Origin of the sequence: Nocardioides perillae (assembly GCF_013409425.1) — a bacterium.
Classification (GTDB): Bacteria; Actinomycetota; Actinomycetes; order Propionibacteriales; family Nocardioidaceae; genus Nocardioides; species Nocardioides perillae.
Map to the genome: position 1 here is coordinate 2,401,341 of NZ_JACCAC010000001.1, position 56,212 is coordinate 2,457,552.

A 56,212-nucleotide genomic window follows, 5' to 3' on the forward strand; every position below is an offset into this window, starting at 1 on the left:
CGGCCCGAGCGGGTGGCGCCGCAGCACCGTGAAGACGCCGGTCTCCTCCGGCAGCAGCACCTCGGCGGGCGTCGAGGCGTGCAGGTGCGGGAGCGACCGACGCACCTCGAGCAGGTGGCGCAACCGCGGCAGCACCCCGTGCTCGTCGCGCACGGGCCACGTCATGCGCGGGCGGTGCACCCACCGCTCGTCACCGGCGTGGGTGGGGTCGTCGGCCCAGTCGGGGTCGTTGAGCAACCCCACCTCGTCGCCCATCCAGATCACCGGCAGGCCGCCGAAGCCGAGGGTCACCGCGTGGGCGAGCAGCACCCGGTCGACCCCGTGGGGGTCACCGGCCTCGACCCCGGCCAGGGAGGCCAGCGAGCCGGAGATCCGCTTGTCCCCCGTCGCCGGGTTGGCCTGGAAGACCAGCCCGCGGGCCCACGACCCGGGGAAGGAGCCGTCGTAGAAGTCCGAGAGGAAGCGACGGTGGGAGGAGCCCTCGACGCCCGCCGTCGCGGCGTCCTCGTCGGAGATCGCCCAACCGACGTCGTCGTGGCAGCGGGCGTAGGTCACCCACGCCGTCGACGACGGCGGAGTGCCGAGCCGCCCCAGTGCCGCGGAGGACAGCCAGGCGTCGCGCGAGGCGAGCATCGACCAGAGGTGCACCATGAGGGCGTTGTGGTAGGCGAGGTCGCTCACCTTGCCGTGGTGGCGCCCCTCACCGAGGTAGGCCAGCAGGTCGTCGGGGCCCACGATCGCCTCGGCCTTGAACACCACCGCCGGGCAGGCGATCCGGGCCAGCGTGCGCAGGGCCTGGGTGAGGCAGTGGACCTCGGGCTGGTTCTGGCAGTTCGTGCCCAGCCGCTTCCAGGTGAAGGCGATCGCGTCGAGCCGGAACACCTCCGCCCCCTGGTTCGCGAGGTGCAGCAGCACGTCGGCGTACTCCTCGAGCACGGCCGGGTTCGCCCACCGCACGTCCCACTGGAAGTGGTTGAACGTCGTCCAGACCCACCCGTCGAGCTCCACGTCGAAGGTGAACGACCCCGGCGCGGAGTCGGGGAAGACCTCCGGCAGCGTCTGCTCGTAGCGGTCCGGCTCGGTGCGGTCGGGGAAGACGTGGAAGTAGTCGCGGTAGCGCTGCTCCCCCGCGCGGGCGCGCTCGGCCCACGCGTGCTCGCGCGCGACGTGGTTGAGCACCACGTCGAGGCAGAGGCTGATCCCGCGGGCACGCAGGGCGCGGGCCAGCTCGCGCAGGTCCGCCATCGTGCCGAGGTCCTCGCGCACGCGGCGGTAGTCGCGCACCGCGTAGCCGCCGTCGCTGTCGCCCGGACGGGGGTCGAGCAGCGGCATCAGGTGCAGGTAGGTGACGCCGAGCGACCCGAGGTGGTCCAGGTGGTCCGCGACCCCCCGCAGGGTGCCGCCGAAGCGCTCGGCGTACGCGGCGTACCCCAGCGCGTCCGGCCGCTGGAACCAGTCCGGCGCGAGCGAGCGCTCGAGGTCGAGGTGGTGCAGCTCGTCCTCGCGCTCGGCGAAGCGGCGCGCACACGTCTCGACGAGACGCACCGCGACGTCGGGAGCCTCGGGGTAGAGCGGTGTCAGCGCCTCGACGAGGTCGGGCCACCAGCGCTGCACGCGCGCCTCGAAGACCTCGCGCCGGTGGGCCGGCAGGTCGTCGGGCAGGGCTCCCGCGAGTGAGTCGGTCGACGGTGGCGGCGGCACGGAGGACGTCACCCCGGCAGCCTAAGCCCCCGAATGCCGCTTGACATTCGATGCGCACCGATCGACCATCGACAGATGCCCACGCCCGACCCCCGCCCTCCCGGCCCCCGGCTCGCAGCGCTCCCCGCGGCCGCCCTCGCCTTCCTGCCCGCCCTCGCCGCCGCGGTGCTGTCCGCGCTGGGCGGCGCCGCGGTCGTGCTCGGCGAGGCCGACGACTCCCCCGGTCTGCAGGGCCTGGGCGGGCTGCTCGTGCTCGCCGTCGCGGCGGTGCTCGCCCGGCACCCGGAGCGACCTCGCGCCTGAGGCACCACGCACCCCCGGTGGCCTAGCGTGCCCGGGTGACCGCACGCCGCCAGCTCGCGCTGATCGCCCTCGTCGAGGTGCTCGCGATGGCGACGTGGTTCTCCGCCTCCGCGGTCGTGCCCGCACTCCGCGCCGACTGGGGCGTGGGTGACGCGGGCGCCGCCGCGCTCACGGTCGCGGTGCAGCTCGGCTTCGTCGCCGGCGCGCTCGGCTCGGCGGCACTCAACCTGGCCGACCGCGTGCCGGCGCACCTCCTCGTCGCCGGCAGCGCGGCCCTCGCGGCCGGGAGCACCGCCGTGATCGCGCTCGCGGTCGAGTCGCTCGGGCCGGCCGTCGCGCTCCGCGCGGTCACGGGTGTCGCGCTGGCCGGGGTCTACCCGCCCGGCCTCAAGCTCATGGCGTCGTGGTTCGACCGCGGCCGCGGCGCCGCGCTCGGCGTGCTGGTCGCCGCGCTCACGCTCGGCAGTGCGGCGCCGCAGCTGCTCAACGCGGTCGCCGTGCTGCCGTGGCGCGGTGTCCTGCTGGTCGCGTCCTCGCTGGCCGCGCTCGCCGCGGTCGTCGCCTGGGCGGGCGTGCGTCCGGGTCCGCTGGCGCGACCCGCGCCACCGCTCGCCCCCCGTGTGGTCGTGTCGCTGCTGCGCCAGCGAGGCCCCCGCCTCGCGACGCTGGGCTACCTCGGCCACATGTGGGAGCTGTACGCCGTGTGGACCTGGCTGCCCGCCTACCTCACCGCCAGCCTCCTCGACCGCGGCCTCGACGCCACCCGCACCACGGTCGGCCTGGTCTCCTTCGCCGCGATCGGCGTGGCCGGGGTGGCCGGCTGCGTCGTCGGCGGCCTCGCCGGCGACCGGCTCGGCCGGGCCCGCGTCGCGGGCTGGGCGATGCGCGCCAGCGCTGCCTGCTGCGTGCTCGCCGCCGCCGTCCACGGCGCCCACCCGGCGCTCGTGGCGGCCGTCCTCGCCGTGTGGGGCTTCGCCGTCATCGCCGACTCGGGGCTCTTCTCGACGGTGCTCACCGAGGTCGTCGACCCGCGCTACACCGGCACGGCCCTCACCACCCAGACCGCGCTCGGGTTCCTGCTCACCGTGGTCACCATCAACGCCGTGCCGGTCGTCGTCTCCGCCACCTCGTGGCCCGTCGCGACCCTGCTCCTCGCGGCGGGACCCGTGGTCGGCGCGGTCGCGATGGCACGGCTGGACCGGTCCACCCGCCTCGCCGGCTCGGGCCCGACCGCCCGGCTCACGGCAGCAGGAGACGCGCCCCCCAGACCAGGCACACCAGCGTGACGAGCAGGAGCAGTCCGACCCACGCCAGCGCCGGCAGCGGGGTCAGCCGCGCCAGCACGTCCGCGTCGCTGGTCCCGCCGCGCCGGCCGCGCGCGCGGCGACGCCGCCCGCGCTGCATCTCGAGCACCGCGACGGGAGAGCCCAGCAGCAGGAACCAGGTCAGCGCCCACGCCGACCACGACTGCACCACCTCGCGGCCCCACCACGTCACCCCCACCACCGCGGCGGCGGCGAGCACCACGACCAGCAGGCCGTAGAGGTTGCGCACCACCACGGCCACGACGGCCAGCAGGCCGACCATGAGCCACAGCACCGCGAGCGCGCGGCCCGCCGCGAGCAGGTGCGCGGCACCGAGGCCCACCAGCGCGGGCGCGGGGTAGCCCGCCGCGGCGGTCGCCACCATCCCCGCGCCGCGGGGACGGCCGCGCGTGACGGTGAGCCCCGAGGTGTCGGCGTGCAACCGGATCCCGGCCAGGCGCCGGCCCACCAGCACGGCGACGGCGGCGTGCCCGGCCTCGTGCACGATGGTCAGGGCGTGACGGCACCGCCGCCACACCGGCGGCCACGCCACCAGCACGGCCGCGAGCAGCGCGGTCGCCAGGACCGCGCGCGGGCCCGGCGCCGGCTGCGTGCCGACCAGGTCCCCCGCCACCCGGGAGAGCACGTCGCGCAGCACGCCGCCATGGTGCCAGCGCGACCCGGCGCCTCGCGCACGCCGCACCGGCCCCCGCCGGGCGGGCGGCGCCCGGGTGGCGGTCGGCGCCCGGGTGTCAGCCTAGGACGCGGTCCGCGTGCACCGGGCCCTCGCCGCTGATGGCCTCGACAAGCTGCTGCACCTGCGACTCCTCGAGCTCGACGCCCGCCTCGGACAGGCCCTCGCGCAGGCGCTTCTCGATGGTGTCGTCCTCGGCGGAGTACTCCCACGACTCCACGTGCTCGACCACGCGCTGGACGGCCTGCATCTTCTCGTCGCTCATCTCGCTCATGGCCTCGACCGTAGGAGCCCCGGCGTGGTCCGCCCTCACCCCGACGGGCAGCGGTGGCCGCGACCGGCTGGCTACCGTCGCGGCATGCCCGGCTCCCGCTTCGGCTTCCAGTTCGCCCCGTCCTACCGCCTGCCCGCCGCCGTGCTCGGGGTGCTGCCCGCCACCGCCTGGGTCGAGGTCGGCCCCGACGAGCTGCGGTGTCGCTTCGGGCCCTGGCGCCTGAGCACGCCGCTGACGAACGTCGAGGCGCTGCACCGCACCGGCGGCTTCTCGTGGTTCAAGACCGCGGGCCCGCCGCACCTGTCGTTCAGCGACCGCGGCGTCAGCTTCGCCACCAACGGCGACGACGCGGTGTGCGCCACCTTCCGCGAGCCCGTCCGCGTCCTCGACCCCACCGGCCGACTGCGCCACCCGGGCGCCACCTTCACCGTCGCCGACCCCGACGCCCTCGTCGCGGCCCTCGTCGCGCGCGGCGTACCGGCCCCGGGTCGACCACCGCACCACCCCGCCTGATCCGGCGGGACCCCTACCACCCCTCCACCGCCCGTCCCCTCCCCTGCACCACCCGACCCCCAGGAGCGACCCGTGACCGAGGACCGTCCCGACCAGGCCCACCTGCGCCCCGAGGGCGTCTCCGACGCCACCGTCGAGGCGCTCGGCAAGCTCTCGGAAGCGCTCGAGTGCGCCGAGGTCGCCCGCGGGCACCTCTACACCTTCCACCGCCTCTCCGGAACCACCGACCTGACGCTCGGCGAGGCCGTCGACATGCTGCGCCACGCCGGCCACGAGGAGCTCGCCGACCGCGTGGAGCGGGAGGTCGTCGGGCGCAACGTCATCGAGGGCCGCTGGACCTTCCAGATCGTGGAGGACTACGACTCCGGCTACTACGCCGCCTTCAAGGAGGTCGAGCAGGCCGCCCGCGAGGCGCTCGTCGAGGGCAAGCGCCACCTCTACGAGGCGGAGATGAAGGAGGACCGCCGCACCCGCGGGGACGCCGCCCACCGCGCCCGGCCCGAGACCGACCCCGGCGACGGCTCGGCCGGCGACCAGGCCCAGCCGCAGGTGGAGCGCGAGTGACGACGGCACCGGAACCCGCTCCGAGCGGGGAGCCCGGCGACCCGCGGGCGGCGCTCACGCTGCTCGACGGCTCGCCGCTGCCGCGCGTCGGCTTCGGCACCTACCCGCTGCGCGGCGAGGAGGGCACGACCGCGATGGTCTCCGCGCTGGAGGCGGGCTACCGACTCCTCGACACCGCGGTCAACTACGACAACGAGCGCGAGGTCGGCGAGGCGCTGCGCCGCAGCGGGGTGCCCCGCGAGGAGGTCTTCCTCACCACCAAGGTGCCCGGCCGCCACCACGCGTACGACGATGCCGTGGCCTCCGTGCGCGGCTCGCTCGAGCGCCTCGGGGTCGAGCAGCTCGACCTGGTGCTCATCCACTGGCCCAACCCCTCGCGCGGGCTCTACACCCAGGCGTGGCGCGCCCTCGTCGCCTGCCGCGAGCAGGGCCTCGTGCGCCACGTCGGCGTCTCGAACTTCACCGAGGAGCACCTCGCCCTGGTCATCGAGGACTCCGGCGTGGTGCCGGCGGTCAACCAGGTCGAGCTCCACCCCCGCTTCCCGCAGCCCGAGCTGCGCGCCGTGCACGAGCGCCTCGGCGTCCTCACCGAGGCGTGGAGCCCCCTGGGCAAGCGGCGGGCGCCGCTGGACGAGCCGGCCGTGACCGGACCGGCCGAGCGCCTCGGCACCACCCCCGGGCAGGTCATCCTCGGCTGGCACCTGCACCTCGGGGTGCTGCCGATCCCGAAGTCGGCCGACCCCGAGCGGCAACGGCAGAACCTCCACCTCGACGACGTCGCACTGACGCCCGAGGAGGTCGACGCCATCAGCGCCCTCGCCGAGCCCGACGGCCGGCTCTTCGGCGGTGACCCGGACACCCACGAGGAGATGTGAGCGCCGAGCCGGCCACGCCCTACCTCCGGCTCGACCGGGAGCGCCTGGGCGCCAACCTCGAGCGGGCGGCCCAGCGGGCCCGCGCGGCGGGGGTGGTGCTGCGCCCCCACGCGAAGACCCACAAGTCGGCCCGCATCGCCGACCTGCAGCGGGCAGCGGGCGCGGTCGGGCTGACCGTGGCCACCGTCGCCGAGGCCGAGGTCTTCGCCGACCACGGCCACGACGACCTCTTCGTCGCCTACCCCCTGTGGCTCGACGCCGCCCGCGGCGCACGGGTCGCGGCGCTCGCCGAGCGCGTCGGGCTCACCTTCGGCGTGGACTCCGCCGAGGGGGCGGCGCAGGCCGCGCGGGTCCTCGGCTCCGCCCGGTCCCGCGTCCGCGTGCGCGTCGAGGTCGACGCCGGCCACCACCGCACGGGTGCCGCGCCCGCCGACGCCGGCGCGGTCGCCCGCGCCGCCGACGCCGCCGGCCTGGTGGTCGAGGGGCTCTTCACCTTCCCGGGGCACGCGTACGCCGCGGGTGCCGGCGGCGCCGCGCGCGACGACGAGGCGCGTGCCCTGGCCGTGGCGGCCGCGGCCACGCGGGCGGTCGGGCTCGAGCCGGCCGTGCTGTCGGGCGGGTCCACGCCCACCCTCGGCAGCGAGCTCGACCGGCCCGGCGAGCTCACCGAGCTGCGGCCGGGGGTCTACGCGCTGGGCGACGCCCAGCAGTGGGAGCTGGGCCACCAGCCGCCGCACGACGTGGCGCTGTGGTGCGTCGCGACGGTGGTCAGCCACGCGGGCGGGCGGGCCGTGCTCGACGCCGGCAGCAAGGTGCTGGGGGCCGACCGCGCGGCGTACAGCTCGGGGTGGGGTCGGCTGCTCGACCACCACGAGGCACGGGTCGTCGCGCTCTCGGAGCACCACGCGACGGTCGACCTCGCCGGCCACGGCCTGCCGCCGCTCGGCTCGCGCGTGCGCGTCGTGCCCAACCACGCCTGCGTGGCGGTCAACCTCGCCGACGTGCTCCACGTCGACGACGAGGGGCGCGAGGAGCCGTGGGCGGTCGACGCCCGCGGCGCCAACGCGTGAGCCCCTCACCTACGATCGGCGCCATGCGACTGCGCCCCACCCGCCCCACCCGCCCGGTCTCCCCCGCCTCGCGCGCCCTCCTCGCGCCCGCCGCGGTGGCGCTCGCGACCGCCCTGCTCGCCGGGTGCGGCAGCGACGACGGGTCGGCGGAGAGCAGCGCGGGCGGCGGCGTCACCTGCGACTACACCTCGGAGGGCGCCGGCGAGGTGGCCCGCGAGGTCGAGGAGCCGCCGACCGAGCCGCAGGAGTCCGGCGACGTGCCGGTGGTGATCGAGCTCGGCCAGGGCGAGGTGTCGGCGACGCTGGACGCGGCCAACGCCCCGTGCGCGGTGAACTCCTTCCTAGCGCTCGCCGAGCAGGACTACTTCGACGACACCCCCTGCCACCGGCTGACCACCTTCGAGAGCGAGCAGGGCAACCTGCTGGTGCTGCAGTGCGGCGACCCGACCGGCTCCGGCTTCGCCGGGCCCGGCTACACCTTCGCCGACGAGCTCACCGGCGACGAGACCTACCCCGCCGGCACGATCGCCATGGCCAACGCCGGCCCCGACACCAACGGCTCGCAGTTCTTCCTCGTCTACGGCGACACCCAGCTCGACCCCGCCTACACCGTGCTCGGCACCTTCGACGAGGCCGGCGTCGAGCTGGTCTCGCAGATCGCGGCCGAAGGCGTCGAGGGCGGCGGCCAGGACGGTGCCCCGGCGGCGGGCGCCACGATCGCCGACGTCCGCGTCGCCGAGTGACCCGGGCGACCCGACCGTGCCGCTGATCCGCCCCGACGAGCAGGACCCCTACCACCTGCTCACCTCGATCGTCGTCCCGCGTCCCATCGCCTGGGTCTCGACGGTCTCGGCCGACGGCGTCGGCAACCTCGCGCCGCACTCGTTCTTCTCGGTCGCCTGCGCGCACCCGCCGATCGTCAGCTTCACCAGCGTCGGCGCGAAGGACACCCTCGCCAACGTGCTCGCCACCGGCGAGTTCACGGTCTCGGTGGCCACCGAGGCGCTGCACGAGCAGGTCAACGCCAGCTCCGCGCCGTACGCCCGCGACGTCGACGAGGCTGTCGCGCTCGGCCTCGAGACCACACCCAGCGGCCTGGTCGCCCCGCCCCGGGTCGCCGCGTCGCCCGCGGCGCTCGAGTGCCGTCTGCACTCGACCACCGAGCTCGGCGACTCGACGCTGGTGCTCGGCGAGGTCGTGGCCTTCTGGGTCGACGACGACGCGCTCGTCGACGGGTTGCCCGACATCGACCGGCTGCGGCCCGTCTCGCGGCTGGGGCGCAACCAGTGGGGGCGCCCGCCCGAGGTCTTCGCGCTCGACCGCCCGGCCCGCCCGCCCGCCTGAGCGCGGGCGGCCGGGCGAGGTTGACCACCCCCGGGGCCCGGCTGGCACGGTGAGGAGGTCCCTGACCTCCACCGGAAGGCATCCGTGCTCACCCTCACCGACAACGCCCGCTCCATCGTCGCCGACATCACCGGCCAGCCCGGCGTCCCCGAGACCGCCGGCCTGCGCATCACCAGCGAGGACACGCCGGAGCCGTCGTTCGCGGTCTCGGCCGCGCCCGAGCCGCAGCCGGGCGACCAGGTCGTCGAGCAGGGCGGCGCCACCGTCTTCCTCGACGCCGTCGCCGCTGCCGAGCTCGACGACAAGGTGCTGGACGCCGGCGTGGACGACGGCGGCAACGTCAGCTTCGCCCTCGGGCTGCAGGGCTGACGCCGCCCCTCGCCCGTCGCGCACACGCGCCACCGAGGGCCCCGCGACGCGGTCGCGGGGCCCTCGTCGTGCCTCGCGGCCCGGCTGGCAGGATCGCGCCATGAGCACGCCGACCCGTGAGGTCCACCTCGTCCGCCGCCCGCAGGGCTGGCCCGTCCCGGAGGACTTCGCGGTCGTCGAGACGGAGCTCCCCGACCCCGGCGCCGACCAGGTGCTCGTGCGCAACACCTGGATGAGCGTCGACCCCTACATGCGGGGCCGGATGAACGACGTCCGGTCCTACGTGCCGCCCTTCGCGCTCGGCGCGGCCATGGACGGCGGCGCGGTCGGCGAGGTGGTCGCCTCGGGCGACGAGGCCGTGCCGGTGGGCGCGACCGTCGTGCACCAGGCGGGCTGGCGCGAGCACGCGCTGCTCGGCGCGCGCCACCTGCGGGTCGTCGACGCCGAGGCGGTGCCGCCGCAGGCGTGGCTCGGCGTGCTCGGGATGCCCGGCCTCACGGCGTACGTCGGGCTCACGCGCGTCGCCGAGGTGCGGCCCGGCGACACGGTCTTCGTCTCCGGCGCCGCCGGAGCAGTCGGCTCGGTCGCCGGCCAGGTCGCGCGCGAGCTCGGGGCCGGCCGCGTCGTCGGCTCGGCGGGCTCGCCGGAGAAGTGCGCGTGGCTCACCGAGGAGCTCGGCTTCGACGCGGCCTTCGACTACCACGACGGCCCGGTGGCCCGGCAGCTGCGCGACGCGGCGCCCGACGGGGTCGACGTCTACTTCGACAACGTCGGCGGCGACCACCTCGAGGCCGCGATCCTGCGGATGAACGACTTCGGCCGCATCGCCGCGTGCGGTGCGATCGCCTCCTACAACGAGGAGCAGCCGCCCCCCGGGCCGCGCAACCTGATGATGCTCGTGAGCAAGCGGCTGCGCGTGCAGGGCTTCATCGTCACCGACCACGGCGACCTCGCCCCGGAGTACACCGCCCGCGCCGCGACCTGGGTCGCCGACGGCCGGCTGCGCACGCGCGAGACGGTGCACGAGGGCCTCGACGAGGCGGTGACGGCCTTCCTCGACCTCATGCGCGGAGGCAACCTCGGCAAGATGCTGGTGCGGCTCGGCTGAGCCCCGGGTGGCTCGTGGCGTGGTCGTGGCGTGGGCCCGGTTCAGTCGCGCACGACCGCGCCGCCGTAGGCCTGCCACGCCTCCATGCCGCCGGCGAGGTCGTAGGCGTCGGTCAGCCCGTGCTCGGCCAGCACCGCCAGCGCCTCGCCGGAGCGCCGGTCGGTGCGGCAGTAGACGGCGTAGGTCGCGCCGGGGTCGAGCGCGCGCACCTGCTCGACGAAGTCGGGTGCCGCCAGCGGCAGGTTGCGCGCCCCGGCGATGTGGCCGGCGGCGAACTCCTCAGGGGTGCGCACGTCGAGCAGGACGGTGCCCGGCTCGGCCATCCGCTCCGCGAAGTCCGGGGCGTCGAGGGAGGGCCCCTCAGCCGAGTCGGCGGGCGCCTCGTCGGCCCCGGAAGAGCCGCACCCGACGAGGGCCGGCCCGAGCGCCAGCACCGCCAGCGCGAGCCAGAGCAGGGTCCGGACCGGGCGCGTGGCCGGACGGGTGGAGGGCATGGGTCGAGCATAGGAAGCGGCGCGAAACCCGGCCGGAGCGCCCTGCGTAGGGTGGCGGCGTGACCGAGCCCACCACCAGCCCGACCCAGAGCCTGCAGCGCACCGAGGCCACCGCCCGCGCCGCGCTGCTCGACGTGCAGCACTACGACGTGTCCCTCGACCTGAGCGGTGGCGACGCCGAGGAGACCACCACCTTCCGCTCGGTCACCACCGTGCGGTTCACCAGCCAGGGCGGCGCGACCTTCGTCGACCTCAAGCCGGTCGCCCTCCACACGGCGCGCCTCGACGGCCAGGCGCTCGACGTCGACACCCTCGAGCGGGGGCGGCTGCCGCTGACGACCACCGCGGGCGAGCACGAGCTCGTGGTCGAGGCGACGATGCGCTACCGCAACGACGGTGAGGGCCTGCACCGCAGCACCGACCCTGCCGACGGCCTGCTCTACGTCTACGGCATGTCCTTCATGGACGCCGCCCCCAGCGTCTTCGCCTGCTTCGACCAGCCCGACCTCAAGGCGCCCTACACCCTCCACGTGCGCGCCCCCCAGAGCTGGACGGTCGTGGGCAACGCGCCCGGCGAGCAGGTCGAGCCCGGCGTCTGGGAGCTCGAGCGCAGCCAGCCCCTCGCCACCTACTTCACCACCCTGGTCGCCGGGCCCTGGCACGTGGTGCGCGACGAGCACGACGGCATCCGCCTCGGGCTGTCCGCGCGGCGCAGCATCGCCGCGCACCTCGACGCCGACGCCGAGGAGCTGCTCACGCTCACCCGGCAGTGCTTCGACGAGTTCCACCGGCTCTTCGGCATCCGCTACCCCTTCGGCGACTACCACCAGGCCTTCGTGCCGGAGTTCAACGCGGGTGCGATGGAGAACCCCGGGTGCGTCACCTTCCGCGACCCGCTCGTCTTCACCTCCAAGGTCACCCGTGGGGTGCGGATCCAGCGCGCGACGACCGTCGCGCACGAGATGGCCCACCAGTGGTTCGGCAACCTCGTCACGCCCCGGTGGTGGGACGACCTGTGGCTCAACGAGTCCTTCGCCGAGTACATGGGCAACCGGGTCACCGCCGACGTCACCGAGTTCGGCGACGCGTGGACCCACAACGCCCACGCACGACGCCAGTGGGGCCTCGTCGCCGACCAGCGGCCGAGCACCCACCCGGTGGCCGGCAACGGCGCGGTCGACGCCACCGCGGCGCTGCAGGACTTCGACGGCATCTCCTACTCCAAGGGCGCCTCGATCCTCAAGCAGGTCAACGCCCGGCTCGGCGACGAGGTCTTCCTGGCCGGCGCCGTCGACCACTTCACCCGCCACCGCTTCGCCAACGCGACGAAGGACGACCTCTTCGGCAGCTGGGAGCAGGCGCTGCGCGACGCCGGTCGCGACGAGGACGCCGGCGCGTTCCCGGCCTCGAGCCGGGCCTGGCTCACGACCGCCGGCCCCGACGCGATCGACCTGGACCGCTCGGCCGGGGTCCTGCGCCGCACGCCGCCCGCCGACCACCCCGCCGACCGCACCCACACCTTCCGGGTGGCGGCTGCGGAGCCCGGCGGATCCTGGCAGGTCGAGCAGGTCACCGTCGACGGACCGGAGACGGCGTACGACGCGGGCGGGCGCGCCGTCGTCCTCGACCCGTTCGAGGACACCTGGGCGCTCGTGCGCCCCGACACCGAGACGGTCGCGGCGCTGCGCGACCTGCTGCCGCGCACGGACGACGCGGCGCTGCGCGCGGGCGTGTGGAACGGGCTGCGCAGCGCCTTCCACACGGGCCGCCTCGACCCCGCCGACGCCCTCGACCTGCTCGAGGCCGGGCTGCCCGTCGAGGACAGCGACGACGCGCTCTTCTACGTCGTGCCGTGGGCGCTGGGCAAGGTCGCGCCGCTCTCGGCCGACCCCGCTGCGTCGCTCGCGCGGGTGCACCGCGCCACGCTGGCGAAGGCCGAGGCCGCCGAGCCCGGCTCGACCCTCCAGCTGGCCGCCTTCCAGGGCGCCGCCTCGTCGGCGGCCGACGACGACCTGCTGCGCGCCTGGGGGGCCGGCCAGCGGCTGCCCGAGGGCGTCGAGGTCGACCTCGACCTGCGGTGGCGGATCCTGGTGCGGCTGGCCGCGCTGGGGGCGGTGTCGCGCGACGAGCTCGATGCCGCCCTCGCCGAAGAGCCCACCGCGCGCTCGCGGGTGGAGCACACCCGCGCCCTCGCCGCCCTGCCCGACGCGGAGGCCAAGGCCTTCGCCTGGGCGCGGTTCGCGGGCGAGGTCAGCGTGCCCAACTACGAGCTCGAGGCGGCGGGCGAGTCGATGTGGCGCCACGGGCAGGAGGCCGTCACCGCTCCGTACGTCGAGCGCTACTTCGCCGAGCTGCCGGGCGCGACCGCGCACTTCAGCGGCTGGGTCCTGGCCGACGTCGCGGAGGCCTACTTCCCGATGACCGCGCTCGACCCGCGGACCGTCGAGCTGGCCCGTGACCTCGTCGCGCGTCCGGGCCTCGACCCGTCCCTGCGCCGCCGGGTCGTGGACTGCCTCGACGAGCTCGAGCGCCGCCTCGCCGTCCGCGCGACGTACGGCGCGTGAGCGGGAGGGCGCGCCGGCCCGGGCGCACGGTGCGGACCCGGGTCACCGAGCACCTCGTCGACGGCAGCACGCGCCGCCACGAGGACCGGCTCGCGACCGAGGAGCCGCTCGAGGTGCGGCTGGCCTGGCCGGGCGCCCTCGCACGCCGGGCCTGGGTGACCATGCGGACCCCCGGTCACGACTTCGAGCTGGCCGCCGGCTGGGTCGTCCACGAGGGTCTGGTGCCCCCCGGCGAGCTGCGCGACGCGCTGGCCGGCGTCGCCTACTGCACCGACGTCGACCTCGCGCCCGAGCAGGAGTTCAACGTCGTCACCGTGACGCTCGCCGCGCCGCCCGCCCGCGACCCGGGCCACCGCCACACCGGGCAGTCCAGCGGGTCCTCGGCGTGCGGGGTGTGCGGCAAGGACAGCGTCGAGGAGGCGCTCGCCGTGCCGACCTCGGCCAGCGAGCGCTGGGCCGGACCGCTGCCCACCCCCGAGGTCGTGCGGCTGCTGCCCGACCGGCTGGCCCCGGGTCAGCAGGTCTTCGGCACCACGGGCGGGGTGCACGCCGCGGCGCTGGCCACCGCCGACGGCGAGGTCCTGGTGGTGCGCGAGGACGTCGGCCGGCACAACGCCGTCGACAAGGTGACCGGGGCCCGGTTGCTCGCCGGCGACCCGGTCGCCGGCGCCTGCCTGGTGGTGAGCGGCCGGGCCGGCTTCGAGCTCGTGCAGAAGGCGCTCGCAGCCGGCACCGGCTCGCTCGTGGCGGTCGGCGCACCGACCAGCCTCGCGGTCGACCTGGCGCGACGGGGAGGCCTCGCGCTGTACGGCTTCACGCGCGGCGGGCGGACGGTGCAGTACGCCTGAGCCGGCCGCCCGCGTGGCCGGGGTCCGGGTCACCGGTGGGTCCGGTTCTCCACCCATCCGGGTGGTCGCCGGCTCCGGATGGTCTGTGACCTGTCCAGACCACTTCCCAGGAGCGCACGTGAACCCCTCCCGCAAGGCCCTCGCCCTCGCCGGCACCGCCGCCGTCGTCCTCGGTGGCGCCGCCGCCCTCAGCCCGGTCGGCCCGGCGTCGGCCGGCCACACCAACACCGTCGTCTCCGCCGAGCTCGACGGCCGGTCCGAGGTCGGCTCCTCCCGCGCCATCGCCGGTGACCCCAACGGCACCGGCTCCGCCTACGTCTTCGGCGTCGACGGTGACCCCCGCACCCTGTGCTACGTGCTCGAGGTCGACAAGATCGGCCAGGCGCGCGCCGCGCACATCCACCGCGGCGAGGCCGGCAGCAACGGCCCCGTCGTCGCCTTCCTCGCGGCACCCGGCGACGGCGACGCCGCCGACTGCCTCACCGAGGGCGAGCCCGGCAAGTTCGCCGACGGCCAGACGGTCGCCGACATCCTCGAGAACCCCGAGGAGTACTACGTCAACGTGCACAACGACGAGTACCCCGGCGGCGCCGTCCGCGGTCAGCTGGTCTTCGAGCAGTGAGACCTGCGCCCGGCGCCGCACAGCGGCGCCGGGCGCTCCTCCCCCGGGCCCGGCGTGGGTCCGAGGAAGTGTCGGTGGCGACTCCTAGGGTCGCGGCATGCGCCTGTTGCACACCTCCGACTGGCACCTCGGCCGGTCCTTCCACCGCGAGGGGATGCTGACGCACCAGGCCGCCTTCGTCGACCACCTCCTCGACGTCGTCGAGCGCGAGCGGGTCGACCTGGTGCTCGTCGCGGGCGACGTCTACGACCGGGCGCTGCCGCCCGTCGACGCGGTCGCGCTCGCCGACGAGGCGCTGGCGCGGCTCGCGGCCTCGCGCGCACGCGTCGTCGTCACCAGCGGCAACCACGACTCCGCGCGCCGCCTGGGCTTCGGGTCGCGGCTCGCCGATGCCGCGGGCGTGCACCTGCGCACCACCCCCGACACCGTCGGGGCGCCGGTCCTGCTCGAGGACGAGCACGGCGCGGTCGCGGTGCACGGGCTGCCCTACCTCGACCCCGACGCGGTCCGCGAGTCGTGGTCGCTGCCGGCCCGCTCCCACGAGGCCGCCCTCACCGAGGCCGTGCGCCGCGTGCGGGCCGACCTGGCCGGGCGACGGGCCCGCAGCGTCGTGCTCGCGCACGCCTTCGTGGCCGGTGGCGAGCCCAGCGAGAGCGAGCGCGACATCGCGGTGGGCGGCGTCGACCGGGTGCCGACCAGCGTGTTCGCCGGCTTCGACTACGTCGCGCTCGGCCACCTGCACGGCCCGCAGGTGCTCGCCCCGCACGTGCGCTACAGCGGCTCCCCCCTCGCCTACTCCTTCTCCGAGGCCGACCACGTCAAGGGCTCGTGGCTCGTGGAGCTCGGCGCCGACGGCGTCACCTCCGCCGAGCTGGTCGAGGCGCCGGTCCCCCGGCGCCTGGCGCGGCTGCGCGGCACCCTGGCCGAGCTGCTCGGCGACCCGCGCCACACCGCGGCCGAGCAGTCCTGGGTCCAGGCCACCGTGACGGACGCCGCCCGGCCGGCCCAGGCGATGGAGCGGCTGCGCCGACGCTTCCCCCACACGCTGGTCCTCGCGCTGGAGCCTGCGGGCGGCGCGGGACCCGACGTGCCCCGCGCCCGCACCGAGGGCCGCAGCGACCACGAGGTCGCGCTCGACTTCGTGGCCGACCTGCGCGGCGGGCCGGCCAGCGAGGCCGAGGCCGCCCTGCTGCGGCTGGCCTTCGAGTCGTGCTGCGGCGACCGCGACCAGGACCCCGTCCCCCGCCCGGGGCCCGAGGGGGCCGGTGCCGCGTGAGGCTCCACCACCTCCGCATCAGCGCCTTCGGCCCCTTCGCGGGCACGGTCGAGGTCGACCTCGACGAGCTGTCCGAGGCCGGGCTCTTCCTGCTGAGCGGGCCGACCGGTGCCGGCAAGACGAGCGTCCTCGACGCCGTCTGCTTCGCGCTGTACGGCGACGTCCCCGGCGACCGCGCACAGGCCCGCAGCCTGCGCTGCGACCGGGCCGCACCCGAGGCGGCCCCGCGCGTCGAGCTCGAGGCCACGCTCGCCGGCAGGCGGCTGCGCCTGGTCCGCTCGCCGGCGTGGGAGCGGCCCAAGCGGCGCGGCAGCGGCACCACCCGGCAGCAGGCGTCGGTGAGCGTCAGCGAGCGGGTCGGCGAGGAGTGGCGCCCGCTCACCCACCGGCTCGACGAGGCCGGCCACCTGGTCGCCGACCTGCTCGGGATGACGCTGACGCAGTTCACGCAGGTCGCGCTGCTGCCGCAGGGACGCTTCCAGGCGTTCCTGCGAGCCCGCTCCGAGGAGCGGCACGCCCTCCTGGCGCGGCTCTTCCGCACCAGCCGCTTCGAGGACGTCGAGCGGTGGCTGCGCGAGCGACGCGTCGAGCTGCGCCGCACCTCCGAGGCCCACCACCGAGCGGTCTGCGACCTGGTGAGCCGGATCAGCGAGGCCGCCGGCGAGGCCGTGCCCGAGGCGTGGCGCAGCGCGGGCGACGCGACCACGCTCGACCTGTCCGGCCCGGCCGACGACGACGCGCTCACCGCGTGGGCCCGCAGCCACCTCGAGGCCGCGGAGCGCAGCGCCGAGGCGGCGTCGACGCGGGTCGCCGCCGCCACCGAGGCAGAGGCCGTCGTGCGCGCCGCAGCGGAGTCCGCGCGGCAGCTCCACGAGCACCACACCCGGCTCGAGCGTGCCCGGCGCGAGCAGGCCGAGCTCGACGCGGCGGCGGCCACCGCGGCGGCCGAGGTGGCGGCCCTCGACGCGGCACGGCGCGCGGCGGGCGTCGCGCCGCTCCACCGTCGGGCCGTGGAGACCACCGCCGCGCTCGCAGCCGCCGAGCGGGAGGCCGCCGACGCGGTCGGCGCGGTCGCCGACGGGCTCGGCGTGCTGGTCGTCGAGCGCGACGAGGTCGCCCGGCTCCGCTGCGCCGCCGAGGAGGCGGTCGGCGAGCTGCGCGCGGCGCTGTCGCGCGCAGAGCGGTTGCCGGTGCTCGTGCGCCGCCACCGCGAGAGCACCCGCCGCACCGACGCAGTCCTGCGCGAGGCCGCCGACGTCGCGGCCCGGCGGGCGGGCCTCCCCGCCCGGCTCGACGACCTGGAGCGGGCGGTGGCGGCCGCGCGGCAGGCCACGACCGACCACCGCGCGGCCGCCGCGCGCGTCGCGGAGCTGGCCGCCCGGCTGTCGGCACGCCGCGACGCGGAGCGCCTCGAGGCCGAGCTCGCCCGCGCGCGCTCGGTGTGGCTCGACGCCCGCCAGCTCGCCCTCGCCGCCCACGAGGAGCTGCTCGCCGTGCGGCAGGCCCGCATCGAGGGCATGGCCGCCGAGATCGCCGTCGGGCTGGCGGTCGGGGCGTGCTGCCCCGTCTGCGGCTCCGACGAGCACCCCCGCAAGGCGGCCACCGCCCCGGGCGCGCCGGACGAGCACGCGGAGCGCGCGGCGCAGCGTCGCCTCGACGACGCCCGGGCGAGCGAGCACCTGCACGACCAGCAGGTCCGCGACCTCGCGACCCGGCGGGCGCTGGCGCTGGCCCGGGCGGGTGACGCGTCCGGGGCCACAGAGTCGACGACGGAGCAGCTGGCCGGCGCGCTGGCAGCTGCCGAGGCGGAGCACCGCACCCTCGGCACCGCTGCCGAGCGCCTCCCCGGCGCCGAGCGAGCCTGGGCCGCCGCCCAGGACGAGGCGACGGAGCTGGCCGCCCGCGCGGCGGCGCTGACCACCGAGGCCGCGACCCTGCGTCGGGGTGCTGCCGAGGTCGCCGACGAGCACGCTGCGCTGCTGCGCGACCTGCGGGCGGCGGCCGCCGTCGCGGGCGCTGTCGTCCCGGGCGCCGACGACGGCACGGGTGCCGGCACCGGCGAGGACGTGGACGCCTCGGCCACGGTGGCGCCGCCGCTGGGGACGGCCCACGGCCTCGTCGAGGCGCTCGAGCACGCCCGCCGTGACCAGCAGGGGCTCGTCGAGCGGTGCCGCCGGGCCGAGAAGGCCCTCGACACCGCCGCCGCGGTGACGCGGCAGGCGGCGGCCGCCGCCCACGCGGTCGCGGCGGCGGCGACGGAGGCAGGTTTCGGGCACGGTCCCGGTGCGGTGTCGGCCGCGGTCGCGGCCTCCCGAGCCCCTGCCGAGGTCGAGGCGCTCGAGCGGTCGGTGGCGCGACACCGCGACCGGTGCGCCGCGGTCGCGGCCGTGCTCGCCTCCCCCGACCTCGACGACGTCCGCGACCTGGCTCCCGACGCGCTGCCGGACCTCGACCGGCTGGGGCACGAGCACCGCCTCGCCCGTGACGCCGTCGGGTCGGCACGCGAGGAGGCCGCGGCCGCCACCGCGCGGGCCGAGCGGCTCGCAGCCCTCGCCACCGACCTCGACGACGCCGCGGCCCGGTGGGCACCGGTGCGGTCGCAGCTGTCGGTCGTGGCAGGCCTCGCGTCGTTCTGCGAGGGCCGCTCGCCCGACAACCGGCTGCAGGTGCGCCTCTCGGCCTACGTGCTGGCCCACCGGCTCGGCCAGGTCGTCGCCGCGGCCAACGAGCGCCTGGCCCGCATGACCGGGCGACGCTACGCCCTGGAGCACACCGGCCGGCGCGGCGCGGGCGAGACCCGGGGCGGCCTGAGCCTGCTCGTGCGCGACGACTGGTCCGGCGAGACGCGCGACCCCGCGACGCTGTCCGGCGGCGAGACCTTCGTGGTCGCGCTCGCGCTGGCGCTCGGCCTGGCGGACGTGATCGCCCACGAGGCCGGCGGCGCCGAGCTGGACACCCTCTTCGTCGACGAGGGTTTCGGGTCCCTCGACGCCGACACCCTCGACGAGGTGCTCGACGTGCTCGACGCGCTGCGCGAGGGCGGACGGGTCGTGGGCGTCGTCAGCCACGTCGCGGAGGTGCGCGAGCGGGTCCCCACCCGTCTCGAGGTGCGCAAGGACCGCGACGGCTCGACCCTGCGGACCGTCCGCGCGTAGCCGGACCGCCCTGAGTCCGTCGGCGCGGCTCCCGCCCGGGTCTCGCCCGGCTCTCGACCGCCCCCCGACCGGCTCCCGACCGGCTCCCGACCGGCTCCCGACCGGCTCCCGACCGGCATGGAACACCGGCGCGCGGGCACCGGCGGCCCGACGGTCCGCGCCCGCGGACCGCTCCCGAGCAGAGGAGGCTGCGCCGTGCCCCGCACCGTCGGCATCGAGGAGGAGCTGCTGGTGGTCGACCCCGCCACCGGCGTGGCGGCCCCCCGAGCCGCCCAGGTGCGCACGGCCCACGCCCAGCAGCGCACGCCGGGGCGTCACGACGCCGCCGACGAGCTGGACCGCGAGCTCTTCCGCCACCAGGTCGAGACCCGCACGGAGCCCAGCACCGACCTCGCCGTGCTGCGCGAGCAGCTGCTGCGCGCTCGCCGCACGGCCGCGGACGCCGCGCGTGCGGTCGGCCTGGCCCTCGTCGCCACCGGCACCGCCCCGCTGCCGCCGGTGCGCCCGCGGGTGACGCCCGACGACCGCTACGAGGACATGGTCACCACCTTCGGCGAGATCGCCCGCGGCGCGGGCACGGCGGGGATGCACGTGCACGTCCAGGTCGACTCCGACGAGCAGGGCGTGGCCGTCGTCGACCGGTTGACCACCTGGCTGCCGGTGGTGCTGGCCGTCAGCAGCAACTCGCCCTACGCCCACGGCCGCGACACCGGCTACGCCTCCTGGCGCTCCCAGGTCTGGGCCCAGTGGCCCAGTGCCGGGCCCACCGAGCGGTTCGGGTCGTTGGAGCGCTACCGCGAGGTGGAGCGCATGCTGCTCGCCTCCGGCGCGGCTCGCGACGCGGGGATGCTCTACTTCGACGCCCGGCTCTCGCGCGACCACCCCACGGTCGAGGTCCGGTTGACCGACGTGTGCACCGACGTCGACGACGCGCTGCTGGCCGCGGCGCTGGTGCGCGGCCTGGTGCAGCAGGCCGCGCTGGACGCCGGCAGCGCCGACCCGGCAGGCGGGGAGGGCGGGCTCGTGCTGCAGCGCGCCGAGCTCGTGCGGGCCGCGCAGTGGCGAGCCGCCCGCTACGGGCTCTCGGAGCGGTTGGTCGACCCGACGACGGGTGAGCTCGCCGGCGCGCGCGACGTGCTCGGTGCGCTGGTGGCGCGGGTGCGCGACCAGCTCGAGGAGGCCGGCGACACCGACCTCGTGCGCGAGGGCGTCGAGCGCGTGCTGGCCGGCACGGGCGCGTCGCGCCAGCGAGCGGCCTACGCCCGCGGCGACGGACGCCTGGAGGCGGTCGTCGCCGACCTCGCCGAGCGCACCACCTCGCAGGCGGCGTGAGCGGTCAGCCGCGGGTCCAGAAGACCGCCAGCGCCACGACCCCCACGACCACGATCGTGCCGCGCAGTGCCGCCGGAGGCAGCCGGCGACCGTAGTGGGCACCCACCTGGCCGCCGACCACCGAGCCGGCCGCCAGCAGGCCGACCACGGCCCAGTCGACCTCCGCCACGACCACGAAGACGACGCCGGACACCGCGTTGACCACCGCGCCGAGGATGTTCTTCACGGCGTTGAGCCGCTGCAGGCTCTCCGCGATGCCGATGCCCATCACCGCCATCAGCAAGATGCCCTGGGCGGCACCGAAGTAGCCGCCGTAGACCCCCACGAGCAGCACGCCCGGCCACACCCACCAGGCCCCCTGCTCGGGCAGCCCACCGGTGGCCTCGTGGCGGGCCGCGACCCACCGCGAGATGCGCGGTTGGGCGACCACCATCACCAGGCCGAGCACGATCAGCACCGGCACGATGGTCGAGAAGGCCTCGTCCGGCAGCGCGATCAGCAGCACCGCCCCGACCGTGCCGCCGACCACCGACGCCGCCGCCAGGCGTACGGCGCGCCCCGCCTGGCCCGCGAGCTCGCGGCGGTAGCCGATCGCCCCCGAGACCGAGCCCGGCACGAGGCCGATCGAGTTCGAGACGTTGGCGGTGACCGGTGGGACGCCGATGGCGAGCAGGGTCGGGAAGGTGATGAGGGTGCCCGACCCCACGACGGTGTTGATGGCGCCGGCGGCCAGGCCGGCCACCAGCACCGCCACGACCTCGAGCCCGCTCACGCCTCCGGGTGGGGCGCGACCCCGCCGTCCGCCGCCCCGGCACCGTCGACCGCCGCCGCCGGCGCCTCCGAGCTGGCCGCCCGGGCCTCCTCGATGGCCGCGGCGACGCTCGCCTCGGCGTCGCGCAGTCCGGCGACGTCACCGGTCTCGGCGCCGGCCAGCCCGGGCACGCCCTCGGTGGGCACGCGCACCCGCGGTCCGTCGACGTCGTCGGGGATGCCGCGCAGGCTGTTCATCGTGGAGCCGAGGCCCTCCAGCGCCTTGCCGATCTCGCTCGGGACGATCCAGACCTTGTTGGCGTCGCCCTCGGCGATCTTCGGCATCATCTGGAGGTACTGGTAGGCGAGCAGCGACTGGTCGGGACGGCCGTCGTGGATGGCCTGGAAGACCGTCTGGATGGCCTGTCCCTCGCCCTGTGCGCGCAGGATCTGCGCCTCGCGGTCGGCCTGGGCGCGCAGGATGGCGGCCTCCCGGTCGCCCTCGGCGTTGAGGATCGCGGACTGCTTGTTGCCCTCGGCGGTGAGGATCGCCGACTGGCGCGAGCCCTCGGCGGTCAGGATCGCGGCCCGCTTGTCGCGGTCGGCGCGCATCTGCTTCTCCATCGAGTCGGTGATCGAGGGCGGCGGGTCGATCCCCTTGATCTCGACGCGCTTGACCTTGATGCCCCACCGGCCCGTGGCCTCGTCGAGCACCGTCGAGAGCCCGGTGTTGATGCGCTCGCGGCTGGTGAGCGTCTCCTCGAGGTCCATGCCGCCGACGATGTTGCGCAGCGTGGTCATCGTCAGCTGCTCGACCGCGGAGATGTAGTTGGAGATCTCGTAGGTCGCGGCGATCGGGTCGTTGACCTGGAAGTAGATGACGGTGTCGATCGAGACCGTCAGGTTGTCCTCGGTGATGACCTGCGCGGGCGGGAAGCTGACCACCTGCTCGCGCATGTCGATGAGGTAGCGCACCCGGTCGATGAAGGGCACCACGAAGTTGAGGCCCGGCTCGAGGGTCTCCTTGTACTTGCCGAACCGCTCGACGATGCCGGCGCGGGCCTGCGGGATGATCCGCACCGCCCGGCTCAGCGCCACGACGACGAAGAGCGCGATCAGCGCCAGCAGGACGAGGACGAACAGCTCCACGAGACCCCCAGGTGGTGTGCGTTGCGACGGACGCGGCGGCTCACGGAGCGAGCTCGGCGCGCGGGTGGACGTAGGCGTAGGCGCCCCGGACCTCCAGGACCTCGACGGTGGACCCGGCCGGGATGGCCAGGGTCTCGTCGTAGGGCTTGGCCGACCAGGTCTCGCCGGCGAACTTGAGCTGGACCGGCTGGTGCACCGTGATCTCGGTGGGCGTCACCGCCGTCTCGCCGACCAGGCGCTTGGCGCCCAGCACCAGCTCGGGGCCGCCGTGCAGGCGCGCGACGAGCGGCGGCCGGGCCACCAGCAGCATCGCGGCGGCGCCGCCGAGCGCGAGCAGCACCTGCACCACGAAGGGCAGCCCCACGAGTGCGGCCACGAGACCGACGCCCGCACCCGCGGCGAGCATGATCAGCACCAGGTCGAGGCTGACCAGCTCGGCGATCGCCAGGAGCGTCGTCAGCGCGAGCCACGACTCCCAGGCGTGGTCGCGGAGCCAGTCCATGCCCGGACCCTAGCCCACACGGGTGAGGGATCGCGGGCCGGACTCACAGCCGGTGCGCGGGACGGCGCCGGGCGCTCCAGCGGTCGTCGGCGCGGGTCACGGTGAGCGGCACCCCGAAGGTCTCCGAGAGCGCCGCCTCGGTGACGACGTGCTCCAGGAAGCCGGCCGTCACGACGCGACCAGCGCGCAGCAGCAGCGCGTGGGTGAAGCCGGGCGGGATCTCCTCCACGTGGTGGGAGACCAGCACGGTCGCCGGCGAGTCGGGGTCGTGCGCGAGCACCGACAGGGTCGACACGAGGTCCTCGCGACCACCCAGGTCGAGGCCGGCCGCGGGCTCGTCGAGCAGCAGCAGCTCGGGGTCGGTCATGAGCGCGCGCGCGATCTGCACGCGCTTGCGCTCGCCCTCGCTGAGGGTGCCGAAGGTGCGCTGCGCGAGCTGGCCCGCCCCGAGCTCGACGAGCAGGTCGGTAGCGCGCTGGTGGTCCAGCGCGTCGTAGTCCTCGCGCCAGCGCCCCAGCACGCCGTACGACGCGCTGACGACGACGTCGTGCACCGTCTCGTGGCGGGGGATGCGCTCGGCGAGCGCGGCGCTGGTGAGCCCGATGCGCGGGCGCAGCTCGAAGACGTCGGTGAGCCCGAGCACCTCCTCCAGCACGGCCGCCACCCCGGAGGTGGGGTGCAGCTGGGCGGCCGCGAGCTGCAGCAGCGTCGTCTTGCCTGCGCCGTTGGGCCCGAGCACGACCCAGCGCTCGTCCTCCTCCACGCTCCAGGTGACGGTGTCGAGCAGCGTGGCCTCCCCGCGCCGCACGGTGACGTCGGCGAGCTCCAGCACGGCGGTCATGGGCGCCACCCTAGACGTGCGGCGTACCGTGGCACGCCGTGGCCGACCCCTTCCTCGACGCGTTCGCCGACCCGCCGCGCGGGACGCGGCCGGCCGACCCCCCGGGCCACCGGGTGCCGCCGCCCCACGACCTCGAGGTGCTGCCCGCCGCCGCCCGCTGGGCGTGGTGGGGCACCGCCTGGCTGCGCGGCCTCGTGGCGGCCGACGTGCTGGTCGACGCGGTGGTGGCCGGCGACGCGGCGCACCACGTGGTCGGGCTCGACCCCGACCACGACGGGCCCGAGGCGCTGCTGACCGCCCTGGGCGCGCTGCGCCGGCGCGGCGCCACCGCCCTGGGGCTCGCCCTGCCCGTCGAGGGCGACCTGGTCGGGCTCGGAGGACCCGGCGGCTTCAACCTGGCGGCCGTCGAGGCGGGCGAGGCCGTGGTCGTCAGCGCCCCGGAGCCCGTGGGCCTCGTGCCCGACCGGGTCGGGGCCGGCGTCACGTGGACCGCGCACGAGGCCCGGCGACGCCAGCTGCCCGACGTCGGCGAGGCCGACCGCGGCCTTCGCCTCGCGCTGCACGAGGCGGCCGAGGCGCTCGCCCGGCTCGACGTCGCCCGGTGGCGCCCCGAGGTGGCCGACGCGCTGCTCGACCTGCGGCACCGCACCGTGCCGCCCGCCCCGCCCGGCACTCCCCCGCGGTGCGTCGAGCTGGCCGGCCGTGGCCTGCAGGCCCTGGGCATCGCCGACCTGGCCCTCGAGGACGACGGGGGTGCGGTCACGGCCCTCGAGGCCGAGCGCCGCACCGCTGCCCTGCGGCCGCTGGCCCGGGCCGGGCGCCACGCCCTCGTCGCCGCCTGCTCGCCCGAGGTGTGGCCGCCGACCTGAGCTGCCGGGCGGCGCGACTAGCCTGCTGCGCGATGAGCGAGCCCACCCACGCCTCCGACGCCGGCGGTCGCGCCGCTGCCGGCCGCGAGCCCACCACGCTGCTGGTCACCCTCACCGGCAAGGACCGGCCGGGCGTGACGTCGACCGTGCTGCAGACGTTGGCGCGCGGCGGCGTCGAGGTCCTCGACGTCGAGCAGATCGTGCTGCGCCGCCGGCTCGTGCTCGGCATCCTCGTGACCGCGCCGCGCGACTGGAAGCGGCTGCGCGACGACGTGCGTGCCACCGCGGAGGCCCTCGGGATGCAGGTCGACGTCGAGCGCGGCGAGGGCGACAACCGCGGCCGCTCGGAGGGGCGCTCGCACGTCACGATCATCGGCAGCCCGCTCGCCGCGACCGCGATGGCCGCCATCGCCGGACGCATCGCCGACAGCGGCGCCAACATCGACCGCATCGAGCGGATGGCGCGCTACCCCGTCACGGCGATCGACCTCCACGTCTCGGGCGCCGACCCGGAGCGCCTGCGTGCCGAGCTCGCGGCGGAGGCCGCCCGGCAGGGCGTCGACGTCGCGGTGCAGCCCGCCAACCTGCTGCGGCGCGGCATGCGGCTCATCGTGATGGACGTCGACTCGACGCTCATCCAGGGCGAGGTGATCGAGATGATCGCCGCCCACGCCGGCTGCGAGGAGGAGGTCGCCCGGGTGACCGAGGCGGCGATGCGCGGCGAGATCGACTTCGAGGAGTCGCTGCGCGCGCGCGTCGCGCTGCTCGCCGGCGTGCCGGCGAGCGCGCTCGACGAGGTCTACGACCGGATCGAGCTCGCCCCGGGGGCGCGCACCCTCGTGCGCACGCTGACCCGGCTCGGCTACCGCTTCGCGATCGTCTCCGGCGGGTTCAGCCAGGTCACCGACCGGCTGGCCGACGACCTCGGCATCCACTTCTCCCGCGCCAACCAGCTCGAGGTCGTCGACGGCCGCCTCACCGGCCGGATCGTGGGCGACGTGGTGGACCGCGCCGGCAAGGCGGTCGCGCTGCGCGACTTCGCGGCCGAGGTCGGTGTCGGCACCGGCTCGGTCATCGCGATCGGCGACGGCGCCAACGACCTCGACATGCTCGGGGCCGCCGGGCTCGGCATCGCCTACAACGCCAAGCCGATGGTGCGCGCGGCCGCCGACACGGCCGTCAACGTGCCCTACCTCGACACGATCCTCTACCTGCTCGGCATCTCGCGCGAGGAGGTCGAGGCCGCGGACCGCGAGGCCGGCATCACCACCCCCGCTCCCCCGCTCTGAGCGGACCGCTGGGCTCCCTCAGCCGCGGCCGACGTGGAAGCCGGTGAGCACCGCGCCGGCGTCGTCGAGGTCGCCCCAGGCGCCCGGCACCTCCAGCACGGCCACCCCCGCCGTGGGGTGGCCGCCCGCCGTCGCAGCGATCGCGCGCGGGTCGCCGCTGCCGTCGTCGAGCAGCTGGGTCAGCACCCCCACGGTCGGGTTGTGCCCCACCACGACCACGCAGCGCGCCTCGGCGTCGACGAGCCGCACCAGGTCGAGGAGGCTCTCGGGCGCGGCCTCGTAGGCGGCGCGGTCGGGCTGCGCCACCAGCTCCCAGCCGCCGGCGTCAGCGACGGCCTCCCACGTCTCCCGCGCCCGTACGGCGTCGCTCACCACCGCCGCGTCGGGTCCCTCGTGGCCACGCGCGCGCAGCAGGTCGTTCAGCCACCGTCCCGCCGCGGACGCGTCGGCCCGGCCGCGCGCGGTCAGCGCTCGCGCGTGGTCGGTGACGGCGAACGTCTCCGCCTGGGCGTGCCGGACGAGGACGAGGAGGCGGGCGGGGCGGTCGGGCACCCCGGGAGCATCGCACCCCGGCAGCCGCCTGTCATGCCCGAGCGACCGCCGGGCCACCGAGCCGCCGGCACCCGCGCGCGGGCGCGACCGGCCGGCGTACGCCGTGGCTCAGGCACCCATCGCGTGGAAGCCGCCGTCGACGTGGACGACCTCGCCCGTGGTGGCGGGGAAGAAGTCGGAGAGCAGTGCGCAGACCGCCCGGGCGGTGGGCTCCTGGTCGGTGTTGTCCCAGCCGAGGGGCGCGCGGGTCGACCACATCTCCTCGAGGTCGCCGAAGCCCGGGATCGCCTTCGCCGCGAGGGTGCGCAGCGGGCCCGCGCTGACCAGGTTGACCCGGATGCCGTCGGGGCCGAGGTCGCGCGCGAGGTAGCGCGAGCACGACTCGAGCCCGGCCTTCGCGACGCCCATCCAGTCGTAGGCCGGCCAGGCCACCGTCGCGTCGAAGGTGAGCCCGACGACCGAGCCGCCGCGGCCCATCAGCGGCCGGCAGGCCACCGCGAGGGACTTCAGCGAGTAGGCCGACACCTGCACGGCCTGCGCGACGTCCTCCCAGGGGCCGTCGAGGAACTGCCCGCCGAGCAGGGTCTCGGGGTTGCCGTAGGCGATGGAGTGCACCACCCCGTCGAGGCCCGCGTCGGGGCCGAGGTGCTCGCGCAGGAGGTCGGGCAGGCGCTCCAGGTGCTCGGGGTCGGTGACGTCGAGCTCGAGCACGGGCGGCTCGACCGGCAGCCGCTTCGCGATGCGTCGGGTGATGCCGAGCGCGCGCCCGAAGTTGGAGATGAGCACCGTCGCGCCCTGCTCCTGCGCCACCTTCGCGGTCGCGAAGCCGATGGAGGAGTCCATCGTCACGCCCGCCACCAGGATCCGCTTGCCGTCCAGGATGCCCATCGTCGCTCTCCCTCTCGTCTGCTGTGTGGTGGCCGGGCCGGTCAGTGGCCCATGCCGAGGCCGCCGTCGACCGGGATCACCGCACCGGTGACGTACGCCGCGCCCTCCCCCGCCAGCCACGTCACGGCCCCGGCGACCTCCTGCGGCGTGGCGTAGCGGCCGAGCGGCACCTGCGCCTTGATCGCGGCGCGCTGCTCCTCGCTCAGCACGTCGGTCATGTCGGTCTCGACGAAGCCGGGGGCCACCACGTTGGCGGTGATCGAGCGCGACCCGAGCTCGCGGGCGAGCGAGCGCGCGAGGCCGACCAGGCCGGCCTTCGACGCGGCGTAGTTCGCCTGGCCGGCGGAGCCGAGCAGGCCGACCACCGAGGAGACGAAGATCAGGCGGCCGCGGCGCTGGCGCAGCATGCCCTTGGTGGCGCGCTTCGCGAGGTGGAACGAGCCGGTGAGGTTGGTGTCGAGCACCGAGGACCAGTCGTCGGTGCTCATCCGCAGCAGCAGGGTGTCGGCCGTGATGCCCGCGTTGGCGACGAGCACCTCGACCGGCCCGTGGGCCTCCTCCACCTGCGTGAAGACGGCGTCGACCTGGGCGGCGTCGGTGACGTCGCAGCGCACGTCGAGCGCGCCCTCCGGCGCACCGCCGCTGCGCGTGGTGGCCGCGACCTGGTCGCCCTGGGCGACGAAGGCCTCCGCGATGGCGCGGCCGATGCCGCGGTTGCCGCCGGTGACGAGTACGGATCTGCTCACGCGCCACGACGCTAGTGACTACCGGTAGGTAGCCCTAATGGGCTCTCACCAGGTGATGCGGATGCACTCCACCAGCACCGCCACGATGAGGCCGGTGGCGATGATGCCGTGCACGGCGAGCACCGACGTCGGCATCTCGTCCTCCACGCGGCGTCGCGACGGCGGCAGCGGGGCGCCCTCGTGCACGGCGGCCGCGGTGGTGACCTTGATCCGCTCGCGGCGACCCTTGTGGGTCTTGACGGCCAGCACGTCGCCGAGCACGGCGGTCAGGACCAGCGTGACGAAGGATGCCCAGGCCACGAGGTCGGAGTCGCTGGCGCTGTAGACGCCCCACATGCCGAGGCCCGCGACGGCCAGCGTGGGGTGCACGAAGAGGATCCACCGGGGCAGCGCGGTCGCCTGGGCACTGCTCTCGGGCCGCCCGATGCGCAGGGTGTAGCTCCACAGGTAAGCACCGAAGAGGAGGTTGACGATCCACAGGTAGCTGACGAAGAGCTGCATGGGCCGCCGGTACCCCGTCGGCGCCGCTCGTACCGCGCGTCCGGCGCCTGCGTGGGCTAGCGTCGCGGCCATGAGCCGACCCGACGGCCCCCACGGCATCGACCCAGCGTTCCTCGCGCTGCCGCACCGTGCGCTCGGCGACGCCGCCCTGCAGCGGGCGCGCGAGCTGGGCGCCTCCCACGCCGACTTCCGCTTCGAGCGCGTGCGCTACCAGCACCTCGCCGTGCGCGACGAGGTGCTGCAGGGCGCCTCCGACAGCGAGGACCTCGGCTTCGCCGTGCGGGTCGTGCACCGCGGTGCCTGGGGCTTCGCCGCCGGCGTGCGGCTCACGGACGACGAGGCCGTGCGGGTGGCCGAGGCGGCGGTCGCCGTCGCCGAGCTCGCCGCGACCATGACCGCGACACCGGTCGAGCTCGCCCCGGAGCCGGTGCACGACGACGTCACCTGGGTCTCGTCGTACGCCGTCGACCCGCTCGCCGTGCCGACGCCCGAGAAGGCCGCCGTGCTCACCGACTGGAGCGGGCGGCTGCGCCGGCACCCGGCGGTCCAGCACGCGACGGCGTCGCTGCAGCAGGTGCACGAGGTGAAGTACTACGCCGACCTCGCCGGCACCCGCACGACGCAGCAGCGGGTGCGGCTCCAGCCGTCCTTCGAGGCGATGGGCGCCGACGACGCGCGCGGCGTCTTCGACTCGATGACGACGCTCGCCCCGCCGGTCGGCCGCGGCTGGGAGTACGTCGTGGGCTCGGCGACCGACGGCGCCTGGGACTGGGACGCCGAGCTGGCCGAGGTGCCGGAGCTGCTCGCCGAGAAGCTCGCGGCGCCCAGCGTCGAGGCCGGCACCTGGGACCTCGTCGTGCACCCCTCGAACCTCTGGCTGACGATCCACGAGTCGATCGGCCACGCGACCGAGCTCGACCGGGCGCTGGGCTACGAGGCCAACTACGCCGGCACCAGCTTCGCCACGCTCGACCGGCTCGGCACCCTGCAGTACGGCAGCCCGGCGATGCACGTGACGGGCGACCGCACGGTCGAGCACGGGCTGGCGACGACCGGCTTCGACGACGAGGGCGTGGCGACGCAGTCGTGGGACATCGTGCGCGACGGGGTGCTCGTCGGCTACCAGCTCGACCGCGCGATGGCGGCGATGGTGCCCGAGCTCAACGGCGGGCGCTCCAACGGCTGCGCCTACGCCGACTCCCCCGGCCACGTGCCCGTCCAGCGGATGGCCAACGTGTCGCTGGCGGCCGACCCCGACGGGCCGTCCACCGAGGAGCTGGTCGGTCGCGTGGAGCGCGGCATCTACGTCGTCGGCGACAAGTCCTGGTCGATCGACATGCAGCGCTACAACTTCCAGTTCACCGGCCAGCGCTTCTACCGCATCGAGGGCGGCGAGCTGCGCGGGCAGTTGCGCGACGTCGCCTACCAGGCCACGACCACCGACTTCTGGGGCTCGCTGGAGGCCGTGGGCGGGCCCGGGACCTACGAGCTGGGCGGCGCGTTCAACTGCGGCAAGGCGCAGCCGGGGCAGGTCGCGGCGGTCAGCCACGGCTGCCCGACGTCGCTCTTCCGCGGCGTGCGCATCCTCAACACCGACGACGAGGGCGACCACTGATGCCGACCCCCACGACGCCGCAGGAGCTCGCCGAGCTCGCGCTGGCCGCCACCACCGCCGACGACTGCGTCGTGCTCGTCCGTGAGCGCTCCGCGGCCAACCTGCGGTGGGCCGGCAACACGCTGACGACCAACGGCGTCGTCTCCGGGTCGTCGACGACCGTCGTGTCGTTCGTGCGCACCGGGGAGGGCACGGCGACCGGGTCCGTCACCGGACCCGCGAGCGCGGTCTCGAGGCCCGGGCCCCGCGGGTCCGGACCACGGACCTGCAATGGCGCCCTGGCATTCGAACGTGACTTCGATTACACTACTTCCATGATCCGCCACGCCGACCGGCTCCTCGCGCTTCGCGAGGCCGTCGACGTGCTCCGCACCCTCGCAGCCACCACCCTCACCGGCGTCACGACCGACGAGACCGACGAGGCTGACGAGACCGACGACGACCGCCTCGACCTCCTCTCCACCCTGGCCGACCTCGTCCCCGCCGCCTGCGCCGCCACCCTGCGCACCGCCGCCCGCCACGACGCCACCCGCCGCACCCAGCGCGCCGCAGCCGGCGTCCCCGCCGCCCAGCAGGGCCGCGGCGTCGCCCTCGAGATCGCCCTCGCCACCCGCACCTCTCCCCACTGCGCCCAACGCCGCCTCAGCACCGCGAAGCTGCTGCTCGCCGAGATGCCGCACACCTTCGCGCGTCTCACCGACGCCACCTTGACCGAGCGGCAGGCCACCGCACTGCTCGCCCACACCGCCGGCGTCGACCTCGCCATCCGCACCGCGGTCGACGAGCAGCTGTGCGCCGACCCCGACATGCTCACCGGCCTCGGCGAACGCCAGGTCGACGCCGAAGCCGCCCGCCTCGTCGCCCGCCTCGACCCCGCCGGGGTCGCCGCCCGCGCCGCCAAAGCCGCCCGCGACCGCCACGTCACCTCCCGCCCCGCACCCGACACCATGTGCCGCGTCTCCGCGCTGCTGCCCGTCGCCCAAGGCGTCGCGGTCATCGCCGCGCTGCGCGCCGCCGCCGACACCGCCCGCACCACCGGCGACCCACGCACCCGCGGACAGGTCATGGCCGACACCCTGGTGCAACGCACCACCGGCCAGACCACCGCCCAGGCCGTCCCCCTCGCCGTCGGACTCCTGCTCCCCGCCACCACCGCCCTCCCCACCCCGGACGCCACGAGCGCAGGCAGCACCGGCGCGACGCTCGAGCCGGCATGGCTCACCGGCCACGGACCCCTCGACGCGCTCACCACCCGCGAGCTCCTCACCCACGCCTGGAGCGACGACCACGCCCGCGCCGCCTCCACCCTGCGCCGATTGTTCACAGACCCCGCCTCCGGTGCCCTGGTCGCCATGGACACCAGGTCCCGCGCCGTGCCCACCGGCCTCGCCGCGTTCGTCCACACCCGCGACCTCGGGATCTGCCGCACCCCCTGGTGCGACGCCCCCATCCGTCACACCGACCACGCCCACGACCACGCCCGCGGCGGCGCTACGTCCGAGCCGAACCTCCAAGGCCTGTGCGAGGCCTGCAACTACGCCAAGCAGGCACCCGGCTGGCACCACCAGCCCCTCACCGACCAACCAGCCCCCACCCGCGCCGGTCCCCACCACGTCGAGGTCACCACCCCCACCGGCCGCACCTACCTCAGCCGCTCCCCCGACCTCCCCGGCGCCCCCCGAGCACCCGCCTGGCCACAGGGGTCCACCGTCTACGTCTACCTCGACGGCCCCCGCGTCCACCTCGACGGCGACTTCACCACGGCCGCCTGACGTGGCACTCGGCCGCGCCCGCAAACGCACCAACATGCCGATGAGCGTGCGATGCCGCACTCTGGGACGCGGACGTTTGCATGCGCGGCTGTGACCGGCGCTGGTCGGGTGGCAACCCTAGGGCCGGAATGGAGACGACGGGAGGACTCGGCTCAGAACCTTCTCCGCGGGGCAGAAGCCGGTGAGGCTGGACTGGATCAGGTTCGCGCCGACGAATGCGCCAAGGACCAGCCACCAGTGAGACACCAGGAGGGTCAGCGCGAGACTGGCAAGGACAAGCGTGCCGGCGAGCATGCGCACGGCCGACTCGACGCTCATCGGCCCAGGAGGCGGCTGAGCCAGCCGCCGGTGCGCTCGGGCTTCGGGTGCCCGGGGCACCAGCGGTCGGCGGGGACCTTGGCCTTGACCTGGGCGACGTGCTGGCCGCAGCCGGCCCAGGTGGTCTTGCCGCAGGTGCGGCAGGTGGTGGCACGACACATGGGGTTCTCCTGTGGGTTGTTGGTCTGCACGGACCGGGACCCCGTCCGGGGGTTTGTGGGGTCCCGGCCCGCTGGGTGCCCAGGCACGGGGGACGTTCCTGGGCGGCTCGGTGGGCGGTGGGGCGTCGGGTCAGTCGTGGGCGAAGGTGATGGCGGGAAGCACCCTGCGAAGCCACCGCGGGGTGTACCAAGCAGCGCGCCCGGTCAGGCGCAACAACACGGGCAGCAGGACCAGGCGGACGAGGAGGGCGTCGAGGAGCACGGCGAGGCCGAGGACGACCCCCATCTCCTTGGGCGGGATGGGCCCGGAGAGGGCAAAGGTGAAGAACACCGCGACCATGACCGCTCCGGCGGCGAAGATGACGCGCCCGGAGTGGGCCAGGGAACCGACCATGGCGTCCTTGGGGTCCCCGGAGCGCTCGTAGTGCTCCTTGGCGGAGGCGAGCAGGAAGACCGTGTAGTCCATGGCGATCGCGAAGATCATCGCGAAGAAGAACACCGGCGCCCACGCGTCGAGAAAGCCCTGGGACTCGAAGCCGAGCAGGTCCGCGCCGTGGCCGTCTTGGAAGATCAGGCGTGCCACGCCGAAGGCGGCAGCGGTGGAGAGCAGGCTGGCGAGGGTGCCCAGCAGCGAGATGAGCGGCGCCTGGAGAGCGATGAGGAGCAGCAGGAAGCCCAGCACGAGCACGACGCCGATGACGAGCGGGGTGGACTCGTCGAGCTGGGCCTTCAGGTCCAGGTTCTCGACGGCGGCACCGCCCACGACGGCGGTGTCGGGGAGGTCCGCGCGAAGCCGGTCGACGGTGTCCCCGAGCTCGGGGTCAGAGGGGTCCACGGTGGGGACGGCCTGGATGAGGACGAGACCGCTGTCGTCGGCCGCAGCCATCGGCGCCATCGCGGCCGCGACACCGGGGTCGCGCTCGAGGACCGCGCGCGTGGCGTCGGCGTCGCTCGTGTCGGCCACGATCGTCAGGGTGCCGGGGGCACCTTCACCGAACGCGTCCTGGACCTGGTCGTACCCGACGCGGGCTGAGGCGTCCTCGGGGAGGACCTTGATCGAGGGCATCGCGGTGCGCAGGCCGAGGATGGGCGCGGCGAGCGCGAGGAGGATGACCAGCGACGCGAGGCCCCACGCGACGGGGCGCTTCCAGAGTCGCTCGCCCCAGGCGGCGAACTTCGGGGAGCGGTGCTCACCGGAGCGCGACCAGGGCAGCGCGAGCTTGTTGATGCGTCCGTCGAGCTTGAACAGCACCAGCGGCAGCAGTGTCAGGGTTGCTGCGAGGACGAAGACGACCGAGAGCATGATGCCGCCGGCCATGGACCGGAAGGACGGGGACGGCACGAGCATGACTGCGGACAGGGAGATCAGCACGGTGAGCCCGGAGAGCAGGACTGCCTTGCCGGCGGTGTCCATGGTCTGGGCGATGGCCCACTGTCGGTCGGCGAGCTCTCGGGTGTTGCGGCTGGCTCGGGCGGCGCGGTAGCGGACGACGAGGAAGAGCGCGTAGTCGATGCCGAGCGCGAGGGCGAACATCATCGCGAAGTTCATCGCCCAGATGGAGACCGGGACGAGCTCGTTGATGAGCACCAGCGAACCCGCTGAGGCGACCAGGCCGGCCAGGGTGAGGATGAGCGGCAGCCCGGCGGCGACGAGCGCACCGAAGGCCAGGACCAGGATGGCCAGGGTGACCGGCCAGGACATGAGCTCCGACTTCAACATCGCGTCGAGGTTGGCCTCGTTGAAGTCGCTCCACAGCAGGGACGAGCCGGTGGGGTTGACCTCGACGGTGTCGGTGGAGAGGTCCTTGAGGTCGGCCTTGATGTCGGTGGCGACGCGGACCATCTCGTTGGTGTCGGCACCGGCGCCGGCCAGCACGACGGCGGTGGTGCCGTCGGCAGAGACGGTGGCTCCTGGTGTCGGCGGCACGACGTCGGCGATGCGGGGTTCGGCCTCGAGGAGGCGTGTGACCTCGGCGATGACCTTCTTGCCGTCCCCTTCGGTGACGGGGGCGTCGTCGGTGCGGACGACGACCTGGATGGCGGAGGAGGCGTTGCCGCCGAAGTGCTCGCGGGCGAGCTCGCGGGCGGCGACGGACTCCGAGCCGTCGGCCTGCCACCCGGCGCCGGACAGGTTGTGCTCGACCTGAGGTGCGAACGCACCGAGGCCCACGATGGCGAGCAGCCACGCGATGGTGACGAGGCGGGCGTGGTGGGTGACCCAGATGCCAAGCCGTCCAAGTGAGCCGGCGGCGGTGGGGATGCGGTCCGCCGCGGCCGACGGGCGGGCGCGGGTGTCCGTGGTGGTCATGATCAGTTCCGTTCGTTGCGATCAGGGGTGAGGGAGATGCGGGTCCGTCACACGACGGCGGGCAGGGCGTGGGCGGCGGTGACGACGGCCGTGCCGAGCACGAGCGCGGTGAAGGCCGCTTGCAGGACGGCGGTGCCGACGCGGGCAGCAAGCCGTGCGCCGAGGACGGTCGCTACTGTTGCGGCGAGGGTCAGGACGAGGACGGGCGTCCAGTCGGGGTGCGGGGTGGTGCCGGAGCGCACCGCGAGGGCGGCGGCGCTGGTGATGGTGATGACCACGAGAGAGGTGCCAGCGGCGTAGGTCATCGGGAGTGCCAGGGCCAGCATGAGCGCGGGGACGACGAGGAACCCGCCGCCGACGCCGAGGAACCCGGTCAGCGCACCGACGACGGTGGCGGTGACGAGGACCTTGAGGGCCCTGGGGCACTGGCAGGCGAAGGTCGGGCTGAACGTGATGATCGGGTCGTCCAGCGTCGGTCGCGCGGCGTGTCGGGGTGCCCCGGGACGCCGGTGACGCAGCTGCCGTGCAGCGAGCAGTCCACCGACGAGGAGCATCAGTGCCGCGAAGGCGGCCAGCAGGACATCGCCAGGCACCTGGGACGAGGCCCGGGCACCGAGGACGGCGCCGCCGACGGCGACGAGACCGAAAACGACTCCGCGCCGCAAGAGCAGGTTCCCGGTGCGCTGTGAGGCCACGACTCCGAGCAGGGACGAGACGCCGACGACGACCAGCGAGCCGGTCGTGGCCTGGCCCGGCGTCTGACCGAGGAGGAGCACGAGCACCGGCACGGCGAGGATGGAGCCGCCGCCGCCCAGCGCACCCAGGGACAGGCCGATGAGCGCGCCGGCGGCGACCGCGAGGACGAGCGTCATCTCAGGTGTCGGCCCCGTCGGCCCCGTCGCCGGGGGCGACCAGGTGCAGGCCGACCTGGCGGGCGTTGTCAAAGGAGTCGTCGATGGCGACCGGGGTGCGTCCGGCGGCGGCGACGAACGACGCCGCGACCGAGGCGCGGTAGCCGCCGGCGCAGTGCACCCACACGTCGCCGGTGGGCACCTCGGCGACCCGTCGCGGGAGTTCGTGGATGGGGATGTTGATGGCGCCGGCGATGGCTGCCTCGGCGTGCTCGTCGGCGCGGCGGACGTCGAGGACCACGACGTCGCGGTGGTGTCGCACCTGGGCGAGGTCGGCGAAGGTCGCGGTGGGGAAGCTGGCCACGTCGCCCTCAGCCCAGTCCGCCGGCCCACCGGTGGCATGCGCTGCCGGTCGGTCGATGCCGATTCGGACCAGCTCGCGCTGGGCCTGGGCCACGTCCTCGGCAGTCTCGCCGAGCAGGGTCACCGGGGTGCCCCACTCGATGAGCCAGCCGAGGTAGGTCGAGAACGCGCCGTCGAGACCGAAGTTGAACGTGCCCGGGGCGTGACCGGCGGCGAAGGCCTGCCGGTTGCGCAGGTCCACGACCCACTCGCCGGCCTCGATGCGGCGGCGCAGCTCGGTCGGATCCGCGGTGTGGACCGGTGAGAGGTCGGGGGCGGTCGGACCGGACGCGTTGGCCGGGGCCATGTGGGCGTAGTAGGCCGGGAACGCGCCGAGGCCGTTGAGGAGCTCGCGGACGTAGGTCTCCTCGTCCTGGGTCAGGACCGGGTTGGACTCCTTCTCGCGTCCGATGGTGGAGCTGTCCGCGTCGGACTGGGCGGCGGAGCAGAACGAGCCGAAGCCGTGCGTGGGGAACACCTCGGCCACATCAGGCAGCTCGTCGGCCAGCCGGTGGGCGGAGGCGTGCTGGTGGCGGACGAGGGCGTGGGTGTGCTCCTCACCGAGGAGGTCGGGCCGGCCGGTGGCGCCGTAGAGCAGCGAGCCGCCGGTGAACACGCCGTACGGCTCGCCCACGCCGTCGCCGTCGCGCGTGCCGTCAGCTGTGGAGAGCGCGTAGGAGAGGTGGGTGAAGGTGTGGCCTGGGGTGGCGATGGCACGCACCCGCATCCGGGGGCCGACCTCGACCGTCTCCCCGTCGGCGATGGGGGTGCGGTCGAAGGACACCTCGTCCTCGCCGTTGCCGAGGTAGGCGGCGCCGGTCACCTCGGCGAGCGCCAGGCCGCCGGTGACGTAGTCGTTGTGGATGTGGGTCTCGAAGACGTGGGTGAGACGCACGCCTTCGGACTCGAGGAGGTCGAGGACCCGGTCGATGTCGCGCTGGGGGTCGACCACGAACGCGACCTCGCCGTCGTGGACGAGGTAGGTGCGGTCGCCCAGCGAGGGCGTCTCGATCGTGCGGACGGTCAGGGCGTGGCGGGTGTCGGTCATCGTTGCCTCACTTCTCGATCGGGCGGCCGGAGCGGATCCAGGCGCTGGTGCCGCCGAGCACGTTGACGGCGTCGAAGCCCCGGGCGGTCAGGACGTCGGTCATGGCGCTACTGCGGTTGCCCGAGGCGCACACGACGTAGACCGGCTGGGTCGGGTCAAGCTCGCCCAGCCGCGCGGTGAGCTGGCTCATCGGGATGTTCGCCGCCTGCGGGACGTGCCCCTGGCGGTACTCGGCGGGTTCGCGGACGTCGATCAGGGTGGCGCCGCCGTGCAGCGCCTCAACGAGTTGGTCGACGGTGGTCTCGTGCATGTGTCCTCTCCTGTCGGGTCGCGGACCCCCGGATTTCTGATCCCCCCGGGGGGTTATGGAGCAGACGTTACGCATCCCCCTGGGGGGTTGTACAATCGACGGCATGACCGAATACACGATCAGCACTACGCTGGGCCGCGGGTACGACGAGACGGTGGCGGCGGTGCGCTCAGCACTGGCCGATCAGGGGTTCGGTCTCCTGACCGAGATCGACCTGCGGGCCACGCTCAAGGCGAAGCTGGACGTCGACGTGGCACCCCAGGTCATCCTCGGCGCGTGCCGACCGGAGCTGGCCCACCAGGCGCTGCAGGCGGACCCGTCCATCGCGGCGCTGCTGCCCTGCAACGTCGTAGTCCGTGCCGTCGACGACACCACGACCGTCGTGGAGGCCTTCGACCCCGACGCCATGACCTCCCTCGCCGCCGGCGCAGGTGAGCCCCTCCGCACCGTCGCGACCGACGCGCGGCAGCGGCTGACCGCGGCCCTGGCCGCACTGAAGGACAACTGACATGGACCTCGAACCCACCGAGATCAAGGCGATCATCACCCGTATGAAGCGCGCCAACGGCCACCTCGCCAGCGTCATCCGGATGATGGAGGAGGGGTCGGACTGCGAGTCCGTCCTGACCCAGCTCGCCGCCGTCAACAAGGCACTCTCGCGTGCCGGCTACGCCATCGTCGCCACCGGCCTCCTCCACTGCCTCGACGACAGCGAGGACGGCCTCGACGACGTCGACGTCAAGAAGATGGAGAAGCTGTTCCTCGCTTTGGCATGAGCCTCTGAGGTCGGCCACCAACCCCAGACTCTGCAGGTGGGGAGACGGACGGCAAGGCCAGCCGTCCGCTCATGCCGCATGCAGGACGGCAGAGCGTGACCGCTCATGCCGCATGCAGGACGGCAGAGCGTGACCGCTCATGCCGCTATTCGAGCGGGCTGGGAAGCGGGCGCGAGTCGCCCGCCTCGGCAGGACCTGGCTACGGTGCCGTCGTGCCTACACATCGGCTCCGCCACACGGCGCGCGCATTGATCATCGACGAGCACGACCGCCTTCTGCTCGCCAAACACGATCTCTCCGCTCGACACATGGGTGTGGTGCTTTGGGCCCCGCCGGGCGGCGGGCTGCAAACGGGCGAGACCCCAGCTGAGGCCGTCTTGCGCGAACTGGTCGAAGAGGTTGGTTATCGGACGACGCCAGCAGAGATAACCCATGTGTGGCACCAGGAGATCATCTCCCCAACCTACTCAAAAGATTGGGACGGAGCGGTTCACGACTACTTCGCGCTGCGATGTCTATCGTTCGAACCACGGGGAATGTGGGACGCAGAATCATTGAACTCTTCTGAGGGCATCACCGAATTTCGCTGGTGGACCCTTGACGAGATGTTCGATCAGCGAGGTCCGGAGGAGCTGCGCCCTCAAAACTTGAAGATCCTCGTCCGCCATTTGCTCGACCACCCCGACGACGTCTACCCGATCGACATCTGACGTCCGGTTCGCCGCTCTCAGGGCGGTCACGCTCGCCCGACTCTGCCGCTGATGGTGCTAACGGCAGACGTGCAGCGCTCCCCGTTTCGTAGCATGCCCGGCATGCAAAGCGTTGATGTCGCGGCGGTGCAGGAGCTCGCTGCTTCAGCAGCGGTCCGATGGAGGGAGCTGCACCTCGTCCGTCACGACAGTGGAGGGGACCTAGAGGCGTTCGTTTCTCATGGCCGGGTTCGCTACCGGTACCGCCCGCGAGGCCGCTGGCGCGAAGAGACCGAGCTGAGCGGACGAGCTGACCGAGCGATCGAACGGGTCTGCTGCACGAACTGGTGACAGTCGGGGTTAGGCCGCCTGAGAGGCGGTTGGCGTCATGATGAGCTCGTACTCAACAGGGGTCAACCGGCCGAGGGCGTCTTGTCGTCGGCGTCGGTGGTAGGTCCGCTCGATCCAGGTCACGATCGCGATCCGCAGGTCTTCGCGGGTCTCCCAGGTCCTCCGGTTGAGGACGTTCTTCTGCAGCAGGCTGAAAAACGACTCCATCGCGGCGTTGTCGCCGGCAGCGCCGACGCGTCCCATCGAGCCGGTCATGTGGTGACGATTGAGCTGGTGGACCAGCTTCCTGGACCTGAACTGGGACCCGCGGTCGGTGTGCAGCACGCAGCCGGCCACATCGGCGCCTTCGGCGTTGCGACGAGCCACCGCGTTGTCGAGAGCCGCCACGGCGATGCGGGACTTCATCCGTGAGTTGATGGAGTAGCCGACGATGCGGTTGGAGTAGGCGTCCTTGATCGCGCAGAGGTAGAGCTTGCCTTCGCGGGTCCGGTGCTCGGTGATGTCAGCCAGCCACAGCCGATTCGGGCCGGTGGCGGTGAAGTTGCGTTGTACCAGGTCGTCGTGGACCGGCGGTCCGGCCTTCTTGCCGTTGCGACCGCGCTTCTTTCCGAACGCTGACCACCAGCCTTGCTGGGAGCAGATCTTCCAAGCGGTCCGCGCCGCCATCGCCTGACCGGCGTCGGCTGCTTCGTCGAGCAGGAACCGGTAGCCGAATTCGGGGTCGTCGCGGTGGGCGTCGAACAGCGCGTTGGCTCGGTAGGCGCTAGTGAGTTCGGCGACGGTGACCGGGTTCGCGAGCCAGCGGTAGTAGGGCTGGCGGGCGATGTTGAGGACCCGGCACGTCACCGCGACGGGGATCCCGTCGGCGGCCAACTCGCGGACGAGCGGGTACATCATTTTCCCGGCAGGTGCGCCTGGGACAGGTAGGCCGCGGCGCGGCGCAGAACCTCGTTCTCCTGCTCGAGCAGCTTGATCCGCTTGTTGGCCTCCCGAAGCGCGTCCGACTCGTTGACGCCCGGGCCGGCCGGCGCGGAATGGGCTGACTTCCGGTCGTCGATCGCCAGCCACCGTTTCAAGCACGACGGCGAGATGCCGAAGTCCTTCGCGACCTGGGCCATCGAGGCATCCGAGGTCCTGAAGACCCGGATCACGTCCTCGCGGAACTCCTTGGGGAACGCCTTCGGCATGGTGCACATCCTTCCAGCGCCGACACACATCGACGCAGATCAGATGTCACCCATCCGTGCAGCAGACCCGACCAGCGATCGCCATGACCGCGACCGCGCTCGACGACTACGACCCCACATGCTCCTGCTGTTCCCTGGTCGTGTCCGAGGTCTCGTTCCAGCTCGAGCACGGGGAGGCGTGGCGCGAACGTCTAGCGGGTCGCTCTTTACCTACCCGCGTCGAGATTGCCCTAGATGAGGCAACCGGCATTGTCGTGCGCGTGAAGAACACGGGTGGCTTCGAGGATGTGGGCTTCGAGGTCGAGATCGTGAGCGCGCAGCTCGCCTGAGGCGCCAGCCCGCTCAAGCCGCATGCAGGACGGAACTGACTCGCCGTCGCTGGCGTCCAACGACTAGCGAGAGCGCTGGGTGAGGAGGGGACTATGCGACGGCTTGTCGCCGCAGTTCTTGTCATCGCCGTGGCGTTGGCGCTGTGGAGCACCAGCCGCGAACACCGAGTCGAGGTGCCACTCGGGCGTGACCAGCTCCCGACCGTTGACGGGAGCAGCCTCACCGTCTTCTACGTGGCGCACCCAACCGACTCCTCGCCGCGAGCTGAGGTGGTAGAGACCGACCGCACCGTGACGATCACGGTCTCGGTGGCTAGGCGATGTACAGACAACTGCACGGACGCAGGCGTCTTAGCATCCATCACCATCGCCCTAAGCCGGCCGCTCGCCGGGAGGCGTGTAGTCGACGGATCCGATGCCTGACACCTGGGCCGCCGTCGTTGGTCATGAGAAACGCGCGCCTATTGCAGTACTTGGGGGGCTGGAGGGCGGTCGACAGGTTTAGCTCCGACGGTTCCATAGCCGGGCGGTAGCGGTCACGAAGAGGACTGTTGCGCCGGCGGCCCATACCAACCCCACTTGAGCAACATCGGCCATCGCGAGCAACATGAACACTACGCCCCCGAACAGGAGCCCGGCGGCAACAAAATCACGCGCTTCAACATCACCCACGCCGAGAGCCTAGGGCCCAGAACCCGCGCTCTCCGCGCTGGGCGCCCGCTCATGCCGCGTTCAGTGGTCATGCCGATGAGGGGGCGAATCGCAGGCGCATCTACGCTCGCGACGTGGCACTCACCAGGACCCGACGCGCCGTAGTCAGAGCGGCCAGCGTCGTCCTGGTCGGAGTTCTTGGCGCGTGGCTCTCGATGCGGAACCTCAGCGCCTTCGATGTTCAGCCGAGCATGGGTGCTATCGCATACCGCGCCGTCACCTCGGCTGCGCTTTTCATGCCCACCCTTCTGCTGGCAGTCAGCGCCTATCGGGCGACGGACACCGTACGGGCGGGGGACCGATTGGGACTTTTTGCTGCCTGGTTCCTAGTCGCGTTCATCCTGTCCTCTTTACTCGGCATCTGACGCGCCCACTCATGCCGCGTTCAGGACGGGTCTGCCGCGAGGTGGGGCTGATCGAGCCCGGCACGACGATGCGGTGGCGCGAGGGGCACCCGCCTGCCGCGTGCGTGGTGCTGACCATCAGCCCGTCCCGAGCCGGCGTCGCGCGCATCGACGAGGTTGGACTCGACTACTCGCGCGATCGCGTGAACCATTGGCAACGCGGCTCGGTTCGCCACCACCGACATCACGATGCAGGCGGCCGCTGGTCGGTCGTCGCGATGACCGATCGGTCTCGGACCGGAGCAGCCGCTCGTGCCGCGTGCAGGGGCGCAGCGTGCCCGACCAGTCGTGCCTCCAACGTAGCTCGCGGCTCCGTGACTGGTCCTGTTGCTCGTCGTTGAGACCGTCGTGCGGAACCACCGGGCTTGCGTAGCCGTGATCATCGCGACCGGCTTGGTGAGCGCGTGCGGGCAGGGTGGTGTCGACGAGGGCAACCGTCTCCGCACGCCCTCCGCTCACGGATGGGCGATCGCGGTCGAGCCCGGTGCCCCCTTCACGGACGGCTTCGAGGTGCTCCAGCTCGTCGGTGACGGCGCGGTCACGATCACCGACGTCGACCTCGTGGGGGCGGATGGCCTCAGGGTCGTCGGCGCACGTGTGGCAGGCGACGAACGCCGCTTCGCGAGCATTCAGTTCATGTCCTCTTTCCCCCCGTCGCGCGCCCGGGACCGGCGGGAGTTGGGCACCCTGCTCCCCGCTGTCGGCGCCACCCTGGACCCGACCGAGAACGAGAACGGGTGGGAGTTGCTGATCGGCATCGAGGCGGACGAGGATGGGGTCTTCGTTCGCGACGGGATCCGCGTCGAGTACGTGAGTGGCGGCGAGACGTACCAGCAGACTTTCCCAGCGGCCCTCACCGTGTGTGTGAGAGCAGTGGTGGAACGCGCCGCTGATTGCGACGGGGAGTGAGCGGGACCGGCACCAGGTCGAGCCGAGCTCAGCATGCGCCCGTGCCGCGTCCAGGATGGGCCGACCCGTCCTGCTTCGAGGCGCACTCGGGACGGGTCGCGCACCGAGCCGGGACCGCGGCCGGCCGAGCGAGTCCCCGGGCCGAGGTCAGCCCGCGGTCGTCGGCGGGCCGGGCTGCTCGCCGTCCCGCCGACGCGCTCGCCCGCCGCCCAGCGCGGGCACGGCGACGACCCCACCACCGAGGGCCACGGCAGCCGTCACGTGGACCGGCGCCAGGAGCCAGAGGAGCGCCACGCTCGGCAGCAGGAACGCGGACGCCACCACCACGGGCACGACGAGCACCAGCGCCACGCGACGCCCGTCGTGGGGGCGAGCCCCGGAACCGGTCACGGGCTCACCCTAGTGGCGTGACCGCCCGATCGGGCCGACCTCGAGCCGGCACCGTCGGCGCACTACCGCAGGCGGTCGGGCTGCTCCCGCGGCACGCCGCCCGGGATCGGCGCCGCCGGGTCGTAGGGCACCCGGGTGTAGACGAACGTCGCGGCCTCGAGGTGCGAGAGGGAGCCGTCGTCGCGGCGCACGGCGCGGAGGGTCTCCCCGGTGAGGTAGCCCGCGGTGCCGACCCAGGTCCCGGGCTCGTCACCGCGCGCGAACCGCATCGACCGGCCGGGCCCCGACGCGGGGTCGAGGCGCAGCTCGCGCCCGTCCCACCGCATCACCGACGGCGCGTGGCCCCAGTGCCAGGTGCCGAGCAGCTCGCGCACGTCGTCGGGCACGTCGCGGGTGGGCACCCACTCACGCGGCAGTGCGGGCTCGCGGTCGAGCACCGTGCGCAGCAGCTCGTCGACCGTCCCTCCGAGGCCGTAGGCGCCGTTCGTGAGCACCACGGCCCCCACCCGCGAGTCGACGTCGACGAGCACCCCGCAGCAGAAGCCGGGCATCGAGCCGCCGTGCCCGACGAGCAGCCGGCCGCCGGCCGAGGTGGTCGCGAGCCCCAGGCCGTACGCCGATCCGTCACGGCTGTCGGGCGACGCGGCCTGCGGGGTGCGCATCGCGGCGAGCGACGCGGCCGACAGCACCGATCTGTCCGGGTCGACGAGCGCCGTCAGCCACGTGGCGAGGTCGGCGACCGTCGACCACAGCTGGCCGGCCGGCGCCATCACGCCGGTGTCGGGCAGCGGTTCGGCCACGAGCTCGCCGGTGAGCGCGTCGACCGCGAACCCCTCGGCGTGCGGCGCCTGCTGGTCGTAGGTGGTGCGCTGCATGCCGAGCGGCGCGAGCACCTGCTGGCGCAGCGCCTCCGCCCAGGACAGGCCCGTCACCTCGGCGACGACCTCGCCGAGCACGCCGTACCCGAGGTTGGAGTAGTGGAACTGCGCCCCGGGCTCGAGCACCGGCGCGGCGCCGCGGTGCGCCTCGACGAGCGCAGCGCGGTCGACACCGGGGCTGCGCTCCCACCAGGAGCCGTGCGGCTCTGCGGTCATCCCGGACGAGTGGCTGAGCAGCTGGCGCAGTGTGGCCTCGGCGAAGGGACCGTCGGGCAGGAAGCGCCCCACCCGGTCGGACAGCGCCAGCTCCCCGCGCTCGCGCGCCAGCATGACCAGCGCCGCGGTCATGGTCTTGGTGACCGACCCGATCTTGAACTGCGTGTCGGGGCCGGGTCGCTCGCGCGAGCCCGCCCGCACCGCCGTGCCGCGTCCGGCAGACCACACGAGCGCGCCCTCGCGCACGACACCGGCCGCGACCGACGGCAGCCGCCCGGTCGCCTGGGCGCGCGCGACGACTCCGAGCGCGGCGCGGGCAGTGCCCTCGAGCAGCGGCTCGCTCACGCGGTCGCGCCCTCCTCGACCGTGCCGCTGTCGGGCTCGGCGAAGGCCGACGGGTCCGGGCACGAGCAGACCAGGTTGCGGTCGCCGTAGGCCTGGTCGATGCGGGCGACGGGCGGCCAGTACTTGTCGGGGTCGACGCCGGTCGGGAAGGCGCCGAGCTCACGCGGGTAGGCGCGGTCCCACTCGCCGACCAGCGCGCGGGCGGTGTGGGGGGCGTGGCGCAGCGGCGACTCCTCCGCGCTCCACTCCCCCGCACCGACGCGGTCGGCCTCGCGCTTGATGGCCACCATCGCGTCGCAGAAGCGGTCGATCTCGGGCAGGTCCTCGCTCTCGGTCGGCTCGACCATCAGCGTGCCGGCGACCGGGAAGGACATCGTCGGGGCGTGGAAGCCGTAGTCGACGAGCCGCTTGGCCACGTCGTCCACGCTCACGCCCGTCTCCTTGGCCAGCGGGCGCAGGTCGAGGATGCACTCGTGCGCGACGAGGCCCCCGTGGCCGCGGTAGAGCACCGGGAAGTGCTCCTCGAGCCGGGCAGCGACGTAGTTGGCGGCGAGCACGGCCGCGCTGGTGGCGTGGGTCAGGCCGGCACCGCCCATGAGCCGGACGTAGGCCCACGAGATCGGCAGGATGCCCGCCGAGCCGTAGGGCGCCGCGCTGATCGGGCCGATGCCCTCGCGCTTGTCGGCCTCGGGGTGCATGGGGTGGCTCGGGAGGTAGGGCGCGAGGTGCGCGCGCACCGCCACCGGGCCCACGCCCGGGCCGCCACCGCCGTGCGGGATGCAGAAGGTCTTGTGCAGGTTGAGGTGGGAGACGTCGCCACCGAACGCACCGGGACGGGCGTGGCCCACCAGCGCGTTGAGGTTGGCGCCGTCGACGTAGACCTGGCCGCCGTGGTCGTGCACCACCTTGCACAGGTCGGTGATGGTGTCCTCGTAGGCCCCGTGGGTCGAGGGGTAGGTCACCATGATCGCGGCCAGCCGCTCGGCGTGCTGCTCGCACTTGGCGACGAGGTCGTCCATGTCGACGCCGCCGTCGGCACCCGCCTGGACCACGACCACGCGCATGCCGGCCATCACCGCGGAGGCGGCGTTGGTGCCGTGCGCCGAGGACGGGATCAGGCAGACGTCGCGCTGGGTGTCGCCGCGCCCGTGGTGGTATCCGCGGATGGCGAGCAGCCCGGCGAGCTCGCCCTGCGAGCCCGCGTTGGGCTGGATGGAGACCCGGTCGTAGCCGGTCACCTCGGCCAACCAGCCCTCGAGGTCGGCGATCAGCTGGCGGTAGCCGGCCGCGTCCTCGGCGGGGGCGAAGGGGTGCAGGTCGGCGAAGCCGGGCAGGCTCACCGGCTCCATCTCGACCGTGGCGTTGAGCTTCATCGTGCACGAGCCGAGCGGGATCATGCCGCGGTCGAGCGCGTAGTCGCGCCCCGCCAGCCGGCGCAGGTAGCGCAGCATCTGGGTCTCGCTGCGGTGGGTGCGGAAGACCTCGTGGGTGAGGAAGTCGCTGCGGCGGCGCAGCGCCGCGGGCAGCCCGTCGGCGGCAGCGGCGGCGGCCTGGTCGAGGTCGACGCCGGTCACGCCGAACGCCTTGAGCACCGCGGTCACGGTCGAGCGGGAGGTGCGCTCGTTGGTCGACAGCCCGACGTGGTCCTCGTCGACGAGGCGCAGGTGCACCCCGACGGCGCGGGCCTGGGCCACCACCTCGGCGGCGCGCCCGGGGACCGGGACCGTGAGGGTGTCGAAGAACGCGTGGTGGAGCGGAGGCATCCCGGCCGCGGTCAGCGCCCGGGCGATCACGGCGGCGTAGCGGTGGGTGCGCTGCGCGATCGCGCGCAGGCCGTCGGGGCCGTGGTGCACGGCGTACATCGCCGCGACGACGGCGAGGAGCACCTGCGCGGTGCAGATGTTGGAGGTCGCCTTGTCGCGGCGGATGTGCTGCTCGCGGGTCTGCAGCGCCAGGCGGTAGGCCGGGCGGCCCTCGGCGTCGACCGACACCCCGACGAGGCGACCCGGCAGGTGGCGCTCGAGCCCGGCGGCGACCGACATGAAGCCGGCGTGCGGGCCGCCGTAGAAGAGCGGGACGCCGAAGCGCTGGGAGGAGCCGACGACGACGTCGGCGCCCAGGGCGCCGGGCGCCTCGAGCAGGACGAGCGCGAGCAGGTCGGCGGCGACGACGGCCAGGCCGCCGCGCTCGTGGGTCTGCTCGATCACCGTCCGGGGGTCGAGCACGCGGCCCGAGGCGCCGGGGTACTGCACGAGCGTGCCGCTGACCTGCGCGAGCTCGGGGGTGTCGGGCAGCCCGTCGGTCAGGTCGGCGACCACCACCTCGATGCCCATCGCCGCGGCGCGCGTCTGCACGACCGCGATCGTCTGCGGCAGCGCGTCGGCGTCGACCACGAACGGCCCGGCGGCACCGCCGGTCCTGGATCTGGGGAGTGCGCGCCGCACCAGCGTCATCGCCTCGGCCGCCGCGGTGCCCTCGTCGAGCAGGGAGGCGTTCGCGGTCGGCAGCCCGGTCAGGTCGCCGACGACGGTCTGGAAGTTGAGCAGCGCCTCGAGGCGGCCCTGGGAGATCTCGGGCTGGTAGGGCGTGTAGGCGGTGTACCAGCTCGGGTCCTCCAGCACGCCGCGCCGGATGACCGGCGGGGTGATGGTGCCGTGGTATCCGAGGCCGATCATCGCCTCGGCGGGGCGGTTCATCGCTGCCAGCCCGCGCAGCTCGCGCGCGACCGTCTCCTCCGACACCGCGCCCGGCAGGTCGAGGGGGTCGAGCGCGCGGATCGTGTCGGGCACGGCCGCGGCCATGAGGCCCTCGAGGCTGGTGTGCCCCACCCGGGCGAGCATGGTGGCGACGGCGGCGTCGTCGAGGCCGACGTGGCGGCGCAGGAAGGGCACGGCCTGGTCGAGGTCGGCGAACCCGGGCCGGGCCGCGGTCGCGGGGGACGTCGGGTCGGTGGGCGGCGGGACGGCCATGGGGGCTCCTGGGCGGACGGGTGCGCGGTCGCCCTCCCCCTCTGTCACGACGGCACGCGGCCGTGCGCTCCAGAGTCGCCTGCCCGTGCGGTCCTGGCGCCTGAGAGGTTCCGGGGAGGAATTGCCCCTTCGGCGCTCCTGCACCGGCTCGCCCACCGAGGTGGACGGGTCGGCCGGAGGCTCTCCCGCACGGGATGCGGCTCCGGCGAACCTACCACCGGCCCCGCGCGGAGCCGGTGGTGACGCGCGTCAGCCGGCGTTGCGCGCGGCGCGGCGTGCGGCGAGCTCGTCGCCGGCGCTGCTCTCGGCGACGCCGGGCCCGGCCGGGTCGGCGGCGCGCTCGCTGGGCAGCTCGGCGAGCGTGCCCTCGATCTCGCGCCACACCCCGCCGATGGCGATGCCGAAGACGCCCTGCCCGCCCTGGAGCAGGTCGATGACCTCGTCGTTGCTGGTGCACTCGTAGACCGAGGCGCCGTCGCTCATGAGCGTCACGCGGGTGAGGTCGTCGGTGCCGCGCTCGCGCAGGTGCGAGACCGCGGTGCGGATCTGCTGCAGCGAGATGCCGGCGTCGAGCAGCCGCTTGATGACCTTGAGGATCAAGATGTCGCGGAAGGAGTAGAGCCGCTGGGAGCCCGAGCCGCTCGCGCCGCGCACGGTCGGCTCGACGAGGCCGGTGCGGGCCCAGTAGTCGAGCTGGCGGTAGGTGATGCCCGCCGCGTTGCACGCGGTCGGGCCGCGGTAGCCGGTGTCGCTGGGCAGCGGGGAGACGTCGTCGGTGAAGAGCAGACCCTGCTCCTCGCCGGCCTGGCGGGCGGCCTCGGCCGCCTCGACCTCGACGCTGGACCCGACACTGGGGCCGTTCTCGGTGGTGCCCACGGGATTCCTCTCGGCTACTCCGTATCGCCGTAACGCCCGGGGGAAGGCCGGTGGACCGGTGTCGGTGACACAGCCGTGGAGTTACAACGGAGACAGTTCAAGGTACGGCGAGGGGTGGGGGTGGTCAACGCGACGCGCGGCGTGTCGCAACCCTCCACCTCGACCTGAGGGTGAGGTCCGCTCAGGAGTCGCCGGGCTCGGCCGGTCCCTCGAAGTCCTCCGGGGTCACCTGGTCGAGGAACTCCCGGAACTTCTCGACCTCGTCCTCCTGCTCGGCCGGCACCGCGAGGCCGGCCTCGTCGAGCACGCCCTCGGCGCACACGATGCGGCTGCCGGTGCGCAGGGCGAGCGCGATCGAGTCCGAGGGGCGCGCGCTGACCTCCGCGCCCGAGCCGAGCACGAGGGTGGCGTAGAAGACGCCGTCCTTCACGTCGGTGATCCGCACCTCCGACAGCGGGTTGCCGGTCGCCTCCAGCACGTCCTTCAGCAGGTCGTGGGTGAGCGGTCGCGGCGGCACGACGCCCTGCTGGGCGAAGGCGATGGCGGTGGCCTCGACCGCACCGATCCAGATCGGCAGGTAGCGCTCGCCGGAGACCTCCCGCAGCAGCACGATCGGCTGGTTGGAGGGCATCTCGACCCGGACTCCGATGACGTCCACCTCGCGCATGCCGCCACCCTACTCCCGGGTCCCACCACCCGAGGTGGGCGTCAGGAGCGCTGCAGCCCGGCCTTGACCAGCGTGGCGTGGAGGCGCACCGACAGCGCCGCGATCTCGCTGGCGGCGTCCTCGGCACGGGCCTGGGCGGCGGTGTCGCGACCCCGGCGCAGCGGCGCCACGACCTGCTCCACGAGGCCGACCTCGCGGTCGGCGGCCGTGCGGAAGGCCCGCAGGTGGCGCGGCTCCAGGCCGAAGTCGGCGAGCTCCCTGGCCGTGCGGGCGATGACCAGCGCGTCGGCGTCGTAGTGCCGCGTCCCGGCGCGCACCCGCACCAGCCCGAACTGCTCGAGCTGCTCGAGCAGCTCCTCGTCGACCTCGGCGACCTTGAGCAGCTCCTTGCGCGACAGGCGCAGGTCGGAGCGCCGGGCGAAGGACTCCGGCGAGGGCAGGCCGTCGGCGGCGAGCGCGACGGTGGGCACGGTCGGCACGACAGGCTCGATCGCCGGCGGCTCGAGGCCGCGGTCGAGGGCGTCGAGGTGCTCGCCGATGACCTTGAGCGGCAGGTAGTGGTCGCGCTGCATGCGCAGCACGTAGCGCAGCCGCTCGACGTCGTCGGTGGAGAACTTCCGGTAGCCCGCCGAGGTCCGCTCGGGCTTGATCAGGCCCTTGTCCTCGAGGAAGCGGATCTTGGGGATGGTCACCCCGGGGAAGTCCTCGCGCAGCACGTCGAGGACCTGCCCGATGTTGAGGCGCTGGCCGGGGCCACCCGCTGCCGCGGCGGACCCGGCGCCGGCCCCCGTCCCGGAGGGCACCGCGCTCAGCTCCCCGCGTGACCGGCGAAGAACACCAGGCGGTACTTGCCGACCTGGACCTCGTCGCCGTCGGCGAGGCGCACCTCGTCGATCCGGTCGCGGTTGACGTAGGTGCCGTTGAGGCTGCCCGCGTCGCGCACCGTGAAGTCCGAGCCGCTGCGCAGGAACTCCGCGTGGCGGCGCGAGACGGTGACGTCGTCGAGGAAGATCTCGCTGTCGGGGTGGCGGCCCACCGTGACCACGTCGAGGTCGAGCAGGAAGCGGCTGCCGGCGCCGGGGCCGCGCTGCACGACGAGCAGCGCGTGGCCCGGGGGCAGCGCGTCGACCGCGGCGGCGTCGACCGGCGCGAGCTGGCGGTCGCTGCTGTCGGCGGCGCTCTCGGGCGCGCCGAAGGTGATGGTCGCGGTGGACTCGGTCACCGGCTCGGCCGGGGAGCCCGACGAGGCCGCAGCACCGCCGGTCACCGGCACGTCGTCGGTCGCGAGCCGCGTCCCGCACTGGGAGCAGAACCGCGCGTCGTCGGGGTTCTGCTTCCCGCAGGCGGTGCAGTACGGCATGGGCGTCCTTCCCGGGGTGGCGTCGAGCCGTCGAGCGGCGAGAACCCTCAAGCCCCGCTGGAGGCTGAAGGTTCCTCCGAACCTACCAGCCGGGGCGGTCCCGCCGCAGGGGGTCGGTGGTCCTCAGGCGCCGGTGGTGGCGTCGTACGCCGCGGCGTCCATGAGGGCGTCGGTCGCCGCGGGGTCGGAGGGGACGACCTCGAAGAGCCAGCCGCCCGCGTAGGGGTCGCTGTTGACCAGCTCGGGGGTCGTGTCGAGGGCGTCGTTGACCGCGACCACCTCGCCCGAGACCGGGGCGTAGACGTCGCTGACCGACTTGGTGGACTCGAGCTCGCCGCAGGTCGCGCCGGCCTCGACGCTCTCCCCGACCGCGGGCAGGGAGACGTAGACGATGTCGCCGAGGGCGTCCTGGGCGTAGTCGGTGATGCCGACGCGCACGGAGCCGGGCGCCTCGCCGGGGGTCCGGACCCACTCGTGCTCGGCGGTGTACTTGAGGTCCTCGGGGGTCACGGGTGCGCTCCTCGGCGGCTCGGTGGGAGGGGGCGGGCGGGGTGTGCGAGGTGGGTCGGGGGCGGGCGCGACGGGCATCGTGCCCCCGCCGGTGGCCGAGGCTACTGCGCGGCGTCGCCGGGCGCGACGCCCGGGCCCGCGACGTCGACGACGCTCTCGACGTCGACGCGGTCGAGCTCCTCGATCGTCACCTCGACGCCGGCGCGGTCGAGCAGCTCGAGCGGGCCCTCGGCGAAGGTGAGGGCACCGCGCAGCGCCGCGGGGTCGCCCACGACCTCCAGGACGTACGGCGCGCTCAGCTCGACGCCGCCCACCTCGATGCCGCCGACGGCGTCGCGGAAGGGCGTCTGCGCCACCACCCGCACGGTGTCGTCGAGCTCGATCGCCTCGGCGTAGGCGGTGCGCAGCTCCTGGACGGTGTCGACGAGGTCCTCGACCTGCAGCCGTCCCGACTCCTCGGTGAGGGTCAGGCGGAGCCCGGGCCCGGTGACGGGCACGGCGCCGGCGAGGATCGCGAGGTCGGTCGCCTCCTCGCGGACCCGCTCGAGCGCGGCCTGGCGGCTGCGGCTGTCGGTGAGCAGGTCGTCGCGGGCGGCGCGCAGCTGCGTCAGCTCGGACTCGGCACGCTCGGCCGCGACCGAGAGGCCGGTCAGCACGTCGACGAGGTCCTGCTCCTGGTAGCCGGCGTACTCGTCCTGGGCCGCCGTGGAGCGCACCTGGGTGACGAGCGCGAAGCCGACCACGGCGAGGAGCACGGCCACCACCGCCTGGGCGCGGGAGGGCCGCGCCGTCGCGGCCTCGGCGAGCCGGGCACGGGGATCGGCAGGGGTCTCGGTGCGGGGTCGGCGGGGGTCTCGGGCACGGGGGCCTCAGGCGTGGAAGAGGTGGCGGCGGATCGCGGCCACGTTGGAGAAGATGCGGATGCCGAGGACGACGATGACCCCGGTCGACAGCTGCCCACCGACGCCCAGCTTGTCGCCGAGGTAGACGATCGCGGCGGCGATGACGACGTTGCTGACGAAGGAGACGACGAAGACCTTGTCGTCGAAGATGCCGTCGAGGAAGGCGCGCAGGCCACCGAAGACCGCGTCGAGCGCCGCGACGACCGCGATCGGCAGGTAGGGCTCGAGACCGGCCGGCACGTCGGGCTGCAGCACCAGCCCCAGCACGATGCCGACCAGCAGTCCGAGTGCGGCGATCACCGGTCCTCCCCCTCCCCCGTGGGCTCGCCCACCGCGGCGGCGGGGGCGCGGCGGTCCTCGTCGGCGAGCAGCTTGCGGACCTGCCAGGCGTAGAGGATGCCAGCCCACCAGTAGAGCCCGATGCCCCACACCGCGAAGGCCCAGCCGAAGACCTGCGCGAGGGAGGCGACGACACCCTCACCGTCGCCGAGCAGCAGCAGCGGGAAGGCGTAGAGCAGGTTGAAGGTCGCGGCCTTGCCGAGGAAGTGGACCGGCAGCGCGGAGTAGCCGCGGGTGCGCAGGAAGGGCACCAGGCCCCACAGGAAGAGGTCGCGGGCCGGGAGCACGACGGCGACCCACCACGGGATCACCTCGCGCAGGGCCAGGCCCACGATCACCGCGAGGATGTAGAGCCGGTCGGCGACCGGGTCGAGTATCTCCCCGATCTTCGAGGTCTGCCCGAGGCGCCGGGCGAGGTAGCCGTCGAGGAAGTCGGTGACGCCCGAGACCATGAGCACCACCAGCGCCCAGACGTCGGCCTCGGGCACGAGCACGAGCCACAGGAAGAGCGGCACACCCGCCAGCCGCAGCATGCTGAGACCGTTGGGCACGGTCCAGAGCCGCGAGGCGGCGGTGTCGTCGCTGACCACGGTGGTGCCCACGTCTCCCGCCTGCGTGCGTGCTCGGTGGCGGCCCGGTGGCCGCGGCCACACCCTAGCCGTGGGTCAGACGGTCTCGTCGTGGTGGGCGGCGTCGCGGATCTCGCCGACCAGCTCCTCCAGCACGTCCTCGAGGGTCGCCAGCCCGAGCACCGTGCCGTCGGGGTCGACCACCTGCGCCAGGTGGGCGCCCTTGCGCTGCAGCGACTCGAGCGCGTCGTGGAGCAGCGCGTCGGAGGGCACCGTGGCGAAGGGCCGCACCCACTTGTCGTCGACGACGCGGTGGCGGCGTTCCTCGTCGGTCTCGAGCACGTCCTTGACGTGGAGGTAGCCGAGCAGGGAACCGTTGCCGGACTCGACCGGGAAGCGGCTGAAGCCCGTCGCCGCGCACAGCTCCTCCACGTCGGCGGCGGTCGCGCCGCGCGTGACCGTGGCCAGGGTGTCGAGGGGCATCACGACCTCGGCGACCTGCTTCTCGGTGAAGCCGAGCGCGCCGGCGAGGCGGTCGTACTCGTCCTCGCGGAGCAGGCCCTCGCCGCGGGACTCCTCGACCAGCGCGGCGACCTCCTCGCGCGTGAAGGACGACGACAGCTCGTCCTTGGGCTCCACGCGCAGCAGCCGCAGCACGGCGTTGGCGACCGCGTTGAGGGCGACGATGACGGGGCGCAGCACCCGCACGACCGCCCAGATGGCGGGGCCGAGCACGAGGGCGGCCCGCTCGGGCCCGGCGAGCGCGATGTTCTTCGGCACCATCTCGCCGAGCACGACGTGGAGGTAGACCACCAGGCTCAGCGCCACCACGAAGGCGATCGGGTGCAACCAGGCGTCGGGGACGCCGGCGGCGTGCAGCACCGGCTCGAGCAGGTGCGCCACGGCGGGCTCGCCCACGGCGCCGAGCCCGAGCGAGCAGACCGTGATGCCGAGCTGGGCGCCCGCCATGACGAGGGAGACGTTCTCCATCGCGGCGAGGGTGGTGCGGGCCATCCGCGAGCCCTCGAGCGCGCGCGGCTCGATCTGGCTGCGGCGCGCGGAGATGAGGGCGAACTCGGCGCCGACGAAGAAGGCGTTGAGGCCGAGCAGGACGACGGCCAGGACGACCGCGGCGGTGTCGCTCACCGGTCCGCCTCCCCTGCTCGACCGGCAGCCCCGGCCCCGGCGCGCGCGGCCGGCGCCTCCTCGGGGCCGTGCACGCGCAGCGTCAGCCGGTCCACCCGCAGGCCGTCCATCCGCTCCACCGTGAGGACCGCGAGGCGCTCGCGGGGCTCGTCGGGGTCGCTGCGGTCGGGCACGGACACCTCGGCGAGGTCGCCCGGGGTCGGCACGCGGCCGAGCTGGCGCACGACGAGGCCCGCGACGGTGTCGTAGTCCTCGTGGGTCGGCAGCTCGACGCCGGTGGCGTCCTCCACCTCGTCGGGGCGCAGCAGGCCCGAGAGCGACCAGGACCCGTCGCGGCGCGCCTGCACCCGGGCCCCGAGGCGGTCGTGCTCGTCGGCGATGTCGCCCACGATCTCCTCCACCACGTCCTCGAGCGTGACGATGCCGGCGTGCCCGCCGTACTCGTCGAGCACGACGGCCATCTGGAAGCCGTCCTCGCGCAGCAGCGCGAGCAGCGGGTCGAGCCGCAGCGAGTCGGGCACGACGATCGGGCGGACCATCACGTGCTTGACCCGGGTGGTGGCCCGCTCGTGCACCGGCAGCGCGACGGCGTGCTTGACGTGGACCGTGCCGACGACCGCGTCCTCGGCGTCGAGCACCGGGAAGCGGGAGTGCCCGGTCGCGCGGGCCGCCTCGATCACGGCCTCGACGCGGTCGGAGGCCTCGATCGTCGTGGTGCGCACGCGCGGCGTCATGATCTCGCCGGCGGTGCGGGTCGCGAACTCCACCGAGCGCTCCATCAGCTCGGCGGTGTCGGCGTCGAGCGTGCCCTGGTCGGCCGAGCGCGAGATGAGGGAGGCCAGCTCCTGGCTGGAGCGCGCCGAGCGCAGCTCCTCCTGCGGCTCCAGGCCGAGGCGGCGCACGAGCGCGTTGGCCGAGCCGTTGAGCCCACGGATGGGCAGGGCGATCGCGGCCGTGAAGCCCCGCTGCAGCCGCTGGGTGGCGCGGGCGGTCTCGAGCGGCCGGGCGATCGCGAGGTTCTTCGGCACGAGCTCGCCGAAGATCATGGTCAGCGCGGTGCCGAGCGCCAGCCCCGTGGCGAGCGCCACCGGGGTCACCGTCGACTCCGGCAGACCGGTGGCCAGCATCGGCCCGCGCACGATCGTGGCGATCGCCGGCTCGGCCAGGAAGCCGATGGCCAGGTTGGTCACGGTGATGCCGACCTGGGCGCCGGAGAGCTGGGTCGAGAGGGTGCGCAGCGCCTGCTGCACACCGGCCGCGCCGGCATCGCCCTCGGCGGCCGCGCGCTCGACGGTGGCGCGGTCGACCGCGACGAGGGAGAACTCCGCGGCGACGAAGACGCCGCACGCCGCGACGAGCAGCAGGGAGACCCCGAGCAGGATCCAGGGAGTCATCGGCGCTCTCCCCTCGCCTCAGGACCGTGCGGTGCGCGGTGGGGGGAGAGCTGCGGACTTTGGGAGCCGTCCATGAGCGGGCGCTGGTGCCTCTCGAGGTGGGGGTGCGAACCCCGCGGAGTCTAGCGACCGGGCCCCCCTGCACGTCACCTCCGGGGAGGTGCCGCCCCGCCCGCCGCCCCGCCCGCCACCCGGCCCGCGGCCGACCGGTCCAGCCCGGACCTCAAGGAATCCTCAAGTCGGCGCGGCGGCGACCGATGACCGGGGTGATCCGACCCCGCCCTGACGCACCAGCCCTGACGCACCAGCCCCGACGCACCAGCCCCGACGGAGGAGCAGGCACCCCATGGCCACCGCCCCCCGCGCCACCCCGTTCTCGCGCCACCTCGCGAACCGCTTCGGCTACGGCTGGACGCCCGCCCTGCAGCGGCAGGTGGACCGCGCCGGTGGGCCGGCGCGCTGGTTCGAGCAGCAGCTCACCGGCGTCGGGGTCAGCGACGCCTTCCACGACACCTCGCGCGGCTGGTGGCCCTCGCTGACGCTCAGCGGGCCGCAGATCTGGGCTCGTCACCAAGCCGGCGTGCAGGAGTACTGGCGCGCGACCTCGGACTACCAGCGCTGGGTCCTGGCCCGCCGGATCCACTCCGAGCGCCAGGTGCTCGAGGCCATGACCGACTTCTGGGAGAACCACCTGCACGTGCCGGCCGTCGGCGAGGCGCAGGCGATGTACCGCGCGTCGTACGGCGCCGCCATCCGTGCCCACGCCCTCGGCTCCTTCGAGGACCTCCTGCATGCGGCCATCACCCACCCCGCCATGGGGTGCTACCTCAACAACGCGGTGTCGACGGCGAAGGCGCCGAACGAGGACCTCGGTCGCGAGCTGCTCGAGGTGCACACCCTCGGCCGGGGCAACCACACCGAGGACGACGTGAAGGCCTCCGCGCGCATCCTGACCGGCTGGCGCGTGGCGCTGTGGCGGGACTGGACGCACGGCTACGACCCGGCCTCCCACT

At 74.3% G+C, this 56,212-nt stretch carries 60 protein-coding genes and 1 riboswitch (2 of these 61 only partly in view); of the genes, 28 read left to right on the top strand and 32 right to left on the bottom strand.

The window, feature by feature from the left end; translation table 11 throughout:
* Positions 1-1,713 carry the 5' portion of an alpha-amylase family protein gene (locus BJ989_RS11135; RefSeq protein ID WP_343049282.1) on the bottom strand. 180 nt of this gene lie to the left of the window's left edge, so only the first 1,713 of its 1,893 coding nucleotides appear in the window; it begins with the start codon at positions 1,711-1,713; its stop codon lies beyond the left edge, outside the window.
* Between the two features lie 63 nt (positions 1,714-1,776).
* Here BJ989_RS11135 and BJ989_RS11140 point away from each other — a divergent pair, with 63 nt between their 5' ends.
* Both BJ989_RS11140 and BJ989_RS11145 read left to right on the top strand, forming a co-directional pair.
* On the top strand, positions 1,777-2,004 hold the full coding sequence (locus BJ989_RS11140) for a hypothetical protein (RefSeq protein WP_179516471.1): 228 nt from the start codon (positions 1,777-1,779) through the stop codon (positions 2,002-2,004).
* 35 nt (positions 2,005-2,039) lie between these two features.
* The gene (locus tag BJ989_RS11145; protein ID WP_218848798.1) at positions 2,040-3,290 is read left to right on the top strand and encodes an MFS transporter; all 1,251 of its coding nucleotides are present in this window, start codon (positions 2,040-2,042) and stop codon (positions 3,288-3,290) included.
* Here the strand turns inward: BJ989_RS11145 and BJ989_RS11150 are convergent.
* Positions 3,244-3,966, bottom strand: coding sequence for a M50 family metallopeptidase (locus BJ989_RS11150; protein ID WP_343049283.1), 723 nt, complete (start codon positions 3,964-3,966; stop codon positions 3,244-3,246). The genes BJ989_RS11145 and BJ989_RS11150 overlap by 47 nt on opposite strands.
* Positions 3,967-4,060: 94 nt before the next feature.
* Positions 4,061-4,276, bottom strand: a complete 216-nt coding sequence (locus BJ989_RS11155; RefSeq protein ID WP_179518269.1) for a hypothetical protein — start codon at positions 4,274-4,276, stop codon at positions 4,061-4,063.
* 84 nt (positions 4,277-4,360) lie between these two features.
* Here BJ989_RS11155 and BJ989_RS11160 point away from each other — a divergent pair, with 84 nt between their 5' ends.
* From BJ989_RS11160 to BJ989_RS11195, 8 genes are all read left to right on the top strand, one after another.
* On the top strand, positions 4,361-4,789 hold the full coding sequence (locus tag BJ989_RS11160; protein ID WP_179518270.1) for a hypothetical protein: 429 nt from the start codon (positions 4,361-4,363) through the stop codon (positions 4,787-4,789).
* A gap of 72 nt (positions 4,790-4,861) precedes the next feature.
* On the top strand, positions 4,862-5,353 hold the full coding sequence (locus BJ989_RS11165) for a hypothetical protein (protein ID WP_179518271.1): 492 nt from the start codon (positions 4,862-4,864) through the stop codon (positions 5,351-5,353).
* Complete coding sequence (locus tag BJ989_RS11170) at positions 5,350-6,228, top strand: aldo/keto reductase (protein WP_179518272.1); 879 nt, start codon at positions 5,350-5,352, stop codon at positions 6,226-6,228. The genes BJ989_RS11165 and BJ989_RS11170 overlap by 4 nt, the downstream gene beginning before the upstream one ends.
* Positions 6,225-7,298, top strand: coding sequence for an alanine racemase (locus BJ989_RS11175; protein ID WP_179518273.1), 1,074 nt, complete (start codon positions 6,225-6,227; stop codon positions 7,296-7,298). The genes BJ989_RS11170 and BJ989_RS11175 overlap by 4 nt, the downstream gene beginning before the upstream one ends.
* Positions 7,299-7,321: 23 nt before the next feature.
* On the top strand, positions 7,322-8,041 hold the full coding sequence (locus tag BJ989_RS11180; protein ID WP_179518274.1) for a peptidylprolyl isomerase: 720 nt from the start codon (positions 7,322-7,324) through the stop codon (positions 8,039-8,041).
* A gap of 16 nt (positions 8,042-8,057) precedes the next feature.
* Positions 8,058-8,642, top strand: a complete 585-nt coding sequence (locus BJ989_RS11185; RefSeq protein WP_218848799.1) for a flavin reductase — start codon at positions 8,058-8,060, stop codon at positions 8,640-8,642.
* An 84-nt stretch (positions 8,643-8,726) separates the two neighbouring features.
* Positions 8,727-9,011: a Fe-S cluster assembly protein HesB gene (locus tag BJ989_RS11190; protein WP_179518275.1), complete on the top strand. Its 285-nt coding sequence runs from the start codon at positions 8,727-8,729 to the stop codon at positions 9,009-9,011.
* A 100-nt stretch (positions 9,012-9,111) separates the two neighbouring features.
* A complete protein-coding gene (locus BJ989_RS11195; protein WP_179518276.1) occupies positions 9,112-10,119 on the top strand; it encodes an NADP-dependent oxidoreductase in 1,008 nt (335 codons plus the stop codon).
* 41 nt (positions 10,120-10,160) lie between these two features.
* Here BJ989_RS11195 and BJ989_RS11200 read toward each other — a convergent pair whose 3' ends face one another.
* Positions 10,161-10,613, bottom strand: coding sequence for a rhodanese-like domain-containing protein (locus BJ989_RS11200; RefSeq protein WP_179518277.1), 453 nt, complete (start codon positions 10,611-10,613; stop codon positions 10,161-10,163).
* Between the two features lie 59 nt (positions 10,614-10,672).
* On the opposite strand from BJ989_RS11200, the gene pepN reads away from it, so the two are divergent.
* The 6 genes from pepN (at position 10,673) to BJ989_RS11230 (ending at position 20,410) form a co-directional block, all read left to right on the top strand.
* The gene (gene pepN / locus BJ989_RS11205) at positions 10,673-13,177 is read left to right on the top strand and encodes an aminopeptidase N (protein ID WP_179518278.1); all 2,505 of its coding nucleotides are present in this window, start codon (positions 10,673-10,675) and stop codon (positions 13,175-13,177) included.
* Positions 13,174-14,025: a formate dehydrogenase accessory sulfurtransferase FdhD gene (locus BJ989_RS11210; protein ID WP_179518279.1), complete on the top strand. Its 852-nt coding sequence runs from the start codon at positions 13,174-13,176 to the stop codon at positions 14,023-14,025. Before pepN ends, BJ989_RS11210 begins: the two co-directional genes overlap by 4 nt.
* Before the next feature lie 118 nt (positions 14,026-14,143).
* Positions 14,144-14,647: a CHRD domain-containing protein gene (locus tag BJ989_RS17730; RefSeq protein ID WP_179518280.1), complete on the top strand. Its 504-nt coding sequence runs from the start codon at positions 14,144-14,146 to the stop codon at positions 14,645-14,647.
* 97 nt (positions 14,648-14,744) lie between these two features.
* Positions 14,745-15,923, top strand: coding sequence for an exonuclease SbcCD subunit D (locus BJ989_RS11220; RefSeq protein WP_179518281.1), 1,179 nt, complete (start codon positions 14,745-14,747; stop codon positions 15,921-15,923).
* Positions 15,920-19,078, top strand: a complete 3,159-nt coding sequence (locus BJ989_RS11225) for an AAA family ATPase (protein WP_179518282.1) — start codon at positions 15,920-15,922, stop codon at positions 19,076-19,078. The genes BJ989_RS11220 and BJ989_RS11225 overlap by 4 nt, the downstream gene beginning before the upstream one ends.
* A gap of 195 nt (positions 19,079-19,273) precedes the next feature.
* The gene (locus BJ989_RS11230) at positions 19,274-20,410 is read left to right on the top strand and encodes a carboxylate-amine ligase (RefSeq protein ID WP_343049284.1); all 1,137 of its coding nucleotides are present in this window, start codon (positions 19,274-19,276) and stop codon (positions 20,408-20,410) included.
* 4 nt (positions 20,411-20,414) lie between these two features.
* Here BJ989_RS11230 and BJ989_RS11235 read toward each other — a convergent pair whose 3' ends face one another.
* From BJ989_RS11235 to BJ989_RS11250, 4 genes are read right to left on the bottom strand one after another with little or no spacing between them, the layout of a single operon-like run.
* Positions 20,415-21,182, bottom strand: coding sequence for a TSUP family transporter (locus BJ989_RS11235; protein ID WP_179518284.1), 768 nt, complete (start codon positions 21,180-21,182; stop codon positions 20,415-20,417).
* Positions 21,179-22,309, bottom strand: a complete 1,131-nt coding sequence (locus BJ989_RS11240) for an SPFH domain-containing protein (protein WP_179518285.1) — start codon at positions 22,307-22,309, stop codon at positions 21,179-21,181. Before BJ989_RS11240 ends, BJ989_RS11235 begins: the two co-directional genes overlap by 4 nt.
* A gap of 40 nt (positions 22,310-22,349) precedes the next feature.
* Complete coding sequence (locus BJ989_RS11245; RefSeq protein ID WP_179518286.1) at positions 22,350-22,811, bottom strand: NfeD family protein; 462 nt, start codon at positions 22,809-22,811, stop codon at positions 22,350-22,352.
* A gap of 43 nt (positions 22,812-22,854) precedes the next feature.
* Complete coding sequence (locus BJ989_RS11250) at positions 22,855-23,652, bottom strand: ABC transporter ATP-binding protein (RefSeq protein WP_179518287.1); 798 nt, start codon at positions 23,650-23,652, stop codon at positions 22,855-22,857.
* Between the two features lie 38 nt (positions 23,653-23,690).
* On the opposite strand from BJ989_RS11250, the gene BJ989_RS11255 reads away from it, so the two are divergent.
* Positions 23,691-24,521, top strand: a complete 831-nt coding sequence (locus tag BJ989_RS11255) for a hypothetical protein (RefSeq protein ID WP_343049285.1) — start codon at positions 23,691-23,693, stop codon at positions 24,519-24,521.
* Positions 24,522-24,553: 32 nt separating this feature from the next.
* On the top strand, positions 24,554-25,810 hold the full coding sequence (gene serB / locus BJ989_RS11260) for a phosphoserine phosphatase SerB (RefSeq protein ID WP_179518288.1): 1,257 nt from the start codon (positions 24,554-24,556) through the stop codon (positions 25,808-25,810).
* Positions 25,811-25,828: 18 nt separating this feature from the next.
* On the opposite strand, the gene BJ989_RS11265 is transcribed toward serB, so the two are convergent.
* The 4 genes from BJ989_RS11265 to BJ989_RS11280 all read right to left on the bottom strand — a co-directional run bounded on the left by BJ989_RS11265 (position 25,829) and on the right by BJ989_RS11280 (position 28,497).
* Positions 25,829-26,362 (bottom strand): SixA phosphatase family protein, encoded by a 534-nt coding sequence (locus BJ989_RS11265; RefSeq protein ID WP_343049286.1) that lies wholly within the window; start codon positions 26,360-26,362, stop codon positions 25,829-25,831.
* A 108-nt stretch (positions 26,363-26,470) separates the two neighbouring features.
* On the bottom strand, positions 26,471-27,250 hold the full coding sequence (gene fabI / locus BJ989_RS11270; RefSeq protein WP_179518290.1) for an enoyl-ACP reductase FabI: 780 nt from the start codon (positions 27,248-27,250) through the stop codon (positions 26,471-26,473).
* A gap of 41 nt (positions 27,251-27,291) precedes the next feature.
* Positions 27,292-27,996, bottom strand: a complete 705-nt coding sequence (fabG, locus tag BJ989_RS11275) for a 3-oxoacyl-ACP reductase FabG (RefSeq protein ID WP_179518291.1) — start codon at positions 27,994-27,996, stop codon at positions 27,292-27,294.
* A gap of 45 nt (positions 27,997-28,041) precedes the next feature.
* Positions 28,042-28,497 (bottom strand): hypothetical protein, encoded by a 456-nt coding sequence (locus tag BJ989_RS11280; RefSeq protein WP_179518292.1) that lies wholly within the window; start codon positions 28,495-28,497, stop codon positions 28,042-28,044.
* Between the two features lie 70 nt (positions 28,498-28,567).
* On the opposite strand from BJ989_RS11280, the gene BJ989_RS11285 reads away from it, so the two are divergent.
* Positions 28,568-30,112, top strand: coding sequence for a TldD/PmbA family protein (locus BJ989_RS11285; RefSeq protein ID WP_179518293.1), 1,545 nt, complete (start codon positions 28,568-28,570; stop codon positions 30,110-30,112).
* Entirely contained in the window at positions 30,112-31,884 is a 1,773-nt protein-coding gene (locus BJ989_RS11290) for an HNH endonuclease (RefSeq protein ID WP_179518294.1), read from the top strand. The genes BJ989_RS11285 and BJ989_RS11290 overlap by 1 nt, the downstream gene beginning before the upstream one ends.
* A gap of 117 nt (positions 31,885-32,001) precedes the next feature.
* On the opposite strand, the gene BJ989_RS11295 is transcribed toward BJ989_RS11290, so the two are convergent.
* The 6 genes from BJ989_RS11295 to BJ989_RS11320 all read right to left on the bottom strand — a co-directional run bounded on the left by BJ989_RS11295 (position 32,002) and on the right by BJ989_RS11320 (position 37,282).
* On the bottom strand, positions 32,002-32,202 hold the full coding sequence (locus BJ989_RS11295) for a YgaP family membrane protein (RefSeq protein ID WP_179518295.1): 201 nt from the start codon (positions 32,200-32,202) through the stop codon (positions 32,002-32,004).
* Positions 32,199-32,363 carry a hypothetical protein gene (locus BJ989_RS11300; RefSeq protein ID WP_179518296.1) on the bottom strand — a complete coding sequence of 55 codons (165 nt, stop codon included), beginning with the start codon at positions 32,361-32,363 and terminating at the stop codon, positions 32,199-32,201. Before BJ989_RS11300 ends, BJ989_RS11295 begins: the two co-directional genes overlap by 4 nt.
* 130 nt (positions 32,364-32,493) lie before the next feature.
* Entirely contained in the window at positions 32,494-34,671 is a 2,178-nt protein-coding gene (locus tag BJ989_RS11305) for an MMPL family transporter (RefSeq protein WP_179518297.1), read from the bottom strand.
* Positions 34,672-34,718: 47 nt separating this feature from the next.
* Positions 34,719-35,543, bottom strand: a complete 825-nt coding sequence (locus tag BJ989_RS11310; protein ID WP_179518298.1) for a sulfite exporter TauE/SafE family protein — start codon at positions 35,541-35,543, stop codon at positions 34,719-34,721.
* A gap of 1 nt (position 35,544) precedes the next feature.
* Complete coding sequence (locus BJ989_RS11315; protein WP_179518299.1) at positions 35,545-36,972, bottom strand: MBL fold metallo-hydrolase; 1,428 nt, start codon at positions 36,970-36,972, stop codon at positions 35,545-35,547.
* Positions 36,973-36,979: 7 nt separating this feature from the next.
* Positions 36,980-37,282, bottom strand: coding sequence for a rhodanese-like domain-containing protein (locus BJ989_RS11320; protein ID WP_179518300.1), 303 nt, complete (start codon positions 37,280-37,282; stop codon positions 36,980-36,982).
* A gap of 103 nt (positions 37,283-37,385) precedes the next feature.
* Between BJ989_RS11320 and BJ989_RS11325 the strand changes: the two genes are divergently transcribed.
* The 3 genes from BJ989_RS11325 to BJ989_RS11335 all read left to right on the top strand — a co-directional run bounded on the left by BJ989_RS11325 (position 37,386) and on the right by BJ989_RS11335 (position 38,768).
* Entirely contained in the window at positions 37,386-37,790 is a 405-nt protein-coding gene (locus BJ989_RS11325) for a DUF302 domain-containing protein (RefSeq protein WP_179518301.1), read from the top strand.
* 1 nt (position 37,791) lies between these two features.
* Positions 37,792-38,058: a metal-sensitive transcriptional regulator gene (locus tag BJ989_RS11330; RefSeq protein ID WP_179518302.1), complete on the top strand. Its 267-nt coding sequence runs from the start codon at positions 37,792-37,794 to the stop codon at positions 38,056-38,058.
* A 248-nt stretch (positions 38,059-38,306) separates the two neighbouring features.
* Positions 38,307-38,768: an NUDIX domain-containing protein gene (locus BJ989_RS11335; protein ID WP_179518303.1), complete on the top strand. Its 462-nt coding sequence runs from the start codon at positions 38,307-38,309 to the stop codon at positions 38,766-38,768.
* A gap of 339 nt (positions 38,769-39,107) precedes the next feature.
* On the opposite strand, the gene BJ989_RS11340 is transcribed toward BJ989_RS11335, so the two are convergent.
* A protein-coding gene (locus BJ989_RS11340) for an IS3 family transposase (RefSeq protein WP_179518304.1) occupies positions 39,108-40,285 on the bottom strand; the annotation gives its coding sequence in 2 pieces (ribosomal slippage) (positions 39,108-39,998 and positions 40,001-40,285; 1,176 coding nt in all).
* Between the two features lie 56 nt (positions 40,286-40,341).
* Between BJ989_RS11340 and BJ989_RS11345 the strand changes: the two genes are divergently transcribed.
* From BJ989_RS11345 to BJ989_RS11360, 4 genes are all read left to right on the top strand, one after another.
* Positions 40,342-40,614 (top strand): hypothetical protein, encoded by a 273-nt coding sequence (locus tag BJ989_RS11345; RefSeq protein WP_179518305.1) that lies wholly within the window; start codon positions 40,342-40,344, stop codon positions 40,612-40,614.
* Between the two features lie 93 nt (positions 40,615-40,707).
* Positions 40,708-41,037 carry a hypothetical protein gene (locus BJ989_RS11350; RefSeq protein WP_179518306.1) on the top strand — a complete coding sequence of 110 codons (330 nt, stop codon included), beginning with the start codon at positions 40,708-40,710 and terminating at the stop codon, positions 41,035-41,037.
* A gap of 362 nt (positions 41,038-41,399) precedes the next feature.
* Positions 41,400-41,690, top strand: coding sequence for a hypothetical protein (locus BJ989_RS11355; protein ID WP_179518307.1), 291 nt, complete (start codon positions 41,400-41,402; stop codon positions 41,688-41,690).
* 414 nt (positions 41,691-42,104) lie between these two features.
* Positions 42,105-42,638 (top strand): hypothetical protein, encoded by a 534-nt coding sequence (locus BJ989_RS11360; RefSeq protein WP_179518308.1) that lies wholly within the window; start codon positions 42,105-42,107, stop codon positions 42,636-42,638.
* A gap of 147 nt (positions 42,639-42,785) precedes the next feature.
* Here the strand turns inward: BJ989_RS11360 and BJ989_RS11365 are convergent, their stop codons facing one another.
* From BJ989_RS11365 to BJ989_RS11425, 13 genes are all read right to left on the bottom strand, one after another.
* On the bottom strand, positions 42,786-43,028 hold the full coding sequence (locus tag BJ989_RS11365) for a hypothetical protein (protein ID WP_179518309.1): 243 nt from the start codon (positions 43,026-43,028) through the stop codon (positions 42,786-42,788).
* Positions 43,029-43,090: 62 nt separating this feature from the next.
* Positions 43,091-44,467 (bottom strand): serine hydrolase domain-containing protein, encoded by a 1,377-nt coding sequence (locus tag BJ989_RS11370; RefSeq protein ID WP_343049287.1) that lies wholly within the window; start codon positions 44,465-44,467, stop codon positions 43,091-43,093.
* Positions 44,464-47,436, bottom strand: a complete 2,973-nt coding sequence (gene gcvP, locus BJ989_RS11375; protein WP_179518310.1) for an aminomethyl-transferring glycine dehydrogenase — start codon at positions 47,434-47,436, stop codon at positions 44,464-44,466. The genes BJ989_RS11370 and gcvP overlap by 4 nt, the downstream gene beginning before the upstream one ends.
* Positions 47,437-47,514: 78 nt before the next feature.
* Positions 47,515-47,634, bottom strand: a riboswitch (glycine riboswitch).
* Positions 47,635-47,685: 51 nt separating this feature from the next.
* Positions 47,686-48,312, bottom strand: a complete 627-nt coding sequence (locus BJ989_RS11380; RefSeq protein WP_179518311.1) for a MerR family transcriptional regulator — start codon at positions 48,310-48,312, stop codon at positions 47,686-47,688.
* Between the two features lie 181 nt (positions 48,313-48,493).
* The gene (locus BJ989_RS11385; protein WP_179518312.1) at positions 48,494-48,979 is read right to left on the bottom strand and encodes a bifunctional nuclease family protein; all 486 of its coding nucleotides are present in this window, start codon (positions 48,977-48,979) and stop codon (positions 48,494-48,496) included.
* Between the two features lie 41 nt (positions 48,980-49,020).
* Positions 49,021-49,782 carry a transcriptional regulator FtsR gene (gene ftsR / locus BJ989_RS11390; RefSeq protein ID WP_343049288.1) on the bottom strand — a complete coding sequence of 254 codons (762 nt, stop codon included), beginning with the start codon at positions 49,780-49,782 and terminating at the stop codon, positions 49,021-49,023.
* 5 nt (positions 49,783-49,787) lie between these two features.
* Positions 49,788-50,339, bottom strand: a complete 552-nt coding sequence (locus BJ989_RS11395) for a zinc-ribbon and FHA domain-containing protein (protein WP_179518313.1) — start codon at positions 50,337-50,339, stop codon at positions 49,788-49,790.
* Positions 50,340-50,462: 123 nt separating this feature from the next.
* Positions 50,463-50,849: a glycine cleavage system protein GcvH gene (gene gcvH, locus BJ989_RS11400; protein ID WP_343049289.1), complete on the bottom strand. Its 387-nt coding sequence runs from the start codon at positions 50,847-50,849 to the stop codon at positions 50,463-50,465.
* Positions 50,850-50,950: 101 nt separating this feature from the next.
* Positions 50,951-51,604: a DUF881 domain-containing protein gene (locus tag BJ989_RS17735; RefSeq protein ID WP_343049290.1), complete on the bottom strand. Its 654-nt coding sequence runs from the start codon at positions 51,602-51,604 to the stop codon at positions 50,951-50,953.
* Positions 51,605-51,718: 114 nt separating this feature from the next.
* Positions 51,719-52,051 carry a DUF1290 domain-containing protein gene (locus BJ989_RS11410; protein WP_179518316.1) on the bottom strand — a complete coding sequence of 111 codons (333 nt, stop codon included), beginning with the start codon at positions 52,049-52,051 and terminating at the stop codon, positions 51,719-51,721.
* Positions 52,048-52,692, bottom strand: coding sequence for a cardiolipin synthase ClsA (gene clsA / locus BJ989_RS11415; protein ID WP_343049291.1), 645 nt, complete (start codon positions 52,690-52,692; stop codon positions 52,048-52,050). The genes BJ989_RS11410 and clsA overlap by 4 nt, the downstream gene beginning before the upstream one ends.
* A gap of 63 nt (positions 52,693-52,755) precedes the next feature.
* On the bottom strand, positions 52,756-53,805 hold the full coding sequence (locus BJ989_RS11420) for a CNNM domain-containing protein (RefSeq protein ID WP_179518317.1): 1,050 nt from the start codon (positions 53,803-53,805) through the stop codon (positions 52,756-52,758).
* Positions 53,802-55,199: a hemolysin family protein gene (locus BJ989_RS11425; RefSeq protein WP_179518318.1), complete on the bottom strand. Its 1,398-nt coding sequence runs from the start codon at positions 55,197-55,199 to the stop codon at positions 53,802-53,804. The genes BJ989_RS11420 and BJ989_RS11425 overlap by 4 nt, the downstream gene beginning before the upstream one ends.
* Before the next feature lie 346 nt (positions 55,200-55,545).
* On the opposite strand from BJ989_RS11425, the gene BJ989_RS11430 reads away from it, so the two are divergent.
* Positions 55,546-56,212, top strand: the 5' portion of a protein-coding gene (locus BJ989_RS11430) for a DUF1800 domain-containing protein (protein ID WP_179518319.1). 770 nt of this gene lie beyond the right edge of the window; the window shows 667 of its 1,437 coding nt (coding positions 1-667); it begins with the start codon at positions 55,546-55,548; the stop codon falls past the right edge of the window.

Bases quoted from the DNA above. Each gene is read 5' to 3' on its own strand.
- BJ989_RS11140 (WP_179516471.1), top strand. From the start codon at position 1,777: ATGCCCACGCCCGACCCCCGCCCTCCCGGCCCCCGGCTCGCAGCGCTC.
- BJ989_RS11155 (WP_179518269.1), bottom strand. From the start codon at position 4,276: ATGAGCGAGATGAGCGACGAGAAGATGCAGGCCGTCCAGCGCGTGGTC.
- BJ989_RS11160 (WP_179518270.1), top strand. From the start codon at position 4,361: ATGCCCGGCTCCCGCTTCGGCTTCCAGTTCGCCCCGTCCTACCGCCTG.
- BJ989_RS11180 (WP_179518274.1), top strand. From the start codon at position 7,322: ATGCGACTGCGCCCCACCCGCCCCACCCGCCCGGTCTCCCCCGCCTCG.
- BJ989_RS11195 (WP_179518276.1), top strand. From the start codon at position 9,112: ATGAGCACGCCGACCCGTGAGGTCCACCTCGTCCGCCGCCCGCAGGGC.
- BJ989_RS11200 (WP_179518277.1), bottom strand. From the start codon at position 10,613: ATGCCCTCCACCCGTCCGGCCACGCGCCCGGTCCGGACCCTGCTCTGG.
- BJ989_RS11220 (WP_179518281.1), top strand. From the start codon at position 14,745: ATGCGCCTGTTGCACACCTCCGACTGGCACCTCGGCCGGTCCTTCCAC.
- BJ989_RS11245 (WP_179518286.1), bottom strand. From the start codon at position 22,811: ATGGACTGGCTCCGCGACCACGCCTGGGAGTCGTGGCTCGCGCTGACG.
- BJ989_RS11250 (WP_179518287.1), bottom strand. From the start codon at position 23,652: ATGACCGCCGTGCTGGAGCTCGCCGACGTCACCGTGCGGCGCGGGGAG.
- serB (WP_179518288.1), top strand. From the start codon at position 24,554: ATGAGCGAGCCCACCCACGCCTCCGACGCCGGCGGTCGCGCCGCTGCC.
- fabI (WP_179518290.1), bottom strand. From the start codon at position 27,250: ATGGGCATCCTGGACGGCAAGCGGATCCTGGTGGCGGGCGTGACGATG.
- BJ989_RS11280 (WP_179518292.1), bottom strand. From the start codon at position 28,497: ATGCAGCTCTTCGTCAGCTACCTGTGGATCGTCAACCTCCTCTTCGGT.
- BJ989_RS11285 (WP_179518293.1), top strand. From the start codon at position 28,568: ATGAGCCGACCCGACGGCCCCCACGGCATCGACCCAGCGTTCCTCGCG.
- BJ989_RS11290 (WP_179518294.1), top strand. From the start codon at position 30,112: ATGCCGACCCCCACGACGCCGCAGGAGCTCGCCGAGCTCGCGCTGGCC.
- BJ989_RS11295 (WP_179518295.1), bottom strand. From the start codon at position 32,202: ATGAGCGTCGAGTCGGCCGTGCGCATGCTCGCCGGCACGCTTGTCCTT.
- BJ989_RS11300 (WP_179518296.1), bottom strand. From the start codon at position 32,363: ATGTGTCGTGCCACCACCTGCCGCACCTGCGGCAAGACCACCTGGGCC.
- BJ989_RS11305 (WP_179518297.1), bottom strand. From the start codon at position 34,671: ATGACCACCACGGACACCCGCGCCCGCCCGTCGGCCGCGGCGGACCGC.
- BJ989_RS11310 (WP_179518298.1), bottom strand. From the start codon at position 35,543: ATGACGCTCGTCCTCGCGGTCGCCGCCGGCGCGCTCATCGGCCTGTCC.
- BJ989_RS11315 (WP_179518299.1), bottom strand. From the start codon at position 36,972: ATGACCGACACCCGCCACGCCCTGACCGTCCGCACGATCGAGACGCCC.
- BJ989_RS11320 (WP_179518300.1), bottom strand. From the start codon at position 37,282: ATGCACGAGACCACCGTCGACCAACTCGTTGAGGCGCTGCACGGCGGC.
- BJ989_RS11325 (WP_179518301.1), top strand. From the start codon at position 37,386: ATGACCGAATACACGATCAGCACTACGCTGGGCCGCGGGTACGACGAG.
- BJ989_RS11330 (WP_179518302.1), top strand. From the start codon at position 37,792: ATGGACCTCGAACCCACCGAGATCAAGGCGATCATCACCCGTATGAAG.
- BJ989_RS11350 (WP_179518306.1), top strand. From the start codon at position 40,708: ATGCGACGGCTTGTCGCCGCAGTTCTTGTCATCGCCGTGGCGTTGGCG.
- gcvP (WP_179518310.1), bottom strand. From the start codon at position 47,436: ATGGCCGTCCCGCCGCCCACCGACCCGACGTCCCCCGCGACCGCGGCC.
- BJ989_RS11385 (WP_179518312.1), bottom strand. From the start codon at position 48,979: ATGCGCGAGGTGGACGTCATCGGAGTCCGGGTCGAGATGCCCTCCAAC.
- BJ989_RS11395 (WP_179518313.1), bottom strand. From the start codon at position 50,339: ATGCCGTACTGCACCGCCTGCGGGAAGCAGAACCCCGACGACGCGCGG.
- BJ989_RS11425 (WP_179518318.1), bottom strand. From the start codon at position 55,199: ATGACTCCCTGGATCCTGCTCGGGGTCTCCCTGCTGCTCGTCGCGGCG.